38 protein-coding genes and 1 other RNA gene are annotated in these 42,369 nt (G+C 60.6%); 13 read left to right on the forward strand and 26 right to left on the reverse strand.

Annotated elements, in window-relative coordinates:
- The first annotated feature begins 224 nt into the window (after positions 1 to 224).
- The 7 genes from OC71_RS21310 (at position 225) to OC71_RS21340 (ending at position 10,248) form a co-directional block, all read left to right on the forward strand.
- Complete coding sequence (locus tag OC71_RS21310) at positions 225 to 1,385, forward strand: efflux RND transporter periplasmic adaptor subunit (RefSeq protein WP_041073130.1); 1,161 nt, start codon at positions 225 to 227, stop codon at positions 1,383 to 1,385.
- Entirely contained in the window at positions 1,382 to 4,483 is a 3,102-nt protein-coding gene (locus tag OC71_RS21315) for a multidrug efflux RND transporter permease subunit (RefSeq protein WP_041073133.1), read from the forward strand. Before OC71_RS21310 ends, OC71_RS21315 begins: the two co-directional genes overlap by 4 nt.
- 7 nt (positions 4,484 to 4,490) lie before the next feature.
- Entirely contained in the window at positions 4,491 to 5,168 is a 678-nt protein-coding gene (locus OC71_RS21320; RefSeq protein ID WP_007916978.1) for a heavy metal response regulator transcription factor, read from the forward strand.
- Complete coding sequence (locus tag OC71_RS21325) at positions 5,158 to 6,522, forward strand: heavy metal sensor histidine kinase (protein ID WP_041073137.1); 1,365 nt, start codon at positions 5,158 to 5,160, stop codon at positions 6,520 to 6,522. The genes OC71_RS21320 and OC71_RS21325 overlap by 11 nt, the downstream gene beginning before the upstream one ends.
- A 287-nt stretch (positions 6,523 to 6,809) precedes the next feature.
- Positions 6,810 to 7,031 (forward strand): hypothetical protein, encoded by a 222-nt coding sequence (locus tag OC71_RS21330; protein ID WP_027612176.1) that lies wholly within the window; start codon positions 6,810 to 6,812, stop codon positions 7,029 to 7,031.
- Between the two features lie 196 nt (positions 7,032 to 7,227).
- The gene (locus OC71_RS21335; RefSeq protein ID WP_041073139.1) at positions 7,228 to 8,544 is read left to right on the forward strand and encodes an OprD family porin; all 1,317 of its coding nucleotides are present in this window, start codon (positions 7,228 to 7,230) and stop codon (positions 8,542 to 8,544) included.
- Between the two features lie 195 nt (positions 8,545 to 8,739).
- Positions 8,740 to 10,248 carry a sensor domain-containing diguanylate cyclase gene (locus OC71_RS21340; RefSeq protein ID WP_041073141.1) on the forward strand — a complete coding sequence of 503 codons (1,509 nt, stop codon included), beginning with the start codon at positions 8,740 to 8,742 and terminating at the stop codon, positions 10,246 to 10,248.
- Positions 10,249 to 10,424: 176 nt separating this feature from the next.
- On the opposite strand, the gene lpxC is transcribed toward OC71_RS21340, so the two are convergent.
- The 18 genes from lpxC to rsmI all read right to left on the reverse strand — a co-directional run bounded on the left by lpxC (position 10,425) and on the right by rsmI (position 29,977).
- A complete protein-coding gene (gene lpxC / locus OC71_RS21345; RefSeq protein WP_007961638.1) occupies positions 10,425 to 11,336 on the reverse strand; it encodes a UDP-3-O-acyl-N-acetylglucosamine deacetylase in 912 nt (303 codons plus the stop codon).
- 112 nt (positions 11,337 to 11,448) lie between these two features.
- Positions 11,449 to 12,645 carry a cell division protein FtsZ gene (gene ftsZ, locus OC71_RS21350; RefSeq protein WP_003228013.1) on the reverse strand — a complete coding sequence of 399 codons (1,197 nt, stop codon included), beginning with the start codon at positions 12,643 to 12,645 and terminating at the stop codon, positions 11,449 to 11,451.
- A 68-nt stretch (positions 12,646 to 12,713) separates the two neighbouring features.
- On the reverse strand, positions 12,714 to 13,973 hold the full coding sequence (gene ftsA / locus OC71_RS21355; protein ID WP_003228014.1) for a cell division protein FtsA: 1,260 nt from the start codon (positions 13,971 to 13,973) through the stop codon (positions 12,714 to 12,716).
- A 15-nt stretch (positions 13,974 to 13,988) separates the two neighbouring features.
- The gene (locus tag OC71_RS21360; RefSeq protein ID WP_041073143.1) at positions 13,989 to 14,855 is read right to left on the reverse strand and encodes a cell division protein FtsQ/DivIB; all 867 of its coding nucleotides are present in this window, start codon (positions 14,853 to 14,855) and stop codon (positions 13,989 to 13,991) included.
- Between the two features lie 4 nt (positions 14,856 to 14,859).
- Entirely contained in the window at positions 14,860 to 15,834 is a 975-nt protein-coding gene (locus OC71_RS21365) for a D-alanine--D-alanine ligase (protein ID WP_041073145.1), read from the reverse strand.
- Positions 15,831 to 17,291, reverse strand: coding sequence for a UDP-N-acetylmuramate--L-alanine ligase (murC, locus tag OC71_RS21370; RefSeq protein ID WP_007961634.1), 1,461 nt, complete (start codon positions 17,289 to 17,291; stop codon positions 15,831 to 15,833). Before murC ends, OC71_RS21365 begins: the two co-directional genes overlap by 4 nt.
- The gene (gene murG / locus OC71_RS21375) at positions 17,284 to 18,354 is read right to left on the reverse strand and encodes an undecaprenyldiphospho-muramoylpentapeptide beta-N-acetylglucosaminyltransferase (protein WP_041073147.1); all 1,071 of its coding nucleotides are present in this window, start codon (positions 18,352 to 18,354) and stop codon (positions 17,284 to 17,286) included. The genes murC and murG overlap by 8 nt, the downstream gene beginning before the upstream one ends.
- Entirely contained in the window at positions 18,344 to 19,561 is a 1,218-nt protein-coding gene (ftsW, locus tag OC71_RS21380) for a putative lipid II flippase FtsW (RefSeq protein ID WP_003228018.1), read from the reverse strand. The genes murG and ftsW overlap by 11 nt, the downstream gene beginning before the upstream one ends.
- Positions 19,558 to 20,904 (reverse strand): UDP-N-acetylmuramoyl-L-alanine--D-glutamate ligase, encoded by a 1,347-nt coding sequence (gene murD, locus OC71_RS21385; RefSeq protein WP_041073149.1) that lies wholly within the window; start codon positions 20,902 to 20,904, stop codon positions 19,558 to 19,560. Before murD ends, ftsW begins: the two co-directional genes overlap by 4 nt.
- 5 nt (positions 20,905 to 20,909) lie before the next feature.
- Entirely contained in the window at positions 20,910 to 21,992 is a 1,083-nt protein-coding gene (gene mraY / locus OC71_RS21390; RefSeq protein ID WP_025109289.1) for a phospho-N-acetylmuramoyl-pentapeptide-transferase, read from the reverse strand.
- Entirely contained in the window at positions 21,992 to 23,359 is a 1,368-nt protein-coding gene (gene murF / locus OC71_RS21395; protein WP_041073152.1) for a UDP-N-acetylmuramoyl-tripeptide--D-alanyl-D-alanine ligase, read from the reverse strand. The genes mraY and murF overlap by 1 nt, the downstream gene beginning before the upstream one ends.
- Positions 23,352 to 24,815 carry a UDP-N-acetylmuramoyl-L-alanyl-D-glutamate--2,6-diaminopimelate ligase gene (locus OC71_RS21400; protein WP_041073154.1) on the reverse strand — a complete coding sequence of 488 codons (1,464 nt, stop codon included), beginning with the start codon at positions 24,813 to 24,815 and terminating at the stop codon, positions 23,352 to 23,354. The genes murF and OC71_RS21400 overlap by 8 nt, the downstream gene beginning before the upstream one ends.
- Positions 24,815 to 26,554 carry a penicillin-binding protein 2 gene (locus tag OC71_RS21405; protein WP_174376919.1) on the reverse strand — a complete coding sequence of 580 codons (1,740 nt, stop codon included), beginning with the start codon at positions 26,552 to 26,554 and terminating at the stop codon, positions 24,815 to 24,817. The genes OC71_RS21400 and OC71_RS21405 overlap by 1 nt, the downstream gene beginning before the upstream one ends.
- Positions 26,554 to 26,847, reverse strand: a complete 294-nt coding sequence (gene ftsL, locus OC71_RS21410) for a cell division protein FtsL (protein ID WP_041073157.1) — start codon at positions 26,845 to 26,847, stop codon at positions 26,554 to 26,556. Before ftsL ends, OC71_RS21405 begins: the two co-directional genes overlap by 1 nt.
- Positions 26,844 to 27,791 carry a 16S rRNA (cytosine(1402)-N(4))-methyltransferase RsmH gene (rsmH, locus tag OC71_RS21415; protein ID WP_041073160.1) on the reverse strand — a complete coding sequence of 316 codons (948 nt, stop codon included), beginning with the start codon at positions 27,789 to 27,791 and terminating at the stop codon, positions 26,844 to 26,846. Before rsmH ends, ftsL begins: the two co-directional genes overlap by 4 nt.
- Positions 27,788 to 28,243, reverse strand: a complete 456-nt coding sequence (gene mraZ / locus OC71_RS21420; RefSeq protein ID WP_003228026.1) for a division/cell wall cluster transcriptional repressor MraZ — start codon at positions 28,241 to 28,243, stop codon at positions 27,788 to 27,790. Before mraZ ends, rsmH begins: the two co-directional genes overlap by 4 nt.
- 401 nt (positions 28,244 to 28,644) lie before the next feature.
- An RNA gene (gene rnpB / locus OC71_RS26825) (RNase P RNA component class A) lies at positions 28,645 to 28,998 on the reverse strand.
- A 73-nt stretch (positions 28,999 to 29,071) separates the two neighbouring features.
- On the reverse strand, positions 29,072 to 29,977 hold the full coding sequence (gene rsmI, locus OC71_RS21425) for a 16S rRNA (cytidine(1402)-2'-O)-methyltransferase (RefSeq protein WP_084234262.1): 906 nt from the start codon (positions 29,975 to 29,977) through the stop codon (positions 29,072 to 29,074).
- 177 nt (positions 29,978 to 30,154) lie between these two features.
- Here rsmI and OC71_RS21430 point away from each other — a divergent pair, with 177 nt between their 5' ends.
- The 4 genes from OC71_RS21430 to OC71_RS21445 all read left to right on the forward strand — a co-directional run bounded on the left by OC71_RS21430 (position 30,155) and on the right by OC71_RS21445 (position 33,601).
- Positions 30,155 to 31,966 carry a penicillin-binding protein activator gene (locus OC71_RS21430; protein ID WP_041073162.1) on the forward strand — a complete coding sequence of 604 codons (1,812 nt, stop codon included), beginning with the start codon at positions 30,155 to 30,157 and terminating at the stop codon, positions 31,964 to 31,966.
- A complete protein-coding gene (locus tag OC71_RS21435; protein WP_041073170.1) occupies positions 31,966 to 32,328 on the forward strand; it encodes a YraN family protein in 363 nt (120 codons plus the stop codon). The genes OC71_RS21430 and OC71_RS21435 overlap by 1 nt, the downstream gene beginning before the upstream one ends.
- A gap of 104 nt (positions 32,329 to 32,432) precedes the next feature.
- Complete coding sequence (locus tag OC71_RS21440) at positions 32,433 to 33,026, forward strand: phosphoheptose isomerase (protein WP_025109297.1); 594 nt, start codon at positions 32,433 to 32,435, stop codon at positions 33,024 to 33,026.
- Positions 33,023 to 33,601 carry a BON domain-containing protein gene (locus tag OC71_RS21445; RefSeq protein WP_041073173.1) on the forward strand — a complete coding sequence of 193 codons (579 nt, stop codon included), beginning with the start codon at positions 33,023 to 33,025 and terminating at the stop codon, positions 33,599 to 33,601. Before OC71_RS21440 ends, OC71_RS21445 begins: the two co-directional genes overlap by 4 nt.
- A gap of 51 nt (positions 33,602 to 33,652) precedes the next feature.
- Here OC71_RS21445 and OC71_RS21450 read toward each other — a convergent pair whose 3' ends face one another.
- From OC71_RS21450 to rplM, 7 genes are all read right to left on the reverse strand, one after another.
- A complete protein-coding gene (locus tag OC71_RS21450; RefSeq protein ID WP_027612189.1) occupies positions 33,653 to 34,066 on the reverse strand; it encodes a ClpXP protease specificity-enhancing factor in 414 nt (137 codons plus the stop codon).
- 16 nt (positions 34,067 to 34,082) lie between these two features.
- A complete protein-coding gene (locus OC71_RS21455) occupies positions 34,083 to 34,700 on the reverse strand; it encodes a glutathione S-transferase N-terminal domain-containing protein (protein WP_003228048.1) in 618 nt (205 codons plus the stop codon).
- 146 nt (positions 34,701 to 34,846) lie between these two features.
- Entirely contained in the window at positions 34,847 to 35,629 is a 783-nt protein-coding gene (locus tag OC71_RS21460; RefSeq protein WP_007961619.1) for a cytochrome c1, read from the reverse strand.
- Positions 35,629 to 36,840 carry a cytochrome bc complex cytochrome b subunit gene (locus OC71_RS21465; RefSeq protein WP_041073175.1) on the reverse strand — a complete coding sequence of 404 codons (1,212 nt, stop codon included), beginning with the start codon at positions 36,838 to 36,840 and terminating at the stop codon, positions 35,629 to 35,631. The genes OC71_RS21460 and OC71_RS21465 overlap by 1 nt, the downstream gene beginning before the upstream one ends.
- Positions 36,840 to 37,433, reverse strand: coding sequence for a ubiquinol-cytochrome c reductase iron-sulfur subunit (gene petA, locus OC71_RS21470; RefSeq protein WP_003228055.1), 594 nt, complete (start codon positions 37,431 to 37,433; stop codon positions 36,840 to 36,842). Before petA ends, OC71_RS21465 begins: the two co-directional genes overlap by 1 nt.
- Positions 37,434 to 37,702: 269 nt before the next feature.
- A complete protein-coding gene (gene rpsI, locus OC71_RS21475; protein WP_007961615.1) occupies positions 37,703 to 38,095 on the reverse strand; it encodes a 30S ribosomal protein S9 in 393 nt (130 codons plus the stop codon).
- Between the two features lie 14 nt (positions 38,096 to 38,109).
- Positions 38,110 to 38,538, reverse strand: coding sequence for a 50S ribosomal protein L13 (gene rplM / locus OC71_RS21480; RefSeq protein WP_003228062.1), 429 nt, complete (start codon positions 38,536 to 38,538; stop codon positions 38,110 to 38,112).
- A gap of 244 nt (positions 38,539 to 38,782) precedes the next feature.
- Here rplM and OC71_RS21485 point away from each other — a divergent pair, with 244 nt between their 5' ends.
- Positions 38,783 to 39,823 (forward strand): NADP(H)-dependent aldo-keto reductase, encoded by a 1,041-nt coding sequence (locus OC71_RS21485; RefSeq protein WP_041073179.1) that lies wholly within the window; start codon positions 38,783 to 38,785, stop codon positions 39,821 to 39,823.
- A 104-nt stretch (positions 39,824 to 39,927) separates the two neighbouring features.
- On the opposite strand, the gene OC71_RS21490 is transcribed toward OC71_RS21485, so the two are convergent.
- Positions 39,928 to 41,064 (reverse strand): acyl-CoA dehydrogenase family protein, encoded by a 1,137-nt coding sequence (locus OC71_RS21490; RefSeq protein ID WP_007961611.1) that lies wholly within the window; start codon positions 41,062 to 41,064, stop codon positions 39,928 to 39,930.
- Between the two features lie 250 nt (positions 41,065 to 41,314).
- Here OC71_RS21490 and OC71_RS21495 point away from each other — a divergent pair, with 250 nt between their 5' ends.
- The gene (locus OC71_RS21495; RefSeq protein ID WP_174376918.1) at positions 41,315 to 42,211 is read left to right on the forward strand and encodes a GlxA family transcriptional regulator; all 897 of its coding nucleotides are present in this window, start codon (positions 41,315 to 41,317) and stop codon (positions 42,209 to 42,211) included.
- The last annotated feature ends 158 nt before the right edge of the window (positions 42,212 to 42,369 follow it).

A 42,369-nucleotide genomic window follows, 5' to 3' on the forward strand; every position in this document is an offset into this window, starting at 1 on the left:
ATGTGGGTGAGTCATACCCAAGCGTTTTTTTGCTTACTTTTTTAGGCGTTTGTAAAAAAAGTGAGTCGCCGTAAGGGCGAAACCATAAGCCGCCGTTACCGCAGAAACGGATATACACCCCGGCGAAACTGACAGCGCTGACAGCCAGCCGTCACCCTCCTGACCTGCAGACAGGTTTATAAAGACAACAACCCTGCCCAAACTCCGTCCGGCGCCCACCCCGCATGCGAATCCAAAAAAACAAAGCCCTGCTCGCCATCCTGTTGATCGTCCTTGCAGGCGCAGGTCTGTGGTACGCCCTGAAACCCGCCCCGACCAAACTGGCCACCCCGACCGCCATCCCGGTCCGCGTCGTCACGGTCAGCGAAAAAGACGTCCCCCGCTACACCAGCGGCATCGGCTCGGTCCTCTCATTACACAGCGTCGTAGTGCGCCCACAAGTCGACGGTATCCTCACCAAAATCCTCGTCAAGGAAGGCCAACTGGTCAAAGCAGGCGACCTGCTCGCCACCATCGACGACCGCTCGATCCGCGCCAGCCTTGACCAGGCCCGCGCGCAACTGGGCGAAAGCCAGGCACAACTGCAAGTCGCCCTGGTCAACCTCAAGCGCTACAAACTGCTCAGCGTCGACGACGGCGTCTCCAAGCAGACCTACGACCAGCAACAGGCCCTGGTCAACCAACTCAAGGCCACCGCCCAAGGCAACCAGGCCTCGATTGACGCGGCGCAGGTACAACTTTCCTACACGCAGATCCGCTCACCAGTCACCGGCCGCGTCGGTATTCGTACAGTCGACGAAGGCAACTTCCTGCGCATGACCGACACCGCCGGCCTGTTCACCGTGACCCAGATCGACCCGATTGCCGTGGAGTTCTCGCTGCCGCAGCAAATGCTGCCGACCCTGCAGGGCCTGATCAACGACCCGCAGCACGCTCAGGTCAAGGCCTACATCGGCGCCGACACCGATGGCGAAACCGGCAACCTGCTCGGCGAAGGTCACCTGACCCTGATCGACAACCAGATCAACGCCAACACCGGCACCATCCGCGCCAAGGCCGAGTTCGACAACGCCAGCCAGAAACTCTGGCCGGGCCTGTTGGTGACGGTAAAAATTCAGACGGCGCTGGACAAGGATGCGCTGGTGGTGCCGCCCACCGTCGTCCAGCGCGGTCTCGATCAGCACTTTGTCTATCGCGTGAACGGCGACAAGGTCGAAGCCGTGCAGGTGCAGATGGTTTATCAAGGCAGCGGCCAGGACATCATCAAAGGCGTGAAGGCTGGTGATCAATTGGTCAGCGACGGCCAGTCACGGCTCAAACCCGGCTCTACCGTGCAGGTCATGAGCGAGCCGCCGCAGGTGGTGCAAGCGGAGCCCAAGCCATGAAGCAGCACACAGGCGTCTCCACCTGGTGCATCGATCACCCGGTCGCGACGATTCTGCTGACCATCGCGCTGGTGCTGGTCGGGGTGATTGCCTTCCCGCGCCTGCCGATTGCCCCACTGCCGGAAGCGGAATTTCCGACAATTCAGGTCTCGGCGCAGTTGCCTGGCGCCAGCCCCGACACCATGGCCTCGTCCGTGGCCACGCCGCTGGAGGTGCAATTCAGCGCCATCCCCGGCATGACACAGATGACTTCCAGCAGCGCGCTCGGCTCCAGTCTGCTGACCCTGCAATTCACCTTAGACAAGAGCATCGACACCGCCGCCCAGGAAGTCCAGGCCGCAATCAACACCGCCGCCGGCAAACTGCCCAAGGACATGCCGACGCTGCCGACGTGGAAGAAGGTCAACCCGGCCGACAGCCCGGTACTGATCCTCAGCGTCAGCTCGACGCAAATGCCCGGCACTGAACTCAGCGACCTGGTGGAAACCCTGCTGGCGCGTCAGATCAGTCAGATCGACGGTGTAGGCCAGATCAACATCACCGGTCAGCAACGTCCGGCGATCCGTGTGCAGGCCTCGGCGGACAAATTGGCGGCGATCGGCCTGACCCTCGCCGACATTCGTCTGGCGATCCAGCAAACCAGCCTCAACCTCGCCAAAGGTGCGTTGTACGGCGAATCGAGCATCTCCACGCTGTCGACCAACGACCAGTTGTTCCACCCCGAGGACTACAGCCAACTCATCGTTTCCTACAAGGACGGCGCCCCGGTTCACCTGCGCGATGTCGCCAAAGTCGTCAACGGCTCGGAAGATGCCTACGTGCAGGCCTGGGCCGGTGATCAACCCGGGGTGAACCTGGTGATCTCGCGCCAGCCCGGCGCCAACATCGTCGAAACCGTCGACCGCATTCAAGCCGCCCTGCCCGGCCTCGAAGCCATGCTCCCGGCCTCGGTGCAGGTGAAAACCCTGATCGACCGCACCCAGACCATCCGCGCCTCGCTGCATGAAGTCGAGATCACTCTGCTGATCGCGATTCTGCTGGTGGTGGCAGTGATGGCGCTGTTCCTGCGCCAGTTGTCGGCGACCATGATCGTCTCGGCGGTACTCGGCGTGTCGCTGACCGCCAGTTTCGCCCTGATGTATCTGCTGGGCTTCAGCCTGAACAACCTGACGCTGGTGGCGATTGTCGTGGCCGTCGGGTTTGTCGTGGACGATGCGATTGTCGTGGTGGAGAACATCCACCGGCATCTGGAGGCCGGCGACAGCATGCGCGAGGCGGCGGTCAAAGGTGCCGGCGAAATCGGCTTCACCGTGGTCTCGATCAGTTTCTCGCTGGTGGCGGCGTTCATTCCGCTGCTGTTCATGGGCGGTGTGGTCGGGCGGTTGTTCAAGGAATTCGCCCTGACCGCAACCTCGACCATTCTGATTTCGGTGGTGGTGTCGCTGACCCTCGCGCCGACGCTGGCCGCGCTGTTCATGCGCAAACCGGTGCACCACGCCCACGACAAACCGGGCTTCAGCGAACGCTTGCTGGCCTGGTACGAAAAGGGTCTGCGCCGTGCCCTCGCCCACCAGAAACTGATGATCGGCGTGTTCGGCCTGTCCCTGGCGCTGGCGATTGCCGGTTACATTTTTATCCCCAAGGGATTTTTCCCGGTGCAGGACACCGGTTTCGTCCTCGGCACCACCGAAGCTGCTGCGGATATCTCCTACGGCGACATGGTGAAAAAACACCTGGCGATGGCCGAAATCGTCGCCGCCGATCCGGCCGTGCAGGCGTTCTCGCACTCGGTCGGTGTGTCCGGCAGCAACCAGACCATCGCCAACGGCCGCTTCTGGATTGCTTTGAAAAAACGCGGTGACCGCGATGTCTCGGCCAGCCAGTTCATCGACCGCATTCGTCCGCAACTGATGAAGGTTCCGGGCATCGTCCTGTACTTGCGCGCCGGCCAGGACATCAACCTCAGTTCCGGCCCGAGCCGCGCGCAGTACCAATACGTGCTCAAGAGCAATGACGGCGCAACCCTCGCCACCTGGACCCAGCGTCTGACCGAAAAGCTGCGCAGCAACCCGGCGTTCCGCGACATTTCCAACGACCTGCAACTGGGCGGCAGCATCACCCACATCAGCATCGACCGCAGCGCCGCCGCGCGTTTCGGCCTGACCGCCAGCGATGTCGACGAAGCGCTGTACGACGCCTTCGGGCAGCGCCAGATCAACGAGTTCCAGACCCAGGTCAACCAGTACAACGTGATTCTGGAACTGGACACCAAGCAACGCGGCAAGGCCGAAAGCCTCAATTATTTCTACCTGCGCTCGCCGTTGAGCGGCGAGATGGTGCCGCTGTCGGCGCTGGCCAAATTCGATGCACCGACCATCGGCCCGCTGTCGATTGCCCATGACGGTATGTTCCCCGCCGCCAACCTGTCGTTCAACCTCGCGCCCGGCGTGGCCTTGGGCGACGCGGTGATTCTGCTCAATCAGGCCAAGGCCGAAATCGGCATGCCGACCGCGATCAGCGGCAATTTCCAGGGCGCGGCGCAGGCGTTCCAGAGTTCGCTGGCCAGTCAGCCGTGGCTGATTCTCGCAGCGCTGGTGGCGGTGTACATCATTCTCGGCGTGCTTTATGAGAGCTTCGTGCATCCGCTGACCATCATCTCGACCCTGCCGGCGGCCGGTCTCGGTGCGGTGATCATGCTGTGGATCTGCGGCCAGGACTTTTCGATCATGGCGTTGATCGGCTTGGTGTTGCTGATCGGTATCGTCAAGAAGAACGGCATCCTGATGATCGACTTTGCCCTCGAGGCGCAGCGCAATCGCGGCTTGCCGCCGCAGGATGCGATTTACGAGGCGTGCCTGACGCGATTCCGGCCGATCATCATGACCACCCTCGCCGCCCTGCTGGGTGCCCTGCCGCTGATGCTCGGTTATGGCACCGGCGCCGAACTGCGCCAGCCGCTGGGAATCGCGGTGGTGGGCGGTTTGCTGGTCAGCCAGATGCTGACGCTGTTTACCACGCCGGTCATATACTTGTGGCTTGAGCGGCTGTTCCACAGGCCCAAACCTGTGCCCACGACGGCATTGGCGACTACAGACTGAGGCGGTCATGCGCGTTCTGATTATCGAAGACGAGGAAAAAACCGCGGACTATCTGCACCGCGGTCTGACGGAACAGGGTTACACCGTGGACCTGGCCCGCGATGGCGTCGAAGGCCTGCACCTGGCGCTGGAAAGCGACTACGCGGTGATCGTCCTCGACGTGATGTTGCCGGGCCTGGACGGCTTTGGCGTACTGCGTGCGTTACGCGCGCGCAAGCAGACTCCGGTGATCATGCTCACCGCCCGTGAGCGCGTCGAAGACCGCATCAAGGGCCTGCGTGACGGCGCCGATGATTACCTCGGCAAGCCGTTTTCCTTCCTCGAGCTGGTGGCGCGCCTGCAGGCGCTGACCCGCCGCAGCGGCGGGCATGAACCGGTGCAAGTGAGCATCGCCGACCTGTGGATCGACCTGATCAGCCGCAAGGCGACCCGTGCCGGCACCCGCCTGGACCTGACCGCGAAAGAATTCTCGCTGCTCAGCGTGCTGGCGCGCCGGCAAGGCGAAATCCTCTCGAAAACCGCGATTGCCGAGATGGTCTGGGACATCAATTTCGACAGCGATGCGAACGTCGTCGAAGTCGCGATCAAACGGCTGCGGGCCAAGCTCGACGGGCCGTTCGACGAGAAACTGCTGCATACCATTCGTGGCATGGGTTATGTGCTGGAGAGCCGTGGTGTCCAGTAATTCGATTGCCCTGCGTTTAAGCGGGATGTTCACCCTGGTGGCGCTGCTGGTGTTTCTGTTGATCGGCGGCGCGCTGTATCAACAGGTCGACAAGGGCCTGGGCCTGCTCCCGGAAGCCGAGCTGGATGCGCGTTACAGTGTGCTCGAATCGGCGCTCAATCGTTACGGCACACCCGAGCATTGGGTGAAGATCAACGCCAAGCTCAAGCTGCTCGGCGAAGAGGACAAGCGCATCCGTTTCTGGGTGGTCAGCGGTGCTCCCGGTTACGAGTACGGCGCGCCGGACGCGCAAATCCGCGCCTTCGCCCAAGGCCCGACCGGCATGCATGATCTGCAGTTGCCTGAACATCCTTATCCGCTGAAAGTGCTGCTCACCGAGTTGCCGGCCAAGGATCAGCGCCCGCCGCTGCGGTTCATGATCGGCATCGACACCGAAACGTTCCACGAGACCCAACACAAACTGTTGATCGCTCTCGTCAGCCTCGCGATTGTCGGTGTACTGATGGCCTCGGCGCTGGGGTACTGGGTCGCGCGAATCGGCCTCAAGCCGTTGATCAAACTGTCGGACGAAGCCCAGCGCCTCGCGCCCCCCCTGCGGGCCGGACGTTTGCGGATGTCGCCATTGCCGCCGGAGCTAGAGCAGTTTGTCGATTCGTTCAACTCCACGCTGGAGCGGGTCGAACAGGCCTACTCGCGGCTGGAATCGTTCAACGCCGACGTCGCCCATGAACTGCGCTCGCCGCTGACCAACCTGATTGGCCAGACCCAGGTCGCATTGACGCGCGGACGCTCCGCCGAACATTACTTCGAAGTGCTGCAGTCGAATCTTGAAGAGCTGGAGCGCCTGCGTTCGATCATCAATGACATGTTGTTCCTCGCCAGCGCCGACCAGGGCAGCAAGGCGACCAAACTGACGTCTACGTCGCTGGCCGATGAAGTCGCGACTACGCTCGAGTATCTGGATTTCATCCTTGAAGACGCGCAGGTGCAGGTACACGTCAGTGGCGATGCGCAGGTGCGAATCGAGATCGCACATCTGCGCCGGGCATTGATCAATCTGCTGAGCAACGCCGTGCAGCACACCGAACCCGGCAAGGTGATCGAAGTGCGGATCGAGGTTGAGGAACATCAGGTCAGCATCGGCGTGGCCAACCCGGGATCGCCGATTGCCAGCGAGCACTTGCCGCGACTGTTCGAGCGTTTCTACCGGGTCGATGCCTCGCGCAGCAACAGCGGCAACAACCATGGATTGGGGCTGGCGATCGTCAAGGCGATTGCGCTGATGCATGGTGGGGATGTGTTCGTGCGCAGTGATCGGGGGATGAATACCTTCGGGATTTACCTCCCCGTTTAACTGAAAAGCAAAATCCCTGTGGCGAGGGAGCTTGCTCCCGCTCGGCTGCGCAGCAGTCGTAAATCCTGCACACACAGTTTGTCTGAATGAATGTGATTGACGGGTTTGGGGCCGCTTCGCAGCCCAGCGGGAGCAAGCTCCCTCGCCACAAGGAATGGCGTTCACCCGCGGTTGATCTTTGCTTTTGCTGTAACAGTCATTTATGAAAATCACGCTGTTTCCCAACGCTCGGCAACCTTATCTTTGCCCGCACCAAACAGCACTTGCCAAGCAAGAAGGTTTTCAAGATGTCCAACAGTATGGGTATTGCCAGCGCTTTCGTTTTGTCCTCATTGATCCTGTCGCCGATGGCGATGGCTGAAGAATCGCAAGCGTTCGTCGCGCAGAATGCCGCTCGCGCTCACGCCTTCGAACAATCTCAGGCAGAAGTGATGGCCAAATCGCAAGACGCCTCGCAAGCCCCACAGGCCGCCACTTCCCAGGCTCAAGCGGCCGAGAAAGACAGCTGAGTCGCGCACCGCGAAACATTTCCCTCGACGCGGTTGTTTGGCTCTTCCCGTTCAACCGTCGTCCTTCCAGGCCGCTGCCTTTCAGCGGCCTTTTTTCGTTGTGGTCTGAAAGCCGTTTGGTTCGTCTGTAACAACAAGAAACATCCCGCACCTCAAGACATTGAAGTGTCAGTTGACCCAAGGAGCTCCATCGCAAGTGCGTTACCCAGTCAGCGTCACCCCGTTGTTCATTGCAATTGCCGCAACGATTGCCCCCGCCGCCCATGCCGACGAAGCCGCCAGGGAAGGTTTCGTCGACGGCTCGAGCCTCAACCTCAACGCTCGCAACTACTACATGAATCGCAACCGCCTGCAGCAGACGGACGATAACATCGAGTGGGGCCAGGGTTTTCTCGGGATCTTCCAGTCGGGTTACACCGAAGGCACGGTCGGCTTCGGCATCGACGCCCACGCCATGCTCGGGCTGAAGCTCGACGGCGGTGGCGGTACCGATGGTTCGAGCATCCTGCCGATCAGCGATGGCAACGGCAAAGCGCCAGGCTCGTTCTCGACCGCGGGCGGCACGTTGAAAATGCGCGCGTTCGATACCGAGCTGAAGGCCGGTGACCTGTTCCTCACCAACCCGGTGATTGCCGGCGGTGAATCGCGCATGTTGCCGCAGACCTTTCGTGGCGTGAGCCTGACCAACCACAGCTTCGACGGCTGGATGTTCGAAGGTGGCCAGGCCAGTTTCACCAAGCCATACAACCAGAGCGGTCGCCAGCGCATCGGCACTTCGTACGGCAAACTCGCCGAGGGCGACGAAAGCCGCCACCTGAACTGGGCCGGCGTGTCCTGGAGCGGCGTCGAAGGCCTGACCAGCAATCTGTATGCCGCTGAACTGAAGGACATCTGGAACCAGTACTACTACGACCTGGATTACACCTGGCAGTTGAACGATCTGGTCAGCCTCAACCCGGGCCTGCACTTCTATCACACGCAGGACACCGGCGACGCGCTGCTGGGTAACATCGACAACAACACCTACAGCCTGCATTTCACCGTCGGCATCGGCAACCACAGCGTCACCGCTGCGTACCAGCGCGTGAACGGCAACACACCGTTCGACTACATCAGCCAGGGTGATAGCGTTTACCTCGACAACTCGCAGCAGTACTCGGACTTCAATGGCCCCAACGAGCGCTCGTGGAAGCTCAAGTACGCCTACGACTTCGCCGGTCTCGGCCTGCCGGGCCTGACTTCGGCAGTTTCCTATTCGCGTGGCACCGTGGACCTGACCAAGGTCGATCCGGACAGCAAAGGCTATGCCTCGTGGTACAGCGCTGACGGTCGCAACGCCAAGCACTGGGAACGCGACCTCGATCTGAAATACGTGGTGCAGAGCGGCCAGGCGAAAGATCTCGCGGTGCGCCTGCAATGGGCGACCAACCGTGGCGGCAACGGCTACGGTGCGATCGATACCGACACCGATGAATACCGCGTGATTGTCGACTACCCAATCAACGTCTTCTAACATCACCTCAAGTCAGTCGCGACTGGCGCAGAACCTGTGGCGAGGGAGCTTGCTCCCGCTGGACTGCGTAGCAGGCCCCTCCTCGAAAGCAAGGGGGTCGCTGCGCAACCCGGCGGGAGCAAGCTCCCTCGCCACAGACGGTTCCGTGTTTGTGCAACTACTCTTATAAGTCTCAGCCCAATCGAAAGCCCCATCATGATCGCGAGCCGTACCCCACCTCTGGCGGGCAAGCCCGGACGCCCCGAATTGCTGCTGATCTGCGGCAGTTCGCTGACCGTGATCGCGATTCTGTGCATCGTCACTTTTCTGCTGATTCGTGAGCACGCCAACGCTCAGGAAGCGGCCACCCGCAGTGCCACCACCATCGCCCAGTTGATCGACGCCGACGTCCTGCGCACGGTCGAGTTGTACGACCTGACCCTGCAAGGCCTGATCGCCGCCGCCCAGCGCGATGACTTGCGCGACGTCACCCCGCAGATTCGCCATCTGGCGCTGTTCGACCGCTCGACCACCGCGCGCTTCAAGGGCGACATTCTCCTGCTGGACAAGCATGGCGATGTGATTGCCGACTCATCGCGGATCGAACCCAAACCGGGCAACTTTGCCGATCGTGATTACTTTCTCGCCCACGCCTTCAACCGCGATACCGGCATGTTCATCAGCCGCCCATTCAAGACTCGCTGCGATTGCGACGACGCCAATCAGTGGCGCATCAGCTTCAGTCGGCGGATCTCCTCGGACACCGGCGAATTCGCCGGAGTGGCGGTGGCGTCGATGAAACTCGACTACTTCGATCAGTTGTTCAACAGCCTCGACATCGGCAAAGACAGCACGCTGAACATCATCAACAGCGACGGCGTGCTGCTGGCGCAGAAGCCGCATCTGCAAAGCGACTCCATCGGCAAGAGCTTCGGCAACCGACCCAACGTGGTACGGATTCTCGGCGACAAGGATGGCAGCGGCAGTTTCACCAGCACTTCGAGCATGGACCATCAGCAACGGCTTTACACCTATTCGCGGGTCGGCAACTTGCCGCTGACGGTGATGGTCGCGCTCTCCAGTGATGAGGTGTTCGGCACTTGGCGGCGCACGGCACTGTTGATCAGTGGCGCCACCGGCGTGCTGTGTGCCGGGCTGCTGTGGCTGACCTGGCTGCTCGCCCGCGAGCTGCGTTTGCGCCAGCGCGCCGAACGCGAGCTGGCGCAACTGGCTGCCACCGATGCGCTGACTGGCGTGGCCAACCGGCGGATGCTCGATCAGTCGCTGCGCCACGAATGGTTCCGCGCCCAGCGTTCGGGCAAGCCGCTGTCGGTGATGATGATCGATGCCGACCACTTCAAGGCGTTCAACGACCGTCACGGGCATCAGGCCGGCGACCAGGCGCTACGCGAACTGGCCAAGGTGATCACGGCGAACGTGCGCCGCCCCGGCGATCTGGTCGCCCGTTACGGCGGCGAAGAGTTCTCGGTGATTCTCGCCGAAACCGACAGCAGCGGTGCCCGGCAAATTGCTGAACACATTCGTCAGGCGGTGGAGCAGATGCCGAGGGTCGAGGGCGCGGACGTGGCAATGACCGTCAGTATCGGTATCAGCACTTGGACATCGGCTGTCGAGATGTCGCTGGAGCAATTGTTGTTTGCGGCGGACAAGGCGCTGTATCAGGCCAAAGAAGGTGGGCGCAATCGCGTGGTGGTGGCTGGCTGATTTTTGCGGCGATTGAACTGGCCTCTTCGCGAGCAAGCTCGCTCCCACAAAGGAACGCATTCCAAATGTGGGAGCGAGCTTGCTCGCGAAGAGGCCAGCCCAGGCAACACAAAAACCGCAGGCATAAAAAAAGGCCATCCGAGGATGGCCTTCAAAAAACTAGAGAGGTTTTTTACTTACACTGCCGCAACCGGGCGCATGTAAGAGATCGGTGCAGTGCTGGCGTCTTCGAACGTCACAACTTCCCAAGCATCTGTCTGCTCAATCAACTTGCGCAGCAGTTGGTTGTTCAGTGCATGACCGGACTTGAAGCCTTTGAACTCACCAATCAGGCTGTTACCCAACAGGTACAGGTCGCCAATCGCATCGAGGATCTTGTGCTTCACGAATTCGTCTTCGTAGCGAAGACCGTCTTCGTTCAGTACACCATCGGAATCCACCACGATCGCGTTTTCAACGCTGCCGCCGAGTGCGAGGTTGTGCTTGCGCAGGTACTCGATGTCACTCATGAAACCGAAAGTACGGGCGCGGCTGACTTCTTTTACGAACGAAGTGCTGGAAAAATCCACGCTTGCACTTTGGGTGCGGTCCCGGAAAACCGGGTGATCGAAATCGATCTCGAAGCTCACCTTGAACCCTTCGAAAGGGACGAAAGTGGCGCGCTTGTCGCCGTCTTCCACTGTCACTTCACGCAGGATGCGGATGAATTTCTTGGCGGCGTCCTGCTCTTCCAGGCCAGCCGATTGAATCAGGAATACGAACGGTCCAGCGCTGCCATCCATGATCGGGACTTCGGACGCGGAGAGCTCGACGTAGGCGTTATCGATGCCCAGGCCAGCCATGGCCGAGAGCAAGTGCTCTACCGTGTCCACTTTGACGTCGCCATTGATCAGCGTCGTCGACATAGTGGTTTCACCGACGTTTTCCGCGCGGGCAGGAATCTGCACCACAGGGTCGAGGTCAGCGCGACAAAACACAATGCCAGTGTCGACAGGCGCAGGCTTGAGGGTCAGGTAGACCTTCTCCCCGGAATGCAGGCCTACACCTGTGGCACGGATAATATTTTTCAGTGTGCGTTGTTTAATCATGGCTTGGGCCGCTTCAGCGCAAATTGCGAACTGGTATCAACAAAGGCTGGCGATAATAGCAGACCGAGCCTTTGCTGAACACCAATCACCGTCATAGCCCTGATACATTCCATCAATCGGCCTGACGACGCAGGAATGCCGGGATGTCCAGGTAATCCAGATCGTCCTGCGGGTTCATCTTCGCGGCAGTCGCAGCACCGGCCTGAGCCTGGTTGCGCATGACGGTCGGACGGTCCAGGTCACGGTAGTTCACCGCCGGAGCTTCCTGACGCGCAGGAGCCGGTTGTTGAACCTGAGCGGAAGCCATGGAGGTGTGAACGGTGTTGTCGATGACCTTCACAGGCTTCTCGATTTTCGCGCCCAGACCGGTGGCAACCACAGTAACGTGCAGTTCGTCGCGCATGTCCGGATCGATCACGGTACCGACCTTGACCATCGCGTGTTCGGAAGCGAAGGCTTCGATGATGCTACCCACGTCGGAGTACTCACCCAGGGACAGGTCAGGACCGGCGGTGATGTTCACCAGAATGCCGCGTGCGCCTTGCAGGTTCACGTCTTCCAGCAGCGGGTTGCGGATGGCCGCTTCGGTCGCTTCACGTGCACGGTTCGGACCGCTGGCGCAGCCAGTGCCCATCATCGCCATGCCCATTTCGCTCATCACGGTACGCACGTCGGCGAAGTCGACGTTGATCATGCCCGGACGCTTGATGATGTCGGAAATACCGCGCACGGCACCGGCCAGTACGTCGTCAGCCTTGGCGAACGCCGACAGCAAGCTGGCGTCTTTGCCGAGAATGGTCAGCAGCTTCTCGTTCGGAATGGTGATCAGCGAATCGACGCTTTCGGAGAGCATGCGGATGCCTTCGTCGGCGATCTGCATACGCTTGCGGCCTTCGAACGGGAACGGACGGGTCACGACCGCAACCGTCAGGATGCCCATTTCCTTGGCCACTTCGGCGATGATCGGCGCAGCACCGGTACCGGTACCGCCGCCCATGCCAGTGGTGATGAACACCATGTTGGTGCCGGCCAGCACTTCAGCGATGCGCTCGCGATCTTCCAGCGCAGCCTGACGGCCGACTTCCGGGTTGGCGCCGGCGCCCAGGCCTTTGGTCACACCGGTGCCCAGTTGCAGGATGGTGCGCGCGCCGATGTTTTTCAGCGCTTGAGCATCCGTGTTGGCGCAGATGAATTCAACGCCTTCGATGTTGCTCTTGACCATGTGGTTGACAGCGTTGCCGCCGCCACCGCCAACACCGATAACTTTGATTACCGGGCTTGCGGGGATGTTGTCTACGAGTTCGAACATTTTCCCTCTCCTTACATTCTCTAGTTTTTTCGCCTACTGCATTTTTGTAGCGGTGTTGCGGTAAAGCTTTAGAAGTTGCCTTGAACCCACTTCTTCAATCGGTCCAGCAACGGCGCCTGTGGCTCATCGTTGCTGTAGCTGTCGCGGCTGCCGATGCCCGAGAACGAGATCCCGTCGGACTGCTTCTGCAGGCCGTACATCAGCAAGCCAACGCCAGTGGAATAAATCGGGTTGCGCACCACGTCATCCAGACCTTTCACGCCGTGCGGCACGCCCAGGCGCACCGGCATGTGGAAGATTTCCTCGGCCAGCTCGGTGGCACCTTCCATCTTCGAGGTACCGCCGGTCAGGACGATGCCCGCCGGGATCAGGTCTTCGTAGCCGCTGCGACGCAGTTCGGCCTGGATCAGGGTGAACAGTTCGTCGTAACGCGGCTCGACCACTTCGGCCAGGGCCTGACGCGACAGTTCGCGCGGTGGACGGTCGCCAACGCTTGGCACCTTGATGGTTTCACCGGCACCGGCCAGTTTGGCCAGGGCACAGGCGTAGCGGATCTTGATCTCTTCGGCGTACTGGGTCGGGGTGCGCAACGCCATGGCGATGTCGTTGGTCACCTGATCACCGGCAATCGGGATCACCGCGGTGTGGCGGATCGCGCCTTCGGTGAAGATCGCGATGTCGGTGGTGCCGCCGCCGATGTCGACCAGGCACACGCCCAGCTCTTTTTCGTCGTCGGTCAGTACCGAGTAGGCCGAGGCCAGTTGCTCGAGAATGATGTCGTCGATTTCCAGACCGCAGCGACGCACGCACTTTTCAATGTTCTGTGCGGCGTTGACGGCGCAGGTGACCACGTGAACCTTGGCTTCCAGACGCACGCCGGACATGCCCAGAGGCTCGCGGACGCCTTCCTGGTTATCGATCACGTAATCCTGCGGCAGGGTGTGCAGCACGCGCTGGTCAGCCGGGATCGCCACGGCCTGGGCAGCGTCAAGTACACGCTCCAGGTCAGCCGAGCTCACTTCGCGGTCACGAATCGCCACGATGCCGTGGGAGTTCAGGCTGCGGATGTGATTGCCGGCCACGCCGACGAACGCCGAGTGAATGCGGCAGCCCGCCATCAGTTGGGCTTCTTCGATCGCGCGCTGGATCGATTGCACGGTCGACTCGATGTTCACCACCACGCCCTTCTTCAGGCCGCGGGACGGGTGAGTACCGATACCGACGATTTCCAGCGTGCCGTCGTCCGCGACCTCGCCTACCAGCGCCACCACCTTGGAGGTGCCGATATCCAGACCGACGATCATTTTGCCGCTTTGCACGTTTGCCATGGGTCCTGCCTCTTCTTAATTCTTTGCGACAGCGGGTTGGGCTGTCGTCGGCGCTACTGGTTCCCGCCAGCCAACAGCGAGGCCGTTGGCGTAGCGCAGATCGATGCGCGCAATGTTCGTAATCTGGTCTTTAAGCGTCTTGTCATAGATGGCAATGAAGCGGCGCATCTTTTCCACCAGGTTGCCGCGTCCCAGCAGCAGCTCGATGCCGGGGCCGGAGCTACCGGCACCGGTGGTCAGGAACCAGCTGCCACGTTCACGCAGTTCCAGACGCGCGATCGAGAAACCCAGCGGCCGGAGCATCTGGCTCAGCACCTGATACTGCTGCATCACTTGCTGCTGGGCCCGTTGTGGGCCGAACAGCTGTGGCAGGTGTTCGTAGTTCGCCAGTTCCTTGGGCGTGAACGCCTGGCCCTGGTTGTTGAGCAGCGACTCGTCGCCCCAACGGGCCACGGGCAGCTGCTCTTCGAGGCGGATCACCACCTGGTCCGGCCACACCCGGCGTACTTCGGCGTGGGCGATCCACGGCATTTGCTCAAGCTCGGTACGCATGCCGGCCAGATCAATGGTGAAGAAGCTCGACGCCACGTACGGGGCGATTCGCTGCTGCACCGCTTGCTGGCTGATGTAGCTCAGGTCGCCCTGCACGGCGATCTTGGTGATCGGCCGATCGGCATACGGCAGCAAACGCTGCGCGCCTTCGTAGGTACCGAACCCCAACGCCACCAGCAGCACTGGCCAGAACAGGCTTTTCAGAAAGCCGAAATTGGCTTTCGGCAGGCGCGCAGACATCGGCTCTTTGGCCACCATTCGGCTGGCACCGCGCGGCACCGGCTTGCGGCCGGGTGCGGGTGGCTGATGTCTGAGCTGAGCGCCTTGCATGGTCTTAACCTCGCGCCTCTGTGTGACCGGAGCCTTCAACACTGGCAGCCAGAATGGCCAGAACCAGTTGCTGGAAGTCCAGACCGGCAGCACGGGCCGCCATCGGCACCAGGCTGTGATCGGTCATGCCCGGTGCGGTGTTCACTTCCAGGAACCAGAACTGCCCGTCGGCGTCCTGCATCACGTCCGCCCTGCCCCAACCGGCAATACCCAGCGCCTCACAGGCCTTGGCCGTGAGATCCATGAGTTCCTGTTCCTTGGCGGCATCCAGCCCGCACGGAATGCGGTACTGGGTATCGTTGGCGATGTACTTGGCGTCGTAGTCGTAGAACGTGTGCGGTGTACCCAGGGCGATAGGAGGCAACACCTGGTCACGCAGGGTGGCGATGGTGAACTCCGGACCTTGAATCCATTGTTCAACCAAGACTTGCGAATCGTAGGTACTGGCCGCTTTCCATGCGTCGATCAACTCGGACGCAGAACTCACTTTGGCCATCCCGATACTTGAACCTTCATGCGCCGGTTTGACGATCAAAGGGAAGCCCAGTTCCGTCGCCGCGGAAATACAATCGGCTTCGCTGCACAACACGGCGTGACGCGGCGTCGGAATCCCGAGGCTGTGCCAGACCTGCTTGGTGCGCAGTTTGTCCATCGCCAGTGCCGAGGCGAGGATGCCGCTGCCGGTGTAGGGAATGCCGGCGCATTCGAGCAGGCCCTGCATGGAGCCGTCTTCACCGCCACGACCGTGGAGAATGATGAACGCACGGTCGATCTTTTCGCTCAGCAGACGCTGCAGAAAATCCTCGCCGACGTCGATCCCGAACGCGTCCACACCCGCGCTTTGCAGCGCGTCGAGCACAGCGTTACCGGACTTCAGCGAAACCTCACGCTCGGCACTCATGCCACCGAACAGCACGGCGACCCGGCCGAAGTCTTTCGGCGCGATGGTGGAGAACAGGTTGGCGTAGGCAGCAGTCATTTCAACTTCCCCTCGACCGACGCCGCCACGGCGCCGGCGAACAATTCACTTTTCAACAGCTTCGGCGCGAGACCGCCGATATCCCCGGCGCCCTGGCACAGCAGGATGTCGCCGGCACGCAGTAGCGGCTTGACCAGCGGCGCGAGGTCGACACCGCGCTCGATGTAGATCGGGTCGAGCTGACCGCGCTGACGGATGCTGTTGCACAACTTGCGGCTGTCCGCGCCCGGGATCGGCTCTTCGCCGGCCGGATAGACTTCCATCAGCAGCAGCACGTTGGCATCGGCCAGTACATTGACGAAATCGTCGTACAGATCGCGGGTGCGGCTGTAACGATGCGGCTGGTAGACCATCACCAGACGGCGCTCCGGCCAGCCACCGCGCACGGCTTTGATCACCGCCGCGACTTCGGTCGGGTGGTGACCATAGTCGTCGACCAGCATCACGTTGCCGCCGTCCACCGGCAGTTCGCCGTAGACCTGGAAGCGTCGGCCAACGCCCTGGAACCCGGACAGGCCCTGAACGATAGCTTCATCACTGACGCCTTCGTCGGTAGCGATGCAGATGGTCGCCAGCGAGTTGAGCACGTTGTGGTTGCCCGGCATGTTCACGGAAACATCCAGCGGCTCGCGGTCAGGACGCAGCACGGTGAAGAACGTCTGCATGCCTTGCTGGCGCACATTGATCGCGCGCACGTCGGCGTCTTCGCTGAAGCCGTAGGTCACGGTCGGACGCTTGACCAGCGGCAGGATTTCACGCACCACCGGATCGTCCAGGCACATCACGGCCAGACCGTAGAACGGCAGGTTGTGCAGGAACTCGACGAAGGTTTTCTTCAGTTTGTTGAAGTCACCGTCGTAGGTCGCCATGTGGTCGGCGTCGATGTTGGTAACCACCGCCACCAGCGGTTGCAGGTGCAGGAAGCTCGCATCGCTTTCGTCGGCTTCGGCGATCAGATAGCGGCTGGTGCCGAGCTGGGCATTGGTACCCGCCGCGTTCAGACGGCCACCGATGACGAAGGTCGGATCCAGGCCACCGGCCGCGAACACCGAAGCGATCAGGCTGGTGGTGGTGGTTTTGCCATGCGTACCGGCGACGGCGATGCCGTGGCGGTAGCGCATCAGCTCGGCGAGCATCTCGGCACGCGGCACCACCGGGATACGACGCTCAAGGGCGGTCGCCACTTCCGGGTTGGAAGTGTTCACAGCGCTCGAGACCACCAGTACGTCGGCGGTGGCAGCGTTCTCGGCACGGTGGCCGATATAGATGTGCGCGCCGAACGATTCCAGACGCTCGGTCACCGGCGAAGCCTTCAGGTCGGAACCGGACACTTCATAGCCCAGATTCAACAACACTTCAGCGATGCCGCACATGCCCACGCCGCCGATACCGACGAAGTGGATACGACGGATACGGCGCATTTCCGGTTGTGGCATGGCTTTCTGATTCTCAACCATGGGCCACCTCCAGACAGGTATCGACCACGCTACGGGTGGCATCGGGTTTGGCCAGACGGCGGGCCGCTTGGGCCATTTCTTCGAGTCGTTGCGGTTGCATCAAGACCTCTGTCAGGCGCGCGGCAAGGTCCGCGGCACCAGTCGTTCTTTGCGGCATCACGAAGGCAGCGCCTTCACGGGCCAAATAATCGGCGTTGCGGGTCTGGTGATCGTCGATCGCGTGGGGCAAAGGCACCAGCATCGAGGGCAGACCAACGGCGGCCAGCTCACTGATGGTCAGCGCGCCAGCGCGGCACACCACCAGGTCAGCCCAGCCATAGGCCTGGGCCATGTCTTTGATGAACGGCTGCACCTGCGCATCCACGCCGGCGGCGCGGTAGCGCTCTGCAGTCACTTCATCGTGGTTTTTGCCGGCCTGATGAAACACTTCCGGACGCAAATCGGCAGGGACTTGCGCCAAGGCTTCAGGCAGCAACTTGTTCAACGGTTCTGCGCCCAGGCTTCCGCCGAGGATCAGCAAACGCGCTTTGCGCCCGGCCAGAGCCGGTCGCGATGTTTCGCGGAACAGCTCGCTGCGCACCGGGTTTCCGGTGGTACGGCGGGTGTCCGACAGAGTAAAGGTGTCGGGGAACGCTTCACACACCCGGGCGGCGAACGGCACCAGCAACCGATTGGCGGTGCCGGCCACGGCGTTCTGTTCGTGAACGATCACCGGAACACCGGCCAGTTTCGCGGCAATCCCGCCAGGCCCGGTCACATAACCACCGAAGCCGACCACGCAGACTGGACGCAGCTTGCGAATCACCGCCCGCGCCTGCCACACCGACTTGAGCAACATGAACGGCGCCTTGAGCAGCGACAGCTTGCCCTTGCCACGCAAACCCGTGGCATTGATGCGGTGCAGTTCAAGACCTGCAGCCGGCACCAGATCGTTTTCGATCCCGCGTGGCGTGCCGAGCCAGTGCACGGTGTAACCGCGTGCCTGGAATTCGCGGGCACAGGACAGCGCCGGGAACACGTGGCCGCCGGTGCCGCCAGCCATGATCAATACGTTAGCGCCCATGGTTCGGCTCCTCGGCGAAGTCGCTCTCATGGAATTCCATCTCTTCACTGCCCAGGTGGGTCCGACTCTCCCACTCGATCCTCAGCAACAGGCCAAGGCAGGCGCAGCAGATCACCAGGGAACTGCCGCCATAACTGAGGAACGGCAGCGTCAGGCCCTTGGTCGGCAACAGGCCGACGTTCACGCCGATGTTGATCAGGAACTGACCGATCCACAGGAACGACAGGCCGTAAGCCACATAAGCGGCGAAGAACTGCTTTGCTTTCTCCGCCCACAGACCGATGTACATGCCGCGAATACACACGAAGACGAACAGCGCAACGGTGCACAGCGAACCGACGGCGCCCAGCTCTTCGGCCAGCACCGAGAACACGAAGTCGGTGTGCGCTTCCGGCAGGTAGAACTGTTTCTGCACGCTGTTGCCCAGGCCAACACCCAACCACTCACCGCGACCGAAGGCGATCAACGCCTGCGACAACTGATAACCGGCACCGAACTGGTCGGCCCATGGGTCAGCGAAGTTGGTCAGACGCGCCATTCGATAAGGCTGCATCTGGATCAGCAACACCACGGCTCCGACTGCCAGCACCACCATCAGCGAGAAGCGGAACAGCCCGACCCCGCCAAGGAACAGCATCGCCGCCGCAGCCCCCATCATTACCACGGTGGCACCGAAATCCGGCTCCATCAGCAACAGGCCCGCCATTGGCAGCAGCACGATGAACGGCTTGAAGAAGCCCATCCAGCTCTCGCGCACTTCTTTCTGCCGACGCACCAGATAACCGGCGAGGTAGATCACCACAAACACCTTGGCAATCTCGGACGGCTGAACGTTGAAGAAACTGAAACCGATCCAGCGCATCGACCCGTTCACTTCACGGCCGATCCCGGGGACGATCACCATCACCAGCAGACCGAATGCACCGATCAGCATCATCCAGCCCAGACGCTGCCAGGTGGCGATTGGAATCATCATGGTGATGATGCAGGCACCCAGGCCCAGCGCCACATAGATCAGATGGCGAATCATGTAGTACAGCGCGCTGCCCGACTGCGCCGCCGCCACTTCGGTGGAGGCCGAGGCAATCATGATCAGGCCCAGGCCCAGCAGCGCCAGGCAGCCGGCGAGCATCGGGAAGTCGAGGTCGATGCCACGGCCGGTAATGATCGGCGACGGGTACGGCTTGATGATATTGCGCAGGCTCATGCCAGATCCTCCACGGCGCGGACGAACTGGTGACCACGGTCTTCGTAATTCTTGAACATGTCGAAACTGGCGCAGGCCGGCGACAGCAGCACCACGTCACCCGGTTGGGCGACCGCGCGGCATTGCGCAACGGCGTCGACCAGCGAGGTGGCGCGAATCAGCGGCACGGCGTCACCGATGGCTGCGCCGATCTTGTCGGAGTCGCGGCCCATCAGGATCACGGCGCGGCAGTTGGCCGCCACCGGATCGCGCAAGTCGTTGAACTCGGCACCCTTGCCGTCGCCACCAGCGATCAGCACGACCTTGCCGTCGATGTCCGCACCGAGGCCTTCGATGGCGGCCAGTGCGGCGCCGACGTTGGTGGCCTTGGAATCGTTGTAGTAACCGACGCCATCGAGATCACGCAGCCACTGGCAGCGGTGTTCGAGGCCGGTGAAGTTACGCAGGGCATCAAGCATGGCGTCGAACGGCAGGCCGACCGCATGCCCCAGCGCCAGCGCCGCGAGGGCATTGGCCTGGTTATGCGCGCCGCGCACTTTCAGTTCGCGCACCGGCATCAGGTTCTGGAATTCGAAGGCCAGGTATTTCTCGCCGTCTTCTTCGCGCAGGCCGAAGGCCTTGAAATCCGGTTTGTTCAGGCCGAAGGTCCAGCACGGCTGGCCCTCGCCGATCAGCGGACGGCTGAGTGCGTCCTGACGGTTGACCACGAACTGCTTCGCGCCACGGAAGATCCGGTGCTTGGCCAGGTGATAGGCCGGCAGGCCGCTGTAGCGGTCCATGTGGTCTTCGCTGATGTTCAGCACAGTGGCCACTTCGGCGTTGAGCTGGTCGGTGGTTTCCAGCTGAAAACTCGACAGCTCCATCACGTACAGCTCGACGTCGTCGCTGAGCAGGTCCAGCGCCGGCGTGCCGAGGTTGCCGCCCACCGCGACGCGTTTGCCGGCCGCAGCCGCCATCTCGCCAACCAGGGTGGTGACGGTGCTTTTCGCGTTGGAACCGGTGATGGCCACGATCGGCGCCCGCGCGTTACGCGCGAACAGCTCGATATCGCCGGACATTTTCACGCCACGGGCGGCAGCGGCTTGCAGGGCCGGGGTCGCCAGCGCCAGGCCGGGGCTCACGTAGAGCTCGTCGGCACGGCACAGGAATTCGACGTCCAGCTCGCCACAACGCACTTCCACGTGCGGATAGTCACGCTTGAGCGTGGCCAGTTCCGGTGGATTGTCCCGCGTATCGGCGACGGCAAACGACACGCCCCGGTTCGCCAGGAAGCGAACCAGGGACATGCCGCTCTTGCCGAGGCCGACAACGATGCGGAAGTGGTCAGAAGCGATCAGAGACACTCGTTCTACCTCAGCTTCAGGGTGGCAAGGCCGATCAGCACGAGAATCACGGTGATGATCCAGAAACGGACGATCACGCGTGGCTCGGGCCAGCCCTTGAGTTCAAAGTGGTGGTGAATCGGTGCCATGCGGAACACACGGCGCCCGGTCAGCTTGAAAGAAGCAACCTGGATAACCACCGACAGGGTTTCCATCACGAACACGCCGCCCATGATGAACAGGACGATTTCCTGACGGACGATCACTGCGATGGTGCCCAGTGCCGCGCCGAGTGCCAGAGCACCGACGTCGCCCATGAACACTTGCGCCGGGTAGGTGTTGAACCAGAGGAAGCCCAGACCGGCACCGATCAGCGCGCCGCAGAACACGATCAGTTCGCCCGCGCCCGGCACGTAAGGGATCAGCAGGTATTCAGCGAACTTCACGTTACCCGACAGGTAGCAAAAAATCCCCAGACCACCGCCGACCATCACGGTTGGCATGATCGCCAGACCGTCGAGGCCGTCGGTCAGGTTGACCGCGTTGCTCGAACCGACGATCACGAAGTAGGTCAGCACGATGAAACCGGCGCCCAGCGGAATGCTGTAGTCCTTGAGCATCGGCAGGATCAGCGTGGTCTCCACAGGCGTGGTGGCGGTCATATAAAGGAAGATCGCTGCGCCCAGGCCAAAGACCGACTGCCAGAAATATTTCCAGCGGCTTGGCAAGCCACGGGAGTTCTTCTCGATCACTTTGCGGTAGTCGTCGACCCAGCCAATGGCGCCGAACAGCAGAGTCACCAGCAGCACGACCCAGACGTAGCGGTTGCTCAGGTCAGCCCACAACAATGTGCTGACACCGATGGAAGACAGAATCAGCGCGCCGCCCATGGTCGGCGTACCCGACTTGGACAGGTGCGATTGCGGGCCGTCGTTACGAACGGACTGGCCGATCTGACGGTTCTGCAGGGTGCGGATCATCCACGGGCCATAGCACAGCGACAAAACCAGCGCGGTCAGCACACCGAGGATCCCGCGCAGGGTCAGGTACTGGAAGACCGCGAAGCCTTTGTAGAACTGTTGCAGATACTCCGCTAGCAGCAGCAGCATTAATGTTTCTCCAGACTGGACCCGCACAGAGCCGCAACGATGTTTTCCATCGCTGCACTGCGCGAACCCTTGATCAAAATAGTGGTGTTTGTGTCCTGCTCGGCATCGAGGGCCTGGATCAGTTCGGCTTGCGTGCCGAAGTGATGCGCCTCTTGGCCGAATGCGTTCACGGCGTGGACCATGTTCGGCCCGACCGCGTAAAGCGCGGAAACCTTGCCCCGGGCGTATTCGCCCACGTCGCGGTGCCCCTGCTCCGCCCAGTCGCCCAACTCGCCGATATCTCCGAGCACCAGGACGGTGCGGCCGGAAAAGCCGGCGAGTATATCAACGGCAGCGCACATGGAGGTGGGGTTTGCGTTGTAAGTGTCATCGATCACGCGCATGCCGTTCTTCGCCAGTTGCGCGACGGTGCGGCCCTTGACCGGTTGTACCGCGCCAAGCCCGGTGGCAATGCCGAACAGCGACACGCCCAGGGCGTGAGCAGCAGCAGCGGCCGCCATGGCGTTGGCGACGTTATGGGTGCCGAGCAGGTTCAGCTGAACGTGCTCCACACCTTCAGGTGTATGCAGTTTGAAAGCCGGGCAGCCCCGGGCATCGGTGCTCAGGTCACTGGCGTAGAAATCTGCCTGCGGATTGCTCAGGGAGAAGGTCAGCACCTTGCGTGCGCCGGCGCGCAGTTTCCAGATTCCGAAGGCCTTGTCGTCGAGGTTGAGCACGGCAATACCATCCGCCGCCAGACCGTCGATGATCTCGCCCTTGGCCTCGACGATTTTTTCCGGCCCGCCGAACTCGCCAACGTGGGCAGTGCCCGCGTTGTTGAGGATCGCCACGTGCGGCTTGGTCAGCCCGACGGTGTAGGCGATTTCACCCAGACGCGAAGCGCCCAGTTCGATCACGGCGGCGGTGTGCTCCGGCGCCAGTTCAAGCAGGGTCAGCGGTGCGCCGAGATCGTTGTTCAGATTGCCGCGAGTCGCCAGCACCGGACCGCGGGTACGCAGGATGCTCGCGAGCATTTCCTTGACCGTGGTCTTGCCGCTGGAGCCGGTAATGGCCGCCACCGGTTGCGTGAACGCGGCACGGTTCAGCGCACCCAACTGGCCGAGGGCCTGACGGGTGTCCTTGACCAGCAGTTGCGGCAAGGTGCTGTCGGCGACTTCACGCTCGACCAATGCCGCCACCGCGCCTTTGCCGGCGACATCGTTCAAGTAGTCATGACCGTCAAAGCGCGGGCCAGTCAGGGCAATAAACAGTTGGCCAGCGGTGATCGCACGGCTGTCGATACTGACGCCATCGAAACTGGCATCGCTGCTGATCAGACGTGCGTCGAGCACGTTGGTCAGTTCGCTCAATGTCAGGGCCTTAAGCATGGGCCACCTCCCACGCGGTGAGGGCATGATCGGCCTCGACCAGATCGGAGAAAGCGTGCCGCTCGCCGTTGATTTCCTGATAGTCCTCGTGACCTTTGCCGGCCAGCACGATCACGTCATCGGCCGATGCAGCAGCGATCAGCTGGGCAATCGCCTGACCACGGCCGGCGACGAAGGTGACTTTATCCACAGCAGTGAAACCGGCGCGGATGTCATCGAAAATCTGCGCCGGGTCTTCGGTGCGCGGGTTGTCATCGGTGACCAGTACGCGATCGGCCAGACGCTCGACCACTTCGGCCATCAGCGGACGCTTGCCGCGATCACGGTCACCGCCACAGCCGAACAGGCACAGCAACTGGCCTTTGACGTGTGGGCGCAGCGCGGTCAGAACTTTTTCCAGGGCATCCGGGGTGTGCGCGTAATCGACCACCACCAGTGGCTGAGTGCCGCCACCCAGACGCTGCATGCGCCCGGCCGGGCCTTCAAGTTTCGACAGCACCTTGAGGATTTCGTCGAGCGCATAATCCAGACCGAGCAAGGCGCCGACCGCCGCCAGCACGTTGCTCAGATTGAAACGACCAAGCAGCGTGCTGCGCAGATGGTGTTCGCCCTGCGGCGTGACCAGCGTGGCGCGTACGCCGTGGTCATCGAACTGCGCTTCGCGGACATACAAATAGGCGCTGCTGTCGAGCAGGCTGTAACTGATCAAACGCGACTCGCGTTTTTCGCCGGCCAACTGCCGACCGAAATCGTCGTCGAGGTTGACCACGCGGCACTTCAGGTCATTCCAGGCGAACAGCTTGGCCTTGGCCTCGGCGTACGCCTGCATGGTGCCGTGATAATCCAGGTGGTCGCGGGACAGGTTGGTCATCACCGCGACGTCGAACGCCAATGCAGTGACCCGGCCCTGATCCAGACCGTGGGACGACACTTCCATGGCCACGGCTTTGGCCCCGGCCTTTTTCAGGTCGGCCAGAGTGGCTTGCATGGCGATCGGATTCGGCGTGGTGTGCAGACCGCTTTCCAGCGCGCCATGGAAGCCGGAACCCAGCGTACCAACGATGCCGCAATGCTGACCAAGCAGATCGAGTGCCTGCGCGACCAGTTGGGTCACGCTGGTTTTGCCATTGGTGCCGGTAACACCGATCAGGTTCAAGTGATGGCTCGGCTCGCCATAAAAGCGCCCGGCGATGTCGGACAGCTGCGCCGCCAGGCCTTTGACCGGAATCAACGGTACTTCGGTGATCGGCAGCACGGTGGCGCCTTCCACTTCGTAAGCAACTGCCGCCGCGCCGCGCTGCAAGGCATCGGCGATGTGCGCACGGCCATCGAACTTGCCACCGGGCACGGCGAGGAACAGGTCGCCCGCGCGCACGTTGCGGCTGTCCAGCGCCAATTCACGGATCAACAGATCATGGCCGGCGTGGGGGAATATCTTGTTCAGACTCAGAGACATCAGCCGCGCCCTCCATTGGCTTTCAGCGGAACGACCGGGGTAGCGTTGGCCTGTTGGGTAGTCGGCAGGTTGTCCGGGGTCACGTTCATCAGGCGCAGGGTGCCGGACATCACACGGCTGAACACCGGCGCCGACACCAGACCACCGAAGTAACCGGCCTTGGACGGTTCATCGATCACCACCACGATGGCGTAACGCGGATCACTCATCGGCCCGAAACCGGCGAACAGCGAGCGGTAGGAGTTTTCGGCGTAGCCCTTGGTGCCCACCGACGTTTTACGCGCAGTACCCGACTTGCCGGCCACGTGATACGCCGGCACCTGCGCACGGAACACGCCGCGCGGTGCTTCGATCACTTGCTGCAGCATGCCTTGCATGGTTTTCGCGACCGCTTCCGGCAATACCTGAGTGGTCTGCGGCGGCTTGTCGGTTTTGATCAGCGTCAGCGGTGCGAGACGACCGTTGTTGGCCAGCGCCGAGAATGCGTGCACCAGTTGGATCGCGGTCACGGAAATACCGTAGCCATAAGACAGTGTCGCGGTTTCGGCTTTGCGCCAGTCGCGGTAGTTCGGCAGGTTGCCGACGCGCTCGCCCGGAAAGCCCAGGCCGGTGTCCTGGCCGAGTCCGACTTTCTGTGCGAGACGGTAAATGGTCTCACCGCCGATATCGAACGCGACCTTACTCATGCCGACGTTACTGGAGTTGATCAGAATCCCGGTCATGTCCAGCACCGGGCCTTCGGTCTTCGAAACGTCCTTGATCGTGTACTTGCCGATCTGCAGCGAGCCCGGATACACCTCGACGGTGTCGGTCGGTTTCCAGCGCCCGGATTCGATCGCGGCACTCATCGAGATCGCTTTCATGGTCGAACCCGGTTCGAACACGTCGATCATCGCGCGGTTACGCATCATCGCCGGTTGCAGGTTGCGACGGTTGTTCGGGTTGTAGGTCGGCTGGTTGACCATGGCGAGGATCTCGCCGGTCTTCACGTCCATGATCACCAGGCTGCCAGCCTTGGCGCCGTTCTCGATGATCGCGTTGCGCAGCTCGCGGTTCGCCAGGTATTGCAGACGCAGGTCAATCGACAACGCCAAGGGCTTGCCGGCCTTGGCGTTCTTGGTGACCTGGACATCCTTGATCAGCCGACCGCGCCGATCCTTGATGACCTGCCGCTTGCCCGGCACCCCGGCCAGCCACTCGTCGTAGGCCAGCTCGACGCCTTCGCGCCCGTGATCGTCAATGTCGGTAAAGCCGACCATGTGCGCGGTGACTTCACCGGCCGGGTAGAAGCGGCGGAATTCTTCGATGCCGTAAACGCCCGGCACTTTCAGGTCGAGCACAGCCTGGCCCTGCTCAGGGGTCAGCCCGCGCACCAGGTAAATGAATTCTTTGTTGGCCTGAGCTTCGAGACGTTCGGCCAGGGCTTTCGGATCCTGCCCCAGCGCCGCGGCCAGTGCCGGCCACTTCTCTTTGGCCGTCTGCATTTCCTTGGCGTTGGCCCACAGCGTCGTCACCGGGGTACTCACGGCCAACGGCTCGCCGTTACGGTCGGTGATCAGACCACGGTGAGCAGGAATCGGGATGTGACGGAGACTGCGCGCGTCGCCCTGTCCCTTGAGGAAGTCACGGTCAACCACTTGCAGGTCGATGATGCGCCAGCAGATCGCCGCGACCATCACGCCGAGCAGAGCCACCATCAGGCGGAAGCGCCACGGGAAGAGTGCGCCTTCGAGTTTCATCATGGCGCCACCATCTTCACGTCAGCCGCGCCCGGAATGTGCATTTTCAATTGTTCGGTGGCCAGCACTTCGATGCGGCTGTGCGCAGTCCAAGTGCTTTGCTCGAGAATCAGGCGCCCCCACTCGGCCTGCGCCTTGTCGCGCACGCTGAGTTCGTTGTAAAGGGTGTTAAGCAACTGCCGGTTCCAGTGCGCGCTGTAAGACACGCCGATGGCCGACACGAGCACGCCGACAAACAGCAGCAGCATGATAAAGCTGCCGCCCGGCAGGGGCTTGGCGAAAAGCTTGCTCACCGCAACTTCTCCGCGACACGCATGACAGCGCTACGGGAACGTGGGTTGGCTTTGAGCTCGGCGTCGGAGGCCGTCTGCGCTTTGCCATGGATTTTGATTTTCGGTTCGAACGCCACGTGGCGCACAGGCAGGTTGCGCGGCAGGTTGTCGGCTTCGCCTTTCACCAGTTTGCGCATGAACAGTTTGACGATGCGGTCTTCCAGCGAGTGGAAGCTGATGACCACCAGACGGCCACCGACTTCCAGAGCATCCAGTGCGGCTTCGAGGCCGGCTTCCAGATCGCCCAGTTCGTTGTTGACGTGAATACGCAAACCCTGGAATGCACGGGTCGCCGGGTTCTTGCCCTTCTCCCACGCCGGGTTGGCAACTTTCAGAACTTCCGCCAGATCGGCGGTGCGCTCGAATGGCTTGATGTCGCGGCGCTCGGCCACGGCACGGGCCATGCGCCCGGAGAAACGTTCTTCGCCGTATTCCTTGAACACCCGGGCGATTTCTTCCACGGGCGCGGTGTTGACGAATTCGGCGGCGCTGATGCCACGGGACGGATCCATGCGCATGTCCAGCGGGCCGTCATTGAGGAAACTGAAGCCGCGCTCGGCGTCATCCAGTTGCGGCGACGACACGCCGAGGTCGAGCAGGATGCCGCTGACCTTGCCGCTCAGCCCTTGTTCGGCAACCACCGAACCCAGTTCGGCAAAGCTGCGCTGCACAACGACAAAGCGGCCGTCTTCGGCCGCTAGCGTTTGCCCGGTGGCAATCGCTTGAGGATCCTTGTCGAATCCGATCAGCCGGCCGTCCGGCCCGAGCTGGCTGAGGATCAGCCGACTGTGCCCGCCGCGCCCGAACGTACCGTCCAGATAGCAGCCATCAGGACGTACGGCGAGAGCCTCGACGGCTTCGTCAAGCAGTACGGTGATGTGGTTAAAGCCGCTATCAATAGTCACAGGATCAAATCACGCAGTTCGTCAGGCATGGCGCCCGGTTGTTGAATAGCAGCAAGGTCAGCGGCAGACACCGCGTTCCATGCATCCTCGTCCCACAATTGGAACTTGTTCAGTTGGCCCACCAGCATCGCTTTCTTATCAAGCTTTGCGTATTCGCGCAGACGCGGTGGAACCAGAAAACGACCACTGCCGTCGAGCTCGAGGTCGACGGCATTACCAATCAATAAACGCTGCAGGCGACGGTTCTCTTCGCGCAGCGAAGGGAGTGCACGCAACTTGGTTTCAATAATTTCCCACTCGTCGAGCGGGTAGACACACAGGCACGGATCAACGGCATCAATGGTCACGATCAACTGGCCGGAACTACGCGAAACGAGCTCGTCACGGTACCGGCTCGGCATGGCGAGACGGCCCTTAGCATCGAGACTGATAGCGTTAGCTCCGCGAAACACGTCAGCGTTTCTCCAATTTTTATCGTTTTGAGCTCAAAAAACCCACTTCATGCCACTTTCCGCCACTTGCGCACACTATAGGAATGCGCCCACCACACCGTCAAGGCGCGGATTAAAGGAAAACCCTTACAGAACGGAGATTTAGGAGCTTAAAAGGAGGGGCAACGACAATTTGGCGGATACTTTTGACCAATAACTTGATGCAGCACTGAAAGCTGCGCTCGGAAGTTAAAGTGATTTGTTAAGAGTAAGATTTTTTCGGTATTACAAAAGCGCTTCTGCTGTTGATTGAAGCAAGGTGGGAAATGGCTATTACTGCATTTGCCGCTGCCGGACTTTAGCGCAGGCCTGCCGATAATAACCAGCCCTGATGCCATTGATTCAAGCAGGGAAAGAAAAAGGTGGAGAGTCGATCTGTAAGCCGGGTTCTGTCTTGAACAGTCATTCGTCTACGATGGCCATCACTGGACATCTTTAGCAACCTACCCGGTCCCAGCGCGGGCCACGCCTTGGGACCCTATTTGGTCTTGCTCCAAGTGGGGTTTACCTAGCCACGAACTGTTGCCAGACGTGCGGTGCGCTCTTACCGCACCTTTTCACCCTTACCGGCGCCGAAGCGCTTAGGCGGTTATTTTCTGTGGCACTTTCCGTAGGCTCACGCCTCCCAGGCATTACCTGGCACTTCGCCCTATGGAGCCCGGACTTTCCTCCCCCCTCTAATTTTCATAGAGGGCAGCGACTGTCCGATCGACTCTCCGCCGCGCAGGTTAACGGCAGAGCGCCCGAAGAACAAGCGCTAATAGCCGTGAAACCCGTCTGCGCGACGGGTTACTCGCCCTTCTGCTGTTCCAGTGCGACCTGATACAGCACGTTTTTGCGCTCACCGGTGATTTGCGCGGCCAGGGCGGCAGCGCGCTTGAGCGGCATCTCTTCGAGCAGCAGGTTGAGGACGCGCATCGCCTCGCTGCTGACCGCGTCTTCGGATTCCGGCGCAGTCCAGCCAGCCACTACAACAACGCATTCACCACGCTGCTGATTGCTGTCCGCCTCGACGAATGCCCGCAACTCGGCCAGTGGCAGGCCCTTGAGCGTTTCAAAGGTCTTGGTGATTTCACGAGCGAGCAATGCCGGGCGATCAGCACCGAACACGGCTTCCATATCTTGCAGGCACTCGAGAATACGATGCGGCGCCTCGTAGAAAATCAGCGTGCGCGGCTCTTCCTTGATGGCTTCCAGACGCGCCTTGCGCCCAACAGCCTTGGCCGGCAGAAAACCTTCGAAGATGAAACGGTCGGATGGCAGACCGGCCGCCGACAACGCAGCAATCAACGCGCATGCCCCCGGCACCGGCACCACATTGATACCGGCGGCACGCGCCTGGCGCACCAGGTGATAACCCGGATCGGAAATCAGCGGCGTACCGGCATCGGAAATCAGCGCGACGTTGTCGCCAGCCAGCAAACGCGTGATGAAACGACTGCCCTCATCACGCTCGTTGTGTTCATGGCAGGCCGCCAGCGGCGTGGAGATGCCGAAGTGCTGCATCAGACGCTGGGAATGGCGCGTGTCTTCGGCGGCGATCAGCGCCACTTCGCGCAGGATCTTCAACGCCCGGGCGCTGATGTCATCCAGGTTGCCGATGGGCGTCGCCACCACATAAAGCGAGCCCGCAGCGGAATTCAAAGCACCTGGAGCAGTCAAAGCGCACACCTCATGATCGGTAAAAGCCGCCATTGTAGCGCGTCACGCGCCCGGCGATGCGCTCGCGGCAGACACGGTTTGTCGCACCATTGTGCGGTCGCGCAACATTTACATCAGCTAAATTGACGGTTTCACGCCAGTAACATCGCGCCCCGGCCAGCGCTTGGGTACAATTCCACGCTAATTTGATCGAGTATCAGGAACACTTACATGATCGCTTGCCTGCGGCTGTTCACTGCCCTCTGCCTCGCTGCCTTATTGGCGGCCTGCGCCAGCTCCCCCTCCTCAAGCCTTGGCGAACTTCCACGGACTCCGGATGCCAGCATCGAGCAACTGCTCGAACAGGCTACCCAGGCCAAGACGCCGGAAAAAGCCGCGCTGTTGCGCTTGAGCGCGGCAGACCTCGCTTATCGCCAGGGCAATGCCGGCCAGTCCGCGCAGATCCTGCAACAAGTGCCGATGGAGCAGTTGAAGCCAGGCCAGCAGATCTTCGCCAGCACCTTGTCCGCTGAGCTGGCAATGACGCGTAATCAGCCTAAAGCTGCGCTGACCGCTCTGAGCCATCCGAGCCTGCAGCACCTGAGCGAAATGCCGGAAGATCAGCAAGTTCGCACCGGCACCGTGCACGCCCGCGCACTGGAAGCCGACGGCCAGACCCTGGCAGCCGCTCGTGAGCGCATCTTCATCGCTCCAATGCTCAAAGGCGAAGCCGCGAGCAAGAACCACGAAGCCATCTGGACTTTGATCGCTTCGCTGCCTACCGATCAACTGCAACCCAACACCGCCGACGATCTCGGCGGCTGGATGGGCCTGGCCCTGGCTGTGAAAACCGCCGGCACCCTAGAACAGCAGCAAGCGGCGATCGATGCCTGGCGCGCACAGAATCCAAAGCACCCAGCAGCAATCAACCTGCCGCTGCCACTGACCAAACTCAAGGAACTGGCCAGCCAGCCCCTGAGCAAGATTGCCCTGCTGCTGCCGCAAGACGGCCCACTGGCCTCAGTCGGTAAAGCGCTGCGTGAAGGCTTCATGGCGGCGCACTATCAAGCACAACAGGCCGGTCAGAAGCCACCCGCCATCGAGTTTTACGACAGCTCCAAACTGACCTCGATGGACGAGTTCTACCGCAAGGCCCAGGCCGATGGCGTGCAACTGGTGGTCGGCCCGCTGGAAAAACCGCTGGTCAAGCAATTGAGCACCCGTCCGCAACTGCCAATCACCACCCTCGCGCTGAACTACAGCGAAGGCGATCAAGGTCCGGCGCAACTGTTCCAGTTCGGTCTGGCGGCTGAAGACGAAGCTCGCGAAGTTTCGCGTCGCGCCCGCGCCGACGGCCTGCATCGCGCGGCGATCATGGTGCCGAAAGGCGAATGGGGCGACCGCGTATTGCGTGCGTTCAGCCAGGACTGGCAGGCCAATGGCGGCAGCATCGTTGCCACCGAACGCGTTGATCAGCCAGTGCAACTGGCCCAGCAGATCGCTGACATGTTCCAGCTGCGTCAAAGCGAAGCCCGCGCCAAGAGCCTGCAAAACGCTGCTGGCACCAATGTCGCCGCTCAGCCGTCGCGTCGCCAGGACATCGAGTTCATCTTCCTGGCAGCCACCCCGCAGCAAGCGCAGCAGATCAAGCCGACCCTGAACTTCCAGTACGCGGGTGATGTTCCGGTGTACGCAACTTCCCACGTGTACAGCGCCAGCGGCGATGTGAACCAGTACAACGACATGAACGGCGTGCGCTTCTGCGAAACCCCATGGTTGCTGGAAGCCAATGACCCGCTGCGTCAGCAAGTCACCGCGCAATGGCCGCAAGCGGCCGGCAGCCTGGGTCGCCTTTACGCCATGGGCGTCGACGCCTACCGTCTGGCGCCGCGCCTGGGTCAGTTGAAGGCGCTGCCGGACAGCCGCATCGAAGGTCAGTCGGGTAGCCTGGGCATGACCCAGACCCAACGCGTAGTGCGTCAGTTGCCATGGGCGCAGTTCGTCAACGGTCAGGTTCAACGCCTGCCGGACACCCCGCGCTGATGCCCGACGGCTCGCACCTGCAAAGCGGTAAAGATGCCGAGCGCCAGGCGCTCGAGCATCTGCAACACCAGGGTCTGCGCCTGCTGGCGCAGAACTGGTCATGCAAACGGGGCGAGCTTGATCTGGTCATGCTTGATGGCGATACAGTAGTATTCGTCGAAGTCCGCTACAGAAAAAACACTCAATGGGGTGGCGCGCTCGCTAGCATCGATGAGCGCAAACGGCAGAAGCTGATTTTCGCCGCACAGCATTTCCTTCAGCGCGAGTCACGCTGGGCCGATTCCCCTTGCCGCTTCGACGTGGTGGCCATCGACAGGCACCCGGATCAGTTGAACTGGTTGCAGAATGCGTTCGATGGTTGATTCTCTGCACACCACCCCGGACACTTTCACCGACAATTTTTGCTCTTTGCTTTGCGGGCTGCACATTCACGTGCCGAACAGCCGCGCTACTTAAGGTCACACAGATGGACATGCAATCCCGAATTCGCCAGCTTTTCCAGGCCAGTATCGACACCAAGCAACAGGCGATGGACGTACTTGCACCGCACATCGAGCAAGCCAGCCAGATCATGGTCAACGCCCTGCTCAACGAAGGCAAAATGCTTTCGTGCGGCAACGGCGGCTCTGCCGGCGACGCCCAGCACTTCTCCTCCGAGCTGCTCAACCGCTTCGAGCGTGAACGCCCGAGCCTGCCGGCCATCGCTCTGACCACCGATAGCTCGACCATCACCTCGATCGCCAACGACTACAGCTACAACGAAGTGTTCTCCAAGCAGATCCGCGCATTGGGTCAACCCGGCGATGTATTGCTGGCGATCTCGACCAGCGGCAACTCGGCAAACATTATTCAAGCGATCCAGGCCGCACATGATCGCGAAATGGTTGTCGTAGCTTTGACTGGCCGCGATGGCGGCGGCATGGCTTCACTGCTGCTGCCTGAAGATGTCGAGATTCGCGTACCGGCCCATGTCACTGCACGTATTCAGGAAGTCCATCTGCTGGCGATCCATTGCCTCTGCGATCTGATCGACAGCCAACTGTTCGGGAGTGAAGAATGACCCCTAATCGCCTTGGCCTTCTGGCCTTGACCCTGTGCCTCGGCATCAGCGGCTGCACCTCGGTGGTGAATGCCAGCCGTGAAGCGCCGATTGAAGACGACCGCGGCACCCGAACCTTCGGCAGCAAAATCGACGACTCGCTGATCGAGACCAAAGTCGGCGTCAACGTGGCCAAGGCCGACCCCGGCCTGGACAAGGACTCGCATATCGTCGTCACCAGCTTCAACGGCGTGGTGCTGCTCGCCGGCCAGACTCCGCGCGAAGACCTCAAGGCCAAGGCCGAACAGGCCGCCGCCAACGTGCAGCGCGTGAAGAAAGTGCACAACGAACTGCAAGTGATTGCACCTTCAAGCTTCCTCGCTCGCCAGAACGACGCCTGGCTGACCACCAAGATCAAGACCCAGATGCTGACCGACGCCAGCATTCCCGGCTCGCGCATCAAGGTCGTGACCGAGAACGGTATCGTTTACCTGCTGGGCCTGCTGACCAAACAGGAAGCACAACAGGCAACCAACCTGGTGCAAGGCGTTGCCGGCGTGCAGAAGATCGTGAAGCTGTTCGAATACATCGACTGATACGCGACGAGCAGATACAAAAAAGGCGATCCATCCGGATCGCCTTTTTTATTACTTCACCACTTTCAAGCTTGGCCGGCCGCTTGGTCGCGGCGGCTCGCTGCCCGGTGGCGGCAAGTCGTCATCGGGCTCGATATCGTCTTCGTCATCCATCGGCGACTCGAGATCGAACACCATGCCCTGCCCGTTCTCCCGGGCGTAGATGCCCAGAATCGCGCTGATTGGCACATAGAGACTATGCGGAACGCCACCGAAGCGACCCTCAAAGGTCACCACGTCGTTGTCCATGTGCAAGTGCCGCACGGCACTGGGCGAAATGTTCAGGACAATCTGCCCGTCGCTGGCGAAACCTTGCGGCACCTGCACTGCCGGGTATTCGGAATTGACCAGCATGTGCGGGGTGCAATCGTTATCCACAATCCACTCGTAGAGCGCGCGGACCAGATAAGGTCGACTGGAGTTCATAGCGGCTCCTTAAGCCTTAGCGCATATCGCGTTCGACGCCAGACAGACTCGCCTGGAAAGCCTCACGCGCAAACTGGCGCTCCATATAATCAAGCAGCGGCTTGGCCGGCCGCGGCAGTTCAATACCCAGAATCGGCAAACGCCAGAGTATTGGCAATAGGCAGCAATCCACCAGACTTTGTTCCTCACTGAGGAAAAACGGCTTGTCGGCAAACAACGGCGACACGCCCGTCAGGCTTTCACGCAATTCCTTGCGTGCCACGACACGCGCGGCTTCCTTGGTTTTCGGATCCAGAATCAGATCCACCAGACCACACCAGTCGCGCTGAATACGGTGAATCAGCAGACGGCTGTTGGCACGCGCCACCGGGTAAACCGGCATCAGTGGCGGATGCGGGTAACGCTCATCCAGATATTCCATCACCACGGTCGACTCCCACAACGCCAGGTCGCGATCGACCAGTGTCGGGAGACTGCCGTAAGGGTTCACCTCAATCAGTTTAGGCGGCTGGCGGCCAGCTTCCACGTAAATGATTTCGGCGCTGACACCCTTCTCTGCAAGCACGATGCGCACTCGGTGGGAATAGTGGTCGGCGGGGTCGGAGTAACAGGCCAACCGATTGGTCACGCCCATGGCGATCCTCCTCGCTTGTTGAAATGATTGGAACCGGAAAAACGCGCGCGCCCAGAGGGCGCCTCCCGCAATGCCTGGCGAACCAGACATTGCGTTATCGGAGGCGCCCTTGGGCGCGCGCGATTAACAGCAATGCTTGAAGCGTATCAGTGCACGTCTTTCCAGTATTCACGCTTGAGCAGGTAGGCGAACACAAAGAAGAACGCCAGATACAGCAAGACGTAAGTACCGATGCGCTGATGTTGCAGCTTAACCGGGTTAGCCGAGTAAGCCAGGAAGGTTACCAGATTCTTGACCTTCTCATCGAACTGCTCTTCGTTCAGAGCACCGGTTTTCGGCACGATGGTCAACTGATCGCACGCTTCATGAGTCAGCGGCGTACCGGTCAGCGGATCGTATTGCTTCTTGCCGTCCTCGACGATCTGCACTTGCTTGCAGCCCACCACCTGACGACCTTGCAGGCCGACCAGCACGTTAGGCATGCCGACGTTTGGGAAGACCTTGTTGTTCACGCCCCAGGGACGCGCCGGATCTTCGTAGAACGAGCGCAGATAACCATAGAGCCAGTCGGTGCCACGCACGCGCGCCACCAGGGTCAGGTCCGGCGGTGCCGCACCGAACCAAGTCTTGGCGTCTGCCGGCTGCATGCCGATGTTCATGTGGTCGCCGATCTTGGCGCCGGTGAACACCAGCTTCTCGAGCATCATGTCGTGGGGAATGCCGAGGTCATCGGCCACCCGTTCGTAACGCTGGAACTTGGCACTGTGGCAACCCATGCAATAGTTGGCAAAGGTGCGCGCACCGTCCTGCAGGGCAGCTTTATCGGACACGTCGATGTCGACTTTTTCCAGCTCCGGACCACCGTGTTCGGCGGCGAAAGACAGCACAGGCAGCGCAGCAAAAATCAGAGCAAAAAATAACTTTTTCATCAGCCAGTCACCCTTTCCGGAACCGGTTTGGTCTTCTCGAGCCTGGTGTAGAACGGCATCAGAATGAAGTAGGCGAAGTACAGGAAGGTGCAAATCTGCGACACCAGCGTGCGCTCGGGCGTCGGGGCCAGTACGCCCAGAATGCCGAGGATCACGAAGGAAATGCAGAACACCAGCAGCCAGATTTTGCTCATCCAGCCTTTGTAGCGCATCGATTTGACCGGACTGCGGTCCAGCCACGGCAGCACGAACAGCATGGCAATCGAGGCCCCCATGGCGATCACGCCCATGAGTTTGTCCGGGATCGCACGCAAGATCGCGTAGAACGGCGTGAAGTACCAGACCGGGGCAATGTGCTCAGGCGTCTTGAACGGGTTGGCTTGCTCAAAGTTTGGCTTTTCGAGGAAGTAGCCGCCCATTTCCGGGAAGAAGAACACGATAAAGCAGAAGATGAACAGGAACACCACCACGCCGACGATGTCTTTCACGGTGTAGTACGGGTGGAAGGCAATGCCGTCCAGCGGGACACCGTTTTCGTCTTTGTGCTTCTTGATGTCGACGCCATCGGGGTTGTTCGAACCGACTTCGTGCAGCGCCAGAATGTGCAACACCACCAGACCGAGAATCACGATCGGCAGCGCCACGACGTGCAGTGCGAAGAAGCGGTTCAGAGTGATTCCGGAGATCAGGTAGTCACCCCGAATCCACTGGGTCAGGTCGTTGCCGATCACCGGAATCGCACCGAACAGCGAGATGATCACCTGGGCACCCCAGTAGGACATCTGCCCCCAAGGCAGCAGATAACCCATGAAGGCCTCAGCCATCAGCGCCAGGTAGATCAGCATGCCGAACACCCAGACGAGCTCACGCGGTTTCTGGTACGAACCGTAGAGCAGGCCCCGGAACATGTGCAGATAAACCACGATGAAGAACGCCGAAGCGCCGGTGGAGTGCAGCAGACGCAGGATCGAGCCGTACTCGACGTCGCGCATGATGTACTCGACGGAAGCGAACGCCTCTTCTGCCGACGGGGTGTAGCTCATCGTCAGCCAGACACCGGTGACGATCTGGTTGACCAGCACCAGCAGTGCCAGCGAGCCGAAGAAATAGAAGAAGTTGAAGTTTTTTGGCGCGTAATACTTGCTGAGATGGTCTTCCCACATTTTGGTCGCCGGGAAGCGCGCATCCACCCAATCCATGAACTTGCTCATCACGCTTTCTCCGTATCGACGCCAATGACAATCAGGTCATCGGTCTCATAGGAATGCGGGGGAACTGGCAGGTTCAAAGGCGCGGGTTGCGACTTGTAGACGCGGCCAGCCAGATCGTAGTGGGAACCGTGGCAAGGGCAGAAATAGCCGCCGACCCAGTCTTTACCCAAGTCCGCAGGCGCCACTTCGGGACGGAAGGTGGGAGAGCAACCCAGGTGAGTGCAGATCCCGATCAGCAGCAGGATTTCCGGCTTGATCGAGCGCACTTCAGGATCGACATAAGTAGGTTGCGTGGAGTTTTTGGAAGTCGGATCGGAGAGCTGGCCCTCGATCTTCTTGAGATTCCCCAGGATTTCCGCAGTACGGCGGACAATGAACACCGGCTGACCGCGCCATTCGGCAATCATCTGCTGTCCTGGCTCGATCTTGCTGACATTCACTTTCACCGGTGCACCGGCGGCTTTCGCCTTGGCACTGGGAAACCATGACCCCACGAACGGGACCGCAGCCCCCACCGCTCCTGCAGCACCCACCACGGATGTGGCTGCTACCAAGAAGCGACGCCGGCCTGCATTCACGCCGTCATTGCTCATTCAGTCCTCTCCCATCAGCTTTGTGGCCTGTTAAATCAGGCATCTACTAAATAAATCAATGTTACTTATAAAAATTTTGCCGAGATGGTAATGAAAAGCCCCAATTCTGACAAGGGAATTACCCGGGGCTCCCACCCTCAAGCCTTGTAGTATAGGGGGTCTACGAATGTGGCAAGTTGTCACAGCGCAATTCTTTAATAAATCGCAGGCATAAAAAAACGCCCGGTTCCGTGAGGAATCGGGCGTTCTTTTTTGAACGTGGAAACGAATTAACGCTTCGAGTACTGCGGACGCTTACGCGCTTTACGCAGACCAACTTTCTTACGTTCAACTTCACGGGCGTCGCGAGTAACGAAGCCAGCTTTGCGCAGAGCGCTACGCAGGGTTTCGTCGTAGTCCATCAGAGCGCGAGTGATGCCGTGGCGGATTGCGCCAGCCTGACCACTTACACCACCACCGATGACAGTGACGTAGATGTCGAACTTCTCGACAGTCTCGGTCAGTTCCAGCGGCTGACGAACTACCATGCGGGCAGTTTCGCGGCCGAAGAACGAGTCCAGGGAGCGGTTGTTGATGGAGATGTTACCAGTACCCGGACGCAGGAAAACGCGTGCGGTTGCGGTCTTGCGACGGCCAGTGCCGTAATTTTGAGTCGCCGACATAATGAACTATTCCGTTAAATCTTCAGTTCTTGGGGCTGCTGAGCAGTATGAGGGTGTGCAGCGCCCGCATAGACTTTCAGCTTACGGTACATGTCACGACCCAGCGGGTTCTTAGGCAGCATGCCTTTAACCGCGGTCTCGATCACGCGCTCAGGGGCCTTGGCGATCAGCTTTTCAAAGTTGATCGACTTGATGCCGCCCGGGAAACCGGAGTGGGAGTAGTACATTTTGTCAGTGGTTTTAGCGCCGGTTACACGGATCTGCTCGGCGTTGATTACGACGATGTAGTCGCCGGTGTCAACGTGAGGAGTGTACTCAGGCTTGTGCTTGCCACGCAGACGGCTCGCGATTTCGGTGGCCAGACGACCCAGGGTCTGACCAGCAGCGTCGACGACAAACCAGTCGCGCTTTACTGTTTCCGGTTTAGCAGTAAAAGTTTTCATTCTTTATAGCCTCAGGGGCCGCCTGTAAATAAGACGGCGGATCTTACTGAATAGTGCGTACTTTGACAAGTCAAAGGCAGCCGGATACAGACGCTTTCGGGGGCTCGGGTCGGCGCGTCCGTTCAACGGCAAGATTCTTCGGCGGCGGCGCATCACTTCCACTGCAGAAAGAGGTCGGCAATTATGCAGATTGCGAAAAAAATTTCAACCTGCTTTTATGCTTGTTTTGCCCAAGGAGCACCCGATGGACTATCGCCAGCTAGGCCGTACCGACCTGAACGTGAGTGCAATCTGCCTCGGCACCATGACCTGGGGCGAGCAAAACACTGAAGCTGAAGCCTTCGCCCAGATCGAGCGGGCCAAGGAAGCCGGGATCAATTTCATCGACACCGCCGAGATGTACCCGGTGCCGCCGAAAGCCGAAACCTACGCCACCACCGAGCGCTACATCGGCAATTATTTCAAAAGCCGTGGTGATCGTGCCGACTGGATCCTCGCCAGCAAGATCGCCGGCCCGGGCAACACCATCGACTACATCCGCGACAAAAACCTGCGCCACAACCGCCAGCACATCACTGAAGCGGTGGATGCCAGCCTCAAGCGCCTGCAGACCGATTACATCGACCTCTACCAGTTGCACTGGCCGGAGCGCAGCACCAACTTTTTCGGACAACTGGGCTACAAACACAAGATCGAAGCCAACCTGACGCCGCTCGAGGACACCCTCGAAGCCCTCGATGAGCAAGTGAAGGCCGGCAAGATCCGCCACATCGGCCTGTCCAACGAGACGCCGTGGGGCACCATGCGCTTCCTTGCCCTGGCCGAAGCCCGGGGCTGGCCGCGCGCGGTGTCGATCCAGAATCCGTACAACCTGCTCAACCGCAGCTTTGAAATCGGCCTGGCGGAAATCGCCATCCGCGAACAGTGCGGCCTGCTCGCCTACTCGCCGCTGGCATTCGGTTTCCTGTCCGGCAAGTACGAAGGCGGCGCGCGTCCGCCGAAAGGTCGCCTGAGCCTCTACAGCCGCTTTAGCCGCTATTTCAACGCGCAATCGGAAGCGGCCTGCAGCCGTTACGTGGCCCTGGCCCGTGAACACGGTCTTGATCCGGCGCAGATGGCCCTTGCATTCGTCACCCAGCAACCGTTCGTCACCAGCAACATCATTGGCGCCACGACGCTGGAGCAACTGGACAGCAACATTGCCAGTTTTGATCTGAAGCTTTCCGATGAGGTGCTGGCGGGGATTGAGGCGATCCACAAGGATCATCCGAACCCGGCGCCTTGATCGGCCGTTAAAAGCTTCGCGAGCAGGCTCGCTCCCACAGGTACAGCGTGATCCTTGTGGGAGCGAGCCTGCTCGCGAAGGGGCCCGTCAATTCACTGCAGAACTCACAGCGACCGCGCAATGATCTCCTTCATGATTTCATTGGTACCGGCATAGATCCGCTGCACCCGTGCATCCGCCCACGCCCGGGCCACCGGGTACTCCCACATGAAGCCGTAGCCGCCATGCAACTGCACGCACTCGTCGAGCACCTTGCATTGCAGGTCCGTGCCCCAGTATTTGGCCATCGCAGCTGTCGGCACATCGAGCTTGCCCTGGAGATGCAGTTCCAGGCACTTGTCGACAAATACTCGGCCGATCTGAATCTCGGTAGCCATCTCCGCCAGTTTGAAGCGGGTGTTCTGGAAATCGGCGATCGCCTTGCCGAACGCCTTGCGATCACGGGTGTAATCCAGCGTCCATTTCAGCGCAGCTTCGGCTGAGGCCAGACCACCGATCGCTACCGTCAGTCGCTCCTGTGGCAATTCCTGCATCAAATAAGCGAACCCTGCCCCGGCCTGCCCCAACAGGTTTTCTTTCGGCACGCGTACGTCCTGGAAGAACAATTCCGACGTGTCCTGAGCCTTCATTCCGACCTTCTCCAGGCGTTTGCCCTTCTCGAAGCCCGGCGTATTCGCCTCTACCACAAACAGGCTGGTGCCTTTGGCGCCGGCCTTGGGATCGGTTTTGGCGACCACGATCACCAAATCAGCGAGAAAGCCGTTGGTGATGAAGGTCTTGGAGCCGTTGATCACGTACTCGTCGCCGTCCAGCACGGCGGTGGTCTTGACCCCTTGCAGGTCGGAACCGGCACCCGGCTCGGTCATCGCAATCGCGCTGACCATCTCGCCCGAGACCAGTTTCGGCAGGTATTTTTGCTTCAGCGCTTCACTGCCGTAATGCAGGATGTATGGCGCAACGATGTCCGAATGCAACGAGAAACCGATCCCGGTCAGACCCAGACGACCGACCTCTTCGATTACCACTGCGCTGTACAGAAAGTCCGCGCCCAGGCCGCCGTACTCTTCCGGAAGGTGCGAGCAGAGCATCCCCGCCTCCCCCGCCTTATTCCACAGTTTGCGGTCGATGTGGCCTTGTTTCTCCCATTGCGCATGGAACGGCACGGCCTCTTTTTCGAGGAAGGTTCGTACGCTGTCGCGGAACAATTCGTGCTCGGAGCTGAACAAGGTTCTGGGGATCATGCGGCACCTTTCATTGTTGTTGGAGGAATATGGCCTTCAGAGACTAAGCCTCACCTCCGACACAGGACACTGGACACATCCGACAAAAAATAAGACGATCCAGCCGTCTGGTGACCACTTTCCCTTATAAAAACAAAACAAAAGTTGAATTATGTCCAAGCAAGTCTCCACGCCCTTGCGGCGCGTCAGCATCCTGGCAATCGACCGGGTTTTCGCATCCACTCTCATGCAGGCCAAGGATTTTTTCCATCTGGCCAGCCTGCGTTACGGTAAGCAACTGGGTCACGGCCTGACACCGGCGTTCGAAACCCGGCTGGTCAGCCCCGACGGCAAACCAGTGAACAGTTTCAGTGACGTGATGATGCCGGTGGACGGCGGCCTGGAAAACGCCGACGTCATCATCCTCCCGGCGTTCTGGGACGATTTCGATACGCTGTGCAGCCGTTATCCACAGATCCTGCCGTGGCTGCGCGAGCAGCACGCCCGTGGCGCCGTGCTCTGCGGCGAAGCCACCGGGGTATTCTGGCTGGCCGAGGCCGGGCTGCTCAACGGTAAGGAAGCGACCACTTACTGGCGCTTCTTCAATGCCTTTGCCGAGCGCTTTCCCAAGGTGTACCTCAATCAGGACAAGCACCTGACCGACGCCGATAACCTTTATTGCGCCGGCGGCACCACTTCGGCCTGCGACCTGTATATCTACCTGATCGAACGCTTCTGCGGCGCCAATGTGGCGCAAGCCGTGGCCCGCGACATTCTGTATGAAGTGCAGCGCAGTTATTCGCCGGGACGTATCGGTTTCGGCGGACAGAAGCTGCACCAGGACGTGATCATCCTGCAGATCCAGCACTGGCTTGAAGAGCATTTCGCCGACAAGTTCCGCTTCGAAGACGTGGCCCGCGAGCACGGCATGAGCATCCGCAACTTCATGCGCCGCTTCCAGACCGCGACTGGCGACAAGCCGCTGCACTACCTGCAACGCCTGCGCATCGAGACTGCCAAAGGTCTGTTGTCGGGCAGCCGCAAGAGCATCAAGACCATCAGTTATGAGGTCGGCTACGACGATGCGAGCTTCTTTGCGCGGCTGTTCCGCCAGCACACCGAGTTGTCGCCGAACCAGTATCGGCAGCAGTTTCAGCAGGCTGCGTAGGCCCCTGAGCAAATACAAAACCTGTGGGAGCTGGCTTGCCAGCGATGGCGTCGTGTCAGGTGATATCTATTTCTCTGACATACCGCTATCGCTGGCAAGCCAGCTCCCACAGGGATTGCAGTGCATTAGAGATTTTCTTCAGCACAAAAAAAGGGCCT

This window comes from Pseudomonas sp. W15Feb9B (genome assembly GCF_000828175.1).
Taxonomy (GTDB): domain Bacteria; phylum Pseudomonadota; class Gammaproteobacteria; order Pseudomonadales; family Pseudomonadaceae; genus Aquipseudomonas; species Aquipseudomonas parakoreensis.

Coding starts and splice junctions, on each gene's coding strand:
- murF (WP_041073152.1), bottom strand. CDS start 23,359: ATGCTTAAGGCCCTGACATTGAGCGAACTGACCAACGTGCTCGACGCA.
- ftsA (WP_003228014.1), bottom strand. CDS start 13,973: ATGGCAAACGTGCAAAGCGGCAAAATGATCGTCGGTCTGGATATCGGC.
- murC (WP_007961634.1), bottom strand. CDS start 17,291: ATGGTTGAGAATCAGAAAGCCATGCCACAACCGGAAATGCGCCGTATC.
- ftsZ (WP_003228013.1), bottom strand. CDS start 12,645: ATGTTCGAACTCGTAGACAACATCCCCGCAAGCCCGGTAATCAAAGTT.
- OC71_RS21340 (WP_041073141.1), top strand. CDS start 8,740: ATGATCGCGAGCCGTACCCCACCTCTGGCGGGCAAGCCCGGACGCCCC.
- mraY (WP_025109289.1), bottom strand. CDS start 21,992: ATGCTGCTGCTGCTAGCGGAGTATCTGCAACAGTTCTACAAAGGCTTC.
- OC71_RS21450 (WP_027612189.1), bottom strand. CDS start 34,066: ATGAACTCCAGTCGACCTTATCTGGTCCGCGCGCTCTACGAGTGGATT.
- OC71_RS21320 (WP_007916978.1), top strand. CDS start 4,491: ATGCGCGTTCTGATTATCGAAGACGAGGAAAAAACCGCGGACTATCTG.
- ftsW (WP_003228018.1), bottom strand. CDS start 19,561: ATGAGCCTGCGCAATATCATCAAGCCGTACCCGTCGCCGATCATTACC.
- OC71_RS21455 (WP_003228048.1), bottom strand. CDS start 34,700: ATGGGCGTGACCAATCGGTTGGCCTGTTACTCCGACCCCGCCGACCAC.
- OC71_RS21460 (WP_007961619.1), bottom strand. CDS start 35,629: ATGAAAAAGTTATTTTTTGCTCTGATTTTTGCTGCGCTGCCTGTGCTG.
- murG (WP_041073147.1), bottom strand. CDS start 18,354: ATGGGCGCTAACGTATTGATCATGGCTGGCGGCACCGGCGGCCACGTG.
- rsmI (WP_084234262.1), bottom strand. CDS start 29,977: ATGGCGGCTTTTACCGATCATGAGGTGTGCGCTTTGACTGCTCCAGGT.
- OC71_RS21435 (WP_041073170.1), top strand. CDS start 31,966: ATGCCCGACGGCTCGCACCTGCAAAGCGGTAAAGATGCCGAGCGCCAG.
- OC71_RS21440 (WP_025109297.1), top strand. CDS start 32,433: ATGGACATGCAATCCCGAATTCGCCAGCTTTTCCAGGCCAGTATCGAC.
- OC71_RS21485 (WP_041073179.1), top strand. CDS start 38,783: ATGGACTATCGCCAGCTAGGCCGTACCGACCTGAACGTGAGTGCAATC.
- OC71_RS21490 (WP_007961611.1), bottom strand. CDS start 41,064: ATGATCCCCAGAACCTTGTTCAGCTCCGAGCACGAATTGTTCCGCGAC.
- OC71_RS21465 (WP_041073175.1), bottom strand. CDS start 36,840: ATGAGCAAGTTCATGGATTGGGTGGATGCGCGCTTCCCGGCGACCAAA.
- OC71_RS21445 (WP_041073173.1), top strand. CDS start 33,023: ATGACCCCTAATCGCCTTGGCCTTCTGGCCTTGACCCTGTGCCTCGGC.
- lpxC (WP_007961638.1), bottom strand. CDS start 11,336: ATGATTAAACAACGCACACTGAAAAATATTATCCGTGCCACAGGTGTA.
- OC71_RS21405 (WP_174376919.1), bottom strand. CDS start 26,554: ATGAAACTCGAAGGCGCACTCTTCCCGTGGCGCTTCCGCCTGATGGTG.
- OC71_RS21315 (WP_041073133.1), top strand. CDS start 1,382: ATGAAGCAGCACACAGGCGTCTCCACCTGGTGCATCGATCACCCGGTC.
- OC71_RS21360 (WP_041073143.1), bottom strand. CDS start 14,855: ATGCAAGGCGCTCAGCTCAGACATCAGCCACCCGCACCCGGCCGCAAG.
- OC71_RS21330 (WP_027612176.1), top strand. CDS start 6,810: ATGTCCAACAGTATGGGTATTGCCAGCGCTTTCGTTTTGTCCTCATTG.
- OC71_RS21400 (WP_041073154.1), bottom strand. CDS start 24,815: ATGTCTCTGAGTCTGAACAAGATATTCCCCCACGCCGGCCATGATCTG.
- OC71_RS21365 (WP_041073145.1), bottom strand. CDS start 15,834: ATGACTGCTGCCTACGCCAACCTGTTCTCCACCATCGCGCCGAAAGAC.
- rplM (WP_003228062.1), bottom strand. CDS start 38,538: ATGAAAACTTTTACTGCTAAACCGGAAACAGTAAAGCGCGACTGGTTT.
- OC71_RS21430 (WP_041073162.1), top strand. CDS start 30,155: ATGATCGCTTGCCTGCGGCTGTTCACTGCCCTCTGCCTCGCTGCCTTA.
- petA (WP_003228055.1), bottom strand. CDS start 37,433: ATGAGCAATGACGGCGTGAATGCAGGCCGGCGTCGCTTCTTGGTAGCA.
- OC71_RS21310 (WP_041073130.1), top strand. CDS start 225: ATGCGAATCCAAAAAAACAAAGCCCTGCTCGCCATCCTGTTGATCGTC.
- rpsI (WP_007961615.1), bottom strand. CDS start 38,095: ATGTCGGCGACTCAAAATTACGGCACTGGCCGTCGCAAGACCGCAACC.